Raw genomic sequence first — 57,671 nt, 5'->3', positions numbered from 1 at the left:
CAATAGCATTTATCATTCTACGATAGGTGACAGTGTACATATCAACTCCCCTTTTTTGTCAAATACTTACCAATCCTCTTTAATGCTATATATCCACCTAACCAATATGTGAATATCAGTATTAACATAGTTAATATCATTGATACTATGACTACAACTAATGCTGAAATATCATCTTGGTTATTTTGATAGATATCTCTTTTAGCCATATATTTATCGTCATTAGTACTTGTTTTTGTATCAGTTAATATATTGTTTTTACGTGAGCTTTTGTCAACTACCTTTGAGCCTACATTAAGTTGTGCTTTTGTATCATCTATATTTAGCTTATGGTTTGTTTCTGTATCTTTGCTTTTAATATTAGAATCTCTATATTGATTCGTCTTTGTATCTCGTGCAGACAGACCTACACTAGCCATAGTTTGAAATTGAGATGTTGAAAGGTCTTTAGCTGATTGAGTTGTAAGTAACTTATCAAGTAGTTTAGCAGGTTTCAACATACTACAACTACTTAATAATATTATAATAGGTACTAATCTAAACATGGTCTTAGCTCCACCAACATACGCGGATTATCCCTATCAACTTCACCTACTGTAAAATTTGCATTTCTATAGTATGGTGTACTGTCATCTTTGATTAGCTTTGACTCAATTAAAGCATCTTGCACAAACTTATCTATTATTGAGCCAACATTCATTAGATCAGTTGTCTTTCTCTTTAGGTAATACTTATAGTAAACTTCATACTTACCATCAAGAATAGGTGAACGATTTTGTTTAACGATTGAGTAAACTAATTCATGATAATATTTCTTAACATTATTAGTTTCCCAAAAAAGTGCATTTCGATACCAATTCATACCTATTAATGTAGGTCGTAGTTGTTTTGAAAATTGATAATATACTGGTACTTCAAATTTGATATTTTTCATTTCCTCGCCTATCTTTTATATTATTCCATAAATTTCCTACTGCCAAACTGTCCAAAAGCTGTCTTCAGATAATCATTAACTACCATATCCCTTATATATATTTGAGCCAGTCTATCTTCAAGTTGATTTTTATAATCTTTTAGTCTTACAGTATCTTTGTATGTTAAACCATATCTATAACTACCATGAGGCGTGCTTTGCTTAATTCTCCTAATACCAAGATCTTTCGCATATCTAAAAAGTGTATTTCTAGTTAAATTCCATTTATCTTCTAACTCTTTAAAACTAATTAATTCTTCTTCCATATCATCTACAAATACATTTTCCATATGAATATAAGCTTCTCCGCAAATATCATCCTCATTTATTAAAATATCTTCCGTCATATCTAAAACATCCTTAAAATTATCAATCTTATTTACTAAACTTATTGGTCTTATACACTGAGATTACTATAAGCACCCCATATTTAGCCTCAAACCCTTTATGCATAAGCATTTAGATTTAATACTAATTTTTATAAACCTATCTGTTACCATACTCAAACCCTTACTATACATAGCTTTCAACCTCTTTTTTTTAAGTTGTGTGTTGGATTGTGTGTTGAGTTTTTTTATTCTTGATCTCAACTTATCTAAATAGTTAGCCCAAACCTGTAAAATCTCTCGTCTTTCTTCAATATATTCATACTTATTGTAAATTGACTGAATCTTATCTCTTTTTCTGTGATCAAGAATTAACTCTATAGCTTCTGACTGCCACTTATGTTCACCCTGTAAATGATATAATCCAGTAGATACTGAGTGTCTAAAACCATGTATAGTCTGTTTAAGCATTGTAACTCCATTAAAACCTAATTCATGTTGTACAATCTCTCTTAATCTATCAGGGCTAATATGATTATCTTTATGGTCTGAAAAAATATAATTATTGTTAGCTGTATATGGCTTTATATACATAATCAAATCATAAGCTTGTTTACTCAATGGTTGCTTAAACTCTTGTTTCATCTTCATAACATTAGCTGGAATAACTAAACACTTATTACTTTGATTAAAATATTCCCACTTGAGCTGACATAACATACTTGGTCTAAATGCTAATAATGGTAATAGTTGAAGAGCTACAGAATACCTTAGAGATAATTTAGTATTAGCTAACTTATAAAGTAAGATTGAAAAATCACCTTGTTGTGTGATTGGGTTTATAAAAGCATAATGACTACTTTTATTAGTTGAAATAACCTCGGTAAAGTCATTTAACATTATATTCTGCTTACATAAGCCCTTAATAGTAGCAAGCTTATAAATACCTGATAATATTGACTTGATCTTTTTTTGTTTTGATGGTGTTGTACTAAACTTATCTAATAAATTTACGATTTCAAAAAGCTGTATCTCATCAATGATTTTACCTTTAAAATATGGTTGGATATCATTAGATAAATATTTTCTAATTAAACAAAGTGTGGGCTCTCTAACTTTAGATGATTTCTTTTCTAAATACTCATCTATTAAAATATTAAGTGATTTGTTATGTTTAATCTTTCTTGTTATTAAATAATTAGCTGGGTCTATTCCTGTAGCTTTCACCTGGTTATACTTTTGAGCAATCTGTCTTGCCTCAGTTAAATTAATCTGAGGAAATGCACCTAACCCTAAGCTTTTTTGCTTTTTATTAAACGAATATCTATAAAGCCAACTCTTTTTATCCCTAGTATTAATTTGTAAATACAGGTTAGAAATATCTCTAATCTTTTCAATATTAGAAGATCTTTGACTATGTTTGATTTTCTTAATATTAGCTTGTGTTAACTGCATTATAAATTTATCCTTTACCGTTACTTGACTGTCTTACTAATTGGTCAAAATATAGGTTCTTACCATACTCCTGAATAAGCTGGTGTTGATATTGCTCTCTATCTTGAAGATCACGACTTAGCAAAGTCCTATGAGATTGAACAATTAGCTCTAATCTCTCTTTTAGAATGGGATCGTGTTCGCTTATCAAAAACGAATTCTTTAGAAAATCTTTATCTTTTTTACTAATAATTGTTAAACCTCTTTTTTGAAGTTTTTTTAGATTATTAAAACCTATTTCCATAGTTCCTAACGATCTATCATGATGTAACCTTTCACAATCTTTATTCCCATAATTACTTGAGCTTGAGGGATTCATCCAATAAGTTATTTCGTAGTCCAGTATTGAGTTATCAGCCATTTACTAATCTCCTATCTCTTCTTAACTTATTGATAAATCTTGTAGCTCCCCACAGAGTCCAAAAGGTTTTAAGAACTCCATCTTGTACGCTAAAAACAGCATATCTATTTTTGTGTTTGCTAATATAGTAGTTCATAAAATCCCCTCTAAATTTATATTTTACAAATGGTTACTAGTTCATGCTGGCATTCAAATATAAATAGCAGATGAATACTATCTATAAATATTTCTTCTAATGTACCCTATCAAGCCCACGTTCTTTCATAAGAGCAAACTTATTCACAAAATAAACTTGTCCTTTACCATTAACTTTAACTGTCTTGCTAATTGTTACTCGACCATCTGAATGATTAATTGTCGCTTCCTTGATTCTAAATAATCCCAAATCCATAGATCGTTGTGTTGGTGTATTGAAGTCTGTGCCATGTCTTCTAATCAGATAACCAGTATCCCTTAGCCATTGAAATAATCTAATACCACCAATATCGTAGCCATTTTGCTTAATGATCTTTGCTAACTCTCCAACTGAAATATCTGTACTTGATGCTTGTACTGATTCTGCAAACAAGACTTTAGATCTTTGCTGTTTAATAGTTTGATTAGCTACCTCCAGTTTCTGCTCTGATTCTAAAGCCAGTTGTAATATTTGTTTTCTAGTCAAGGCTTGTGGGTTATTTTGTTTAAGCTGTTTTTCACATTCAATAAAGTATTTTCTAGCTTGTTTACCTTTTTCAGTTCTCTGTAACATAGATATTTCTTTTGCCATATCTAGAGTGATTATGTACTCAATCAAAGTTGCATTATTGCCTGCTCTTTTTTGAGCAAGCGAAATATAATCAGCATTTTCCTCAAAATCATATTCAAGCATTCTTTTTATCCAATCTTTAAATGCTGTTTTAACTTCTAAAAAAACATGCAACTCTCTAGCGTTTACACTATTGATCTCTTCATTACCTATTTGATTTCTTGATATTGCTATATTCATAACTACCTCAATTTATATATCTACTTTGATAACCAAAAGATTTTAAAAAATTTCATGTTCATAGTTACGCTTCCTTTCTCTTAATCAAATGCTTAAACTCTTTGAACTTAGCTTTTTTAACTTGACCATCTGTAGCAACATTAGTTAGCTTGCCATTTTCAAACCAGTTATGGATCGTGACAACTGTTACGCCTGTCATATCTGCTATAACAGCAGGAGGCAGTGCTATATCATCACAAATACTTATCAACTCTAGAGCCTTACCTGATTCAGTTATCATTTTGATTGCTTTTTCAGTTATCAATGTTTCTGATTTTTGTTCAAACATGAGGTTCTCCTAAGCTATCTGCTGTTTAATATTTTTAAGGTAATCAAGTCCAATTTCTTTAAGTTTTTTAGGTGGCTTATAAGTAATTCTATTTTTAGACTCTTCAATCTCTCTGTGTATCTGTTGGCTATGTTGTATCGATTTGATCTTTGAACGAATCTCTTGCATAGTTGGTGCAAACTTACATTCATCAACTAGATCTGTTACAGCTTTGTGTACAGTTTCAAAATCATCTTTTGCAAACTTAGTCTCATATAGAGCCACTAACGCTTGCATATCTTCTGTTTTGAGCTTGCTGTACCAATATGGGTAACAAAGTTTAATCGTTTTAAGCAATGTGGTTACTTCTTGTCTATCCATGTCCTATCACTCCTGTATCATCTGTACCAAACTTTTTGATTGTCTCTTGTTTATGAAGCTCATCTAGATAATCCCAACCTGTGTTGTTGGCTTGTTGATTAAAATTAGTTTGTCTGTTACTTGGTTGATTCCATTTCTTAACATTACCTAGCCATGTTGCAAATCTCTGTTTGAAGATGAATGCTTTTTGCTTTTCAGCTAAGAATTTATGATCTGTTGAATTATGAGCTGTCCAATAGGTGATAAACTTCTCAAAAACTTCTAGCTGACCTTGTGTTGGTTGAATTTCATTTTTAGCTTGTTGTTTCCATTGAGAAATCCGGTCAGAAATTGAATCAGTGTTTTTTGATTTTTCGACATATATATTATTTTGACGGTTATATGATGGTTTATTACGGTTAGAGTAGCGTTTTGATACCAACTTAGGTAGCGTTTCAGTACCAAGATCGGTAGCGTTTTGATACTGGTCTCGTTTTGCTACTAGTAGCGTTTTGCTACCGATGTTAAGTAAATAACAGCTCTGTCTTTTATCCGCTTTTTTACCCACATAATCACTTAATTTGACTTTAGTAATTAGACCAATTTCAATAAGAAAATTAATAGCTCTTGAAATACTAGTTCTTGAACTACTACACTTCTTTTCTAAACTACTAAAACTTGGATAGGCTATATTATCATCATTAGCATAGTCAGCTAAGGCTATAAGAACTAATTTATATCCTGATTCTTTGATATCTTGATCAAATGCCCATGATATTGCTTTGACACTCATATCTACTGTCCTGCCTTAAGTTTGCCTTTTGTTAATTTTTGAATTTCTTCTATAGGAACATATGAGACATGTCGATCTGGTATTAATAGTCCATCTGTCATGTAATAAAAAATTCTTTGACAGTCGGCGGGAACTCCATTTTTAGACCATTTTGATATCGCAGACTTTTTTCTGCTAGTTAATATTGAAATTTGTTTTGGCGAACCAAAAAAGTTAATTATTTGTCTCTTATTCATTGATTCCAATTAGAAACTATATCGATATAATAAGTTTACATTAAGAAACTATTAAGTCAACAAATATGTTATTTATTTTTTTACATATAGAAACTTTTGATTATTTATTTACAATTATTGTTTATCTAAATAAACTTTTTATGATAACTATTATCATAAGGTATAAATTATGAGTATAAAAAAACTTACAAAAGAATTTATAATGGCTCGAATGCAAGAGCTTGGAATAAAACAAACAAGTATTATTTCTGAAACAGGAAGTTCAAAAGGAGCTGTAAGTAAATGGGTTAATGGTGTATCTGAACCAAAAGGACAAGAATTATTTAAATTCCTTAAAGCTCTTAAATTATCTTTTATTGATGGAGAAATAGTTAAAAATGATTACATTGGCATTGAAGTACCAGTTATAACGACCTCTGAAATTAAAACAAAATGCTTAAAAGAAACAACTAAAGTTTATACTACAAAAGAGAAAAATGTAGAGTTTATAATATCTGTAAATACCCATGATTTTTTATTTCCCTTTGGTACAAAACTTTATATTAAAAAATTCAATAGTGTAGAGAGTTTCAAAAACAATATTTTAATAGTTTTAGAAGATGATAATAAATATTTAAAAATTGGAAAATTAACTTTCTTTAATGATAACTATTACATATCTCAAGGAGATAAGTTAGAAACTATAGATATAAAGTCTGTTAAATTTAGAGTGGGACTAGCTAAGTTTATATAATATACAAAAAAGTTTGTACTAAGTTATATTTAATAATATAATTTCGATCTTTATATAAAACATATAGGGTCAAAATTATTTATGAACTTAATGCATAAAATTTTTAAAAGCATTTTTGAGGAAATATCAGGTTTCTCTCTAGATAGAAAGCACATTCTATCCAACAAAATGAACAGCTTCTATATTTTATCTATGATGTATACTCTTTTTTTAGCTTTAAGTATGATCACATCATATAGATTCCTTAATTTTTTTAATATTGCAACTAGTGCTACCTGTATTTTTTTTATTGGTATATGTTTCGTTATTTGTAATATAGTTACAGAAAATTATCATTACATCTATACTCGTAGAATGACGTTCTTCGCTTTATTAACTATTGGAGTTGGGTTTGGTATTCTGCAATTAACAAATAACCTACCTGCCCCAGTAGGGAAAGAAATGTTTGCTAAAGCTTACAATATATCGATGAAAGATGAGTTTACTCATGTATTTTTTTATAATTGTATAGCTGCTCTCTTGGGACTAAACATGGCTTCTTTTATGTTGGGTGTCTTTAAAAATCAAAAATTAAATATCATATTACGCATATTATTAGCTGATATTATTGGAGAGTTTATATTTACTTTTTCAGTAATTTTTTTAATTATGTTACCTATTGGAGAATCTATATACACAATCTTGTCAATGACAATTATAAGCTTTATCTCAAAACTAATATTTAGTCTAATATGTTCAACCATAATAGTTCCTATATCCTATAAAATTATTCCAATAATAGATAATGGAGTATATCAACCAGAATTTTTAGAAAAAAGTAATAAAATATAGGAGAATTATTATGTTTGATATAAATTTAAAATATTTAATTTTTGAGGCCTATAAATTAACGTTACATATAAAACAAAATAGCAACACTAAATCATTTACTTTATGTATATCTACAAAATTCACATTGCCTGAAGAGGTCTCAAAAAAATGGGTTATTGATAATAAAAATAAGTTCAAAAAAAGATTTTATCCAATTATAGATCAAATATCTTATGGACTACACCCTATATATGAACCAAAACCTTGCGAAATAGATTTTGATAAAAAAGAAATAACTTGTTTAAATTACAAAGCAGAAAAAATAAAAATTCAATTTTCTAAATATAATGCCTCAAAATTAGGTATCAATTCTGATTTTTTATGTTAAAAGTGTAGATAAATTATTAAAGATTGACCTATCTTGTCAACGATACTAATCCTATTTATAAGTAATAATTAAACCTGTCATTATTAGAGATCTTTTTTTAACATAAAAGTATTTACTCATGATCTCTAGTAATGGCATGTTTTGGATAAATTCTTCATCCCTAAAGACTTTATCCAAACTAAGTCCTTGGTAGGTAATATTCTTGTCATCATCACTCGCCGATACAGCCTCTGAATGTTACCTACCTTGACTTGAATAATTTTGAGATTGCTATATACCCTATTAACTACAGCAAATGTTTTGTTATAATGGTGGCTGTCATTATTGGAGGATATATAGAGTGAGGTATCAGGTTTCCTTTGGATAACTTCTAATAATGACTTAGAGTATATTTTTATATTGTACTACAACAAATTAATAGCTGATTTTATCATCATAGTAAAAATTATTTACTTAGATGTATAAATATAATTGTATCAACACTTGAAATGTGACCTGAACGGTTTATTACTAGTATAATTTTGCTTTAACTTAGGTGGTGAGTGTCGCTATCTGACTTTCCTAACTGTTCAAAAATAGCTTCTTTGTATATGCATTTTAGCTTGAAATAAATAATTTTAATTCCTTAGTAAAATTTAAAGAGTTTACCTTTACTAAAATAATACTTAGTTAAATTTGAAGAGTTAAGCTTTACTATAGATATTTAAATACCTGTCAAAAGCAAAAAGCTTGTTCCTCTCATAGCCAGTAACTTCTGATACAATACCTTTATTTTCAAACTCTTTAATTAACGAGTTTGCTGTAGGCTTACTTACATCTAGTCGCTCTACAATATCACTTACTGCAAGTATCGGCTTCTGATATAAAACCTCTATTAATTTACTTGCATTAGGAGCTCTTTTACCAAACCCTAATATTATAGAATCAACTTCTTGTTTTAGGTTAAGTATCTGTTTGAATGTTTCAATACTACTATTTGCTGTAGTAATAATTGCTTCAAGGAAAAATTTAATCCAATATATTAAGTCATTATCAGTTCGTACTCTTGTAAGTGCCTCATAATATATCGATTTATTTTTCTCTATAAAATCAGATAGATATAAAGATGGCTTTTTAAGTAACCCATTACTCACTAAATATAATGTAATCATCAACCTACCAATGCGACCATTACCATCTAAGAAAGGATGGATAGTTTCGAACTGATAATGTGCTATAGCTATCTTTATAAGATGTGGGACAAATATATCCTCATTATGTAAAAATATTTCTAAGTCCCCCATTAAATCATTAACCTCTTCATAGTGAGGAGGAATAAAATAAGCTGTAGCCAAGCTAGTTCCTCCAATCCAATTTTGAGACTTTCTAAATTCACCAGGTAACTTTGTTTCTCCTCTAACACTATCCAACAATATAGCATGAATATTTTTAATAAGTCTATTAGAGATAGGAATATTATCGAGTTCTTTAATAGCATGATTCATGGCTTTAATATAATTATGAACTTCTTGCCAATCATCCCGTTTTTCTGGATCTATTTGATTTTTAGAAATTAAAACCTCATCCATTTCAGTTTTTGTACCTTCAATTTTACTAGAAGTATTTGCCTCTTTAGCAATATGCATTTGTATAAAAATATCTACATTAGGAATAATCATGGTAAAAGCATTAAGCTCGCCTAAGGCTCTAGTAGCAGTTTCAAGCATTGTATTTATCTGTGGATCACCCCATGTGAAAGTATGGTTTATTTTCTCAGGCAAAAAGCTTTTATATTTATACTCTTGTCTTAATGAACCTGATTTAAAATTTCCTAAATCCATTCTATCTCCAATAAATTTTAATAAAAACTTACATTTAATCTATTATACTACAACAAATCAATAGCTGACTTTTTAACATCAGGACTAAGATGTGCATATATCTGCGTAGTTTTTACATCTGCATGACCTGCTAGTTGTGCAACCGTATATATTGGTACGCCTTTCATAACTAACATACTACAAAAATTATGCCTTAGATCATGAAAACGGAAACTTTCTATTTTGGCTTCTTTCATAAATCTTTCCCAATAACTTCTAATGGTAGTTAACCTAGTGCCTAACTTTTCTGATAGAAAAACATATTCCTCAATTTTACTGATACTATCAAAAATTTTTTTAACTTCCTCATGTATAGGTATAGATCTTCCTTTATTTGTTTTAGTATCTTTAGCTGCAAGTGTTATCTGATTAGTATGACAATCTATATTCTTCCACTTTAAGGAGAATAGTTCATTTCTACGCATACCAGTATAAAAAGCAACAGTTACAATATCTTTTAGAATCTTAGGTTGCTTTTCTAGATATTCAAAGAACCTCTTTGTTTCTTTATCATTAAGATATCTGATAGTATGAGATGATTCTCTAAGTGTTTTAAGTTTAGATAAAGTATTCTCTTCTAAATAGCTAAAATCAACAGCTCTACTTATAGCTCCTTTTAATGCAACTATAATTCTATTTATTCTAGCATTGCTACAACCTCTATCTTTTTGATATTTTGTAACAAAAGTGTTAACTATACTCGGCTTTATTTGCTCTAATTTTATTTTATGAAGTGGTTTTACAGTATTTTTAAGTATATTAATGGTAGACTTATACGATTTTCTATTGTTCCTATACCAGTCTATATAGAAGTTATCAAGATATTCCTTAAAACTAAGATTATCGATTTGTTTAGATTTTTTCTCTTCATTTATATCTAAACCTTGTATGACTAATGAGTTCAATCTTTGAGCTTCTGCTTTAGCTTGAACTAATGTAATACCTCCATGCTTCCCTATTGTATGTATTTTTGGTTTTCTATCTACATAATATTTTAACCTATAAGATTTATTTCCAGATGGTGATACTCTTAGTACTAATCCTTTAATCTCTGTATCATAATAATCAATTTTTTTATCGATCGAATTTATATCAATATTATTTATAAAATTTTTTGTTAATTTGACCGTTGCCATATCTCTGGGGTGCTACATGGGGTGCTACAAAAATTAAATTCAATAATAAAACAGTTTTATCTAAAAATCAAATTACCCCTCTAAAAGCCTTATATAATAAGGGTTTATTTATTTTAAAATAAAATAATTATATTTCAAAATAACCCCTAAAAAAGGTCTTGAAAACCGTTGACTGTAACAGGTCCGGGGGTTCGAATCCCTCTTTCTCCGCCATATGAACATAGAGCCCGTCTACTTTGTAGCGGGCTTTTTTGTTTCTGTATTACTAGATTTGTTTTATTTTTCTATTTAAAATTAGATTCTTAAAAATTAATACTATACCTTTGTTATTTTAAAAGTATAATTCGTTGTATTTATAATACTAAGACTTCTTTAGAATGTTTAAAAATATAAAATACTTACTATTTCTTATAATATTTATAAGTTTTGGATATAGTCAAGAAATAAACTTTGCTGCTGTCCAAATGCTTATTAAACAACAATCTTTTGATCAATTTGCTAAAAATATTGAAAGATTAACAAAGCAAGCAAAAGCTAAAGGAGCAGAAATAGTTGTTTTCCCCGAAGATGATTCTGTAAATCTAATCAATAACCTGCCATGGAATAAACAAAGTATTACTAAACTTAGTAATTACTATTCAAAAACTAAAAACTTAATTTCTCAATTATCTAAAAAGTTTAATGTCATTTTAGTAGGAGGGACTATTGCCAAAAATAATAATGGCAAGATATCTAATACTATTATAATAGGTTTACCAGATGGCCAAATAATAGAGAATGATAAAATCTACTTAACGCCCGAAGAAAGAAATGTTGGATATACCAATTATGGTAAAAATATTTTAGTGCTTAATTATAAAGACTCTAAAATTGTAATTTTAGTATGTTACACTAGCGAATTTCCAAATATATCTCAAAAACTATCAAAAATAGAACCTGACATAATAATAGTTCCATCATATACAAATAATCTTTATGGTTTAAATAGAGTTCATACTGCGGTAAAGATGCTATCAATACAGAATTTTGCTTATGGTGTGGTTGTTGGTATGGCTTCTGGCTTAGATAAAGATCATACTCGAGGTGTTGATGGAGTTAGTCAAATACTATTTACTTCACCACAAAATAAGGATTTTCCTCTTAACTATTTGGTTAAGGGTAATTTTAACAAAGAAGATGTTGTAGTTGAAAAATTAGATATTTCAAAGTTACATAAAGCACGTATTGGATATGATGCCTTCCCAAATAAAGATATAAAATATAATACTAATCTAGGTTATAAATCTATAAGCTATCTAAGATAATATGCTCTAATTCGAACCTCAAGCCTCTAGAATACTGCTAAAGGGCACCCTATCCACTCGACTAATTTACTCCTAACTAAAGAGGAAACTTTAGATAATATATAAAATTATCCTACTCCTTATTAGAAATTTAAAAGAGGATTTCCAACTATTACAAGCAATATTATTTGTTATAATGTCGTAAAATTCAAAATTTATTATAAGTAATGAAATATATAAAGTTAGGAAAAACAGATATTAATGTTAGTAGAATATGTCTTGGAACTATGACCTGGGGAGAACAAAATACTCAGTCAGAAGGTTTTGAGCAAATGGATTATGCCCTATCTCAAGGAGTAAACTTTTGGGATACTGCTGAAATGTATCCGATCCCTCCAAATCCTAAAACTTATGCTAAAACAGAAACAATCATAGGAAATTGGCTTGAGTCTAGACAAAAAAGAGAAGAAATTATTTTAGCTACTAAATTTTCACCACTTCCTTGGGCTCGGGATGAGAAAAGTCCTACGATTAATAAACAGAATATTATTACAGCTGTAGATAATAGTCTAAAGAGATTAAAAACTGACTACATTGATCTTTATCAATTTCATTGGCCTGTTAATAGATCTCACTATCATTTTGAAAATTGGTGGAACTTTGGACCATCACAGCAAGGAGAATCTGCAAAACAACAAATTCTAGATAATATCTTAGAGACTCTACAAACATGCGATAAACTTATAAGAGCTGGTAAAATTCGCCATATAGGTCTTTCAGATGACTCTGCTTGGGGAGTAAGCCAGTTTCTAAAGCTTGCAGAGAAGTATAATTTGCCTAGAATAGCTAGTTTACAACATGAATATAACTTATTACGTCGTAGAGATGAAACTGATATCATGGAAACTTGTGCATTAGAAAATGTTTCATATTTATCTTGGTCACCTCTTCATGCAGGAATATTAAGTGGCAAATACTTAAATGGTAATGCTCCTGAAGGTAGTAGAATGAGCTCTCCTGAACGTAGATCTAGATATGCTGCAAAACTAAATCCTATAGTTGATGCAGCTGTAGAACAATATATTGCAGTAGCAAAAAAACACAATTTAGATGTATGTCAAATGGCGTTAGCATTTACAATTAGGAAGCCATATATGAGCTGTAGCATAATTGGAGCAACTAACTTACATCAACTTAAGTCAAATATTAATGCTATAAATTTAGATCTATCTGAAGAAGTACTTGCAGATATTGAAAAAGTTAGAAGAAAATATCCTGTTCCATACTAAATTTATAATATTTATTTTTTAGCTCTTAACCATTTATATTATTTGCTATAATCTTTTCAAACTCAAAAATTATTATTTAAAATGAAATATACTAAACTTGGAAAGACTAATCTTGATATCAGTAAGATATGTCTTGGAACTATGACTTGGGGATTACAAAATTCACAAGCTGAAAGCTTTGAGCAAATGGATTATGCATTAACTCAAGGTGTAAACTTCTGGGATACAGCTGAACTATATGCTGTACCACCAACACCTAATACTTATGGTAAAACAGAAGAAATCATAAGTAACTGGATTGAATCTAGACAAAAAAGAGAAGAAATTATTCTAGCTACAAAATTCTCACCAATTCCTTGGGCTCGAGGTGAAGAAAATCCAGCTATTAATAAAACAAATATTATTACAGCTATAGATAATAGTTTAAAAAGATTAAAGACTGACTATATTGATCTTTATCAATTTCATTGGCCTGTTAATAGGCCTAATTATCATTTTGCTGATTGGTGGGATTTTGAACCATCTCAAGGAGAATCTGCAAAACAACAAATTCTAGATAATATCTTAGAAACTCTACAAACATGTGATGAACTTATAAAAGCTGGTAAAATTCGCCATATAGGTCTTTCAAATGATTCTGCTTGGGGCATTAGTCAATTTATCAAGCTTGCTGAAAAATATAATTTACCAAGGATTGCCAGTATTCAAAATGAATATAACTTGCTGCGTCGTAGAGATGAAACTGATACTATGGAAACTTGTGCATTAGAAGATGTTTCATACCTATCTTGGTCACCTCTACAGATGGGAATATTAAGTGGTAAATATCTAAATAGTAAAGTCCCTGCAGGTAGTAGACTTTCTGATGAAGTAATGGGTTCTGAAGAACAAAAGGCTAGATTTGCAACTAGACATAATCCAACGGTAGATAAAGCTGTAGAAGAATATCTTGCTGTAGCAAAAAAACATAATATAGATGTTTGCCAAATGGCTATAGCATTTACAATCAGAAAATCATATATGACTTCTAGTATAATTGGTGCAACCAATCTGCAGCAACTTAAAACAAATATTGAAGCTATTAATCTTGAGTTATCACAAGAGGTTTTAGCAGATATTGATAAAGTAAGAAGAAAGTATCCTGTTCCATTCTAAAAAAGAATATCTATTTTTTTCTTAACCAGCTATATTATTTATTATATTTTTAAAATTCACTTTTTTTTGTAAAGTATGAAATATATAAAGTTAGGGAAAACAGATATTGATATAAGTAGGATATGCCTTGGCACTATGACTTGGGGACAGCAAAATACTGAGTCAGAAGGTTTTGAGCAAATGAACTATGCTTTATCACAAGGTGTAAACTTTTGGGATACTGCAGAAATGTATGCTTTTCCTAGAACTCCAGAAACTTATGGTAAAACAGAAGAAATAATTGGTAATTGGTTTTCAAAATATAAAAAAAGAGATGATATTATACTTGCAACTAAATTCTCTCCGGTATCGTATATTAGAAATGAAGTTAATCCAGAAACAAATAAAGTCAATATTATTCAAGCTGTTGATAATAGCTTAAGGCGTCTACAGACAGATTATATCGACTTATATCAATTTCATTGGCCTACAAATAGACCTCATTATCATTTTAATTTATGGTGGAATTATGAGCCTACTAAAGATAATTCTAATAAACCTGAAATTATTGAAAATATTCTAGAGATTCTACAAACATGTGATGAGCTTATTAAAGCTGGTAAAATTAAACATATTGGAATATCAAATGATTCAGCTTGGGGAATAAGTCAATTTTTAAACCTTTCTGAAAAATACAATTTACCACGAATTCAAAGTCTTCAAAATGAATATAATTTACTACGCCGTAGAGATGAAACTGATATTATGGAGATATGTGCTCTTGAGAATATTTCATATCTAACATGGTCCCCTCTAAATATGGGAGTATTATCAGGGAAATATCTAAATAATAAACGCCCTAGTGATTCACGCATGTCAGATAGATTCCTTTCTAATCAAAATTTAAAAGATATGCTAGCTTATAGACTAGATGTAAAAGATAAAGTTATAAATAGTTACATTCATCTAGCTAAAAAACATAACTTAGATATATGTCAAATGGCAATCGCATTTACAATTCGTAAACCGTATATGAGTTCTAGTATAATTGGAGCTACATCAATGGAACAATTAAAAACAAATATTAGCGCTATTAATCTTGAGCTATCACAAGAAGTATTAGCAGGTATAGAAGAAGTAAGAAAAAAATATCCAATTCCTTTTTAAAATGAGTAATAAAACGAACAATCAAATATATTTTTTATTATTTATAATATTTTTTAGTGTTGTTGGTACATCAATGCCATATGCTATTTTTGCTCCATATTTTATTAATAATCATAGTTTATTTTCTCACTCATCCCAAGAGATATTAAATATAGGTCTAGGCTTTACTCTTGCAGCTTATCCTTTAGGACAGTTTATAGGGGCACCAATTATAGGAAGACTATCAGATAGATATGGTCGTAAAAAAATTTTGATAAATACACTTATCTTTTCAGCAATTGGATATTTTTTATCTTTTATTGCTATATCTATAGGAAGCGTGTTGTTATTAATTATAACTAGACTTATTACAGGTGCATTTGAAGCTAACTATGTTGTAGCCCAAGCATTTATTGTTGATATCACAGAAAATAAGCAGAAAGATCTTGGAAAATTGTCCGCAACAGCTTCTTTAGCTTATGTTCTTGGTCCTATAATTGGTGCTTTATTATGTAATCATAATATAATATATTGGTTTAACTATGCGACTCCTTTTCTTTTTGCATCTTTAGTGTCAATTATACTAATGGTATTAGTTAAATATAGGCTTACAGAAAATATTCCAAAAATAACTTTTGAAAAAATAAATCTATTAGATGAATTTAGAGTTATTAGAAATTTATCAAAAGTTGTTGATGATAATTCTATAAAGGTATTGCTATTCAGTTGTACTTTTTTATCATTGTCAATTCTAACTTATTATGAGTTTTACCCAGTAATACTTGCTAATAATTGGAATATGAAATCTATGACTATTGCAATACTAACAGCTGTATATAGTATAAGTCTTTCAATCAGTGTATTGTATCTTCCATCATTTTTGAATAAAAGATTTTCACTAAAAAAGAGTTTATATCTAATGTTTAGTATTATGATTATAGGATACTTTTTATTAATCTCTAATAACCTTTATTTAGTTGTATTACAATTTGTTCTCTTAGGATTAGCATTTGGTACAGCTAATAATTTACAATTAGTTATGCTTTCAAATATTGCTCCGGATAATAAGCAGGGAGAAATTTTAGGTCTACGCACGTCTTTATCAATGTTAGGAAATGCTTTAGTATGCGTATTTGGTGGATTTGTAATTATATTTTCTATTAATTTTACAGCTCTAATAAGTGTGATTTTTATATTATTAACTATTATTGGAATAACATTTTTAAATAAGGAGAAAGTTTAAATCTCTAAAAAATTCTTTAAAGTCTCTAAACCATTTTCTGTTAAATATGCTTCTGGATGGTATTGAACTCCATAGATTTTTGCTTGTTTATGTTCAAAGGCCATAATTTCGTTATCTCTTGTCATAGCTAGCATCACTAACGGATCTCTAATTTTATCAACTATTAACGAATGATAACGTGTAACATCAAAGTTATCGGCAAGATTCTTATATAGCTTAGACTCTTTTATTTGAGAAATTCTAGAAAGCCTCCCATGATATATTTGTTTTGCTTTTATTATATTAGAGCCATAATATTGAGCTATTAATTGATGGCCTAAGCATATTCCTAGTAAAGGTATATTATTTTGCTCACAGTACTCAATAATTGAGTATTTATCTTTTAACTCATTAGGATGTCCTGGACCTGGACCAATCACAATATGGCTATATTGTGTAATATCATCTATTTCTTGATCTGTTTTTTTGATACATACCTTATGCCCAAGATAGGTTATATAATCAACTATAATATTAGTAAACGAATCGTAATGATCAATATATAAAACCATTTTAGACCTCTAAGTATGCAGGTATCAAACCTCTAACACTATTAATAAGATATATTTTATCTGCTGATTTTAAATCATCTATAGTTAAATGTTTAGGCTCTAGTTTTTTTTCAATTATCATTGATCTTCTAGCTACTCCATCCAAGACGCCATCATCTAATTTTGGTGTATATAACTGTTTGTTTTTTTCTATCACTATATTATGAAATCTAGTCTCTGTAATACAATTTTTTTCATTTAAAAATATCAGCTCACAACCTGTTTCTATAGCAATATACTTATCATGCATTTGAGTATAAAAACCACGTGTGGAACTATGAGTTGTCTTGTATTGAAACAACTTATTCTTAGAGTCTATTTTTTCTGGACAAATTATTAGTTTAATAGGTTTTGTGACACCTGTGTCGATATGATTATGCTCAATAATAAAAGACTTGTCATAATTATATTCAAGACGTATTTTATATTCTTTATTTTTCTCTAGTTTCTTAGAATAAATTTCTAATTGGTTTTTAATATATTTTATATCTATATCAAAAAACAATCTTCTAGTAGAACTTTCAAGACGCTCTAAATGTAAATCTAAATGGCTAAAATCATGATGATAATAAAGACTTTCAACCAAAGAAAAGTTTGGCTTATAGATTCTTCTAATAAATCCTATTTTTGTATCCATTTCATGCCATTCAGATTCTGCATCCGAGTATACAGTTATACCACCCCCTACTCCTATTTGCATATTGTCTTGATACTTTTGAATAGTCCGAATAGCAACGTTAAAGCACATATCATTATTAGGTAAAATATAACCAATACTACCGGTATAGACACCCCGCTTTTGTCTTTCTATTTGGGCTATTAATTCCATAGTTCTTCTTTTAGGAGCCCCTGTTATAGAACCGCAAGGAAATAAATTATCTAGAATTTTTCTAAATGATATCTGTTTGTCTACATTGGCAGATATTTGCGAGGTCATCTGTAGAAGATTTTTATACTTTTCTATCGAAAAAAGCTTATCTACTCTAACAGTATGAGTATCTGCTATTGCTGATAAATCATTTCTTAATAAATCTACTATTATTAAATTTTCTGCTTTATTCTTATCACAAGACTCTAGCTCTTGAAAAGCTTTTAGATCTTCCTGCTCATCACCACTAAGTCTAGCAGTTCCTTTCATAGGCTTTACAATTATATTATTGTTTTCTTTTTTAAAAAATAGCTCTGGCGAAATAGAGATTATATCTGGTTTTAAAAAAGGTAAATATGCCGCATATTTGACAAGTTGTGTTTGTTTTAATCTCTCATATAACCCTAAGCTACTAAATTTAGAATCTGCGTGAATATTTTTAGTCAGATTAATCTGATAGCTTTCACCATTAATAAGTGCTTGTTGAACTTTCCCAAAATCAAGCAAATAATCATCTAAACTAAGATTATCTAGCATTAAGTCTATAGAAGCTTCTCTACAAGAAAAATTCGGAACATCATAACTAAGATCTTTAAATGCTACAAAGTGAAGGAGGTTTTTTTCATCATTAAATAAGCGTAAATCCTTAAGCTCATCCTTGATATAATAACTTGCTTCATAACTAATATAACCAGCTAAATATAGTCCCTGCTGTTGAAGCATCTCTAGCTCACAAAAAGCTAGATCTAAAGAATCTTTATCATAAGCTATAATCTCTTTAATAGGATTATAAAAATAATAGTTTTTCTCATTTATCAAAGTATCTTCAAATATAGCAAACTGGGGAAATGTTTTAGAGCTCATTATTTATCAATTCTTTTAACTTTTTTCTATCTATTTTACCTGTTACTGTCATAGGGATCTCATCAAGATATACAACCCCATCTAGTTTTTTATATTCAGATACATATTTAGTAAGCTCCTTATTTATAGAGCCTAGAGAATATTTATTATCAGTAACTAAAAATGCCCAAATATTTTCTCCCCATATTCTATCGTATTTTCCAACAACTACACAGCCTTTAATTCTAGGTATCTTTAAAATAGAGTTTTCCAATTCAATTGGTGATATATTTGAACCACCTTTTATAATAATATCTTTATATCTACCATAAAAAGTAAGTTCATGTTTTTTGCTGTCAAAGCTTCCAATATCTCCTGTTTCTAACCACTCATTTAGACTATTTAGAGGAGTAGTATTATTTTTAATAAAAATCTTACCATAGTTATTATTTGCGAATTTATCTATCTTCACCTTAGTATCTAAGAAAATCTTTATACTATTAGAGCTTTTAGCATTTATATTTTGACCATAGCCAAAAACTTCTGTCATACCAATCCCATTTAATAATGATATACCTAACTTTTGTTTAACTAAATTATTTAAAGATTCTGATACTACATCTCCTGCGACACTTAAATAACGTAAATTGTGGTTTTTAGTAACATTCTCTTTGATTAAGAAATGATACATCGTTGGTAGTAATGCTAAAGCTGTTATATTAGATTTATTAATAATTTTAGCAATTAATTTAGAATCAAATTCTGAAATAACAGTAATATCTAACCCCATAGCTAAAGCTGGTAAAATCTGGTATGAAAAAGCAAATGCATGATTTATTGATAAAGCTACTAATAAATGATCATTAGATTGAAGACCTAAATCATTAACTCTATTTTGTGCATATTTTATAATTTGATTAATATCATGCTGATGCTTTTGATAAAATCCTGTAGTTCCTGAACTTACATGTGCAGTTATAGCTCTTGCAAATATTTTATAATCTTGTGTTTTAGCTAAGCTTTTTAAAAAAACCATATGATCTTTAACATAAAGTATTTTCAATCTATCTGACTCTAAATGAGATAATTTATCTGTTATAAATAGTGAATTATCTTCTAATATTCCTTCAAGCTCTGAATCAACTAATCGAGGGTTAATTGGTACAAAAAGATCTATATCGGCTATCCAACTAGCTATATATAAACTAATTGATAGCGGTGAGTTTTTTAAATTAGAAAATATTTTTCTATACTTATAAGATTCAAGTAATCTTGCTAAATCATAAGATTTTTCTAAAATTTCTTTATATGAGTATTTTTCATTTGCAAAGAAAATGTACTTATCCTTATTATAACTTCTTATATTTTCTAAAAAATTTCTAAGCTGACTCATTTTTAAGCAATTGATTATCTAAGTAATTGCTAATATGATATATTAAATTAAAATTTAATACTTAACATCTCTTAATAAAATGCAACAATCTTTATTTTTAAATGGATTAGAAGTTTATGTTAATTTAGGCTGTTCTGATGAGGAAAGAGCTCACAAGCAAATGATTAAATTAGATATAGAGCTAGAATTTGACCAGAACTATTCTGCTAGTGATACTGATAATTTAGAAGAAACTATTTGCTACTATACTCTAAGAAACAATATCCAGAACTTCTGTGATGATATTAGCTGTAATCTTATTGAATATTTAGCAAAGCAAATATTCTTATTTATTCAAAAAAATTATACTAATGTAAAACTAAGGTATTTAAAACTTATAAAAGCTCCTCCTATGTCACAGATAAAAGCAGCTAGCTTTATTATTAGGAACTAATATATGCAATATATTATAGGGATTGGCACAAATATAGGATTTACCCTTGAGAATATACATCTAGCTATACAAGCCTTAGATTCACATGAGGAAATAAAAGTTATAAGAAAAGCGAGCTTATATAGTAGCAAAGCACTACTTAAAGAAGGAGCTCCTAAAGATTGGGATATTAACTTTATAAATACTGCTGTAAAAATCAGCTCCTCATTAGATCCAAATGAACTCTTGATTGTTTTAAAGAATATTGAGAAGAATATTGGAAGAGATCAAAATGCTCCTGTTTGGTCACCAAGAATAATCGACTTAGATATCTTGGCAGCAGAAGATTTAATTTTAGAAGCTGATAATCTTTCAATTCCTCATAAAGAATTACTCAATCGTAATTTTGCTTTAGCTCCACTATTGGAGCTATCTAAAGCTTGGCATCACCCTAAAAAAGTTGATATAGACTTAACTCTAAGATTAAAAGAGCTTGGTAACATAGAAAAGCTAAAACAAACCCTCTCAAATACTATGCATATGGGTATTGTAAATTTATCAGATCAATCTTTTTCAGATGGCCTCTATGACGATACAAAACGTAAATCTAACTTATATAAACTTATTGATAATGGTGCTGAAATTATAGACATTGGAGCTGAATCAACTAAGCCTAATGCTAAACCTATATCGATAGATGAAGAGTTTGAAAAGCTGGATATAATTCTAGAAGATATTAAAGCTACTGCTACAGATCTAAAGTATAAACCGTTAATAAGTATTGATACACGTAAATTAGCAGTAATTCAAATGATCTTAGAAAAACATCATGATATTATATGGATGATAAATGATGTTGAATGTAGTGATATTGAACAAAAAGCAAAGCTAATTGCAAAATACAATAAAAAATATGTCATAACCCACAATTTAGGGATAATAAATAGAGACCAATATTTAGATAAAAGTAATGCTATAGAGAAGGTTTGTCAGTATATTGAGCAGAAAAAAAATATTTTACTAAATTATGGTGTTCAAAAAGATAATATATTCTTTGATGTTGGTTTTGGTTTTGGTAAAAAAGCAGATACTGCTAATTATTTATTAGAGAATATTGTTAAAATAAAAAATATATTAGGTTTAAAAGCGCTAATTGGTCACTCTCGTAAGCCATCAATATTAGGGTTAACAAAAGATAGTGACTTAAAATCCTTAGATAGAGCAACTAGAGAGCTTTCAAAAAAATTAGAAAAATTAAATATTGAAATTATAAGAATACATAAAATTTAATAAGGGAATAATATGCCATATCATCCAAGTTTAGAAGCAATATTAGATACTCCAGAAGTTCGAAGAATAAAAAAATTAGACTTAAAAGAGCAGCGTGAAATTTTTAAAAGCTTATCTATTAGTCAAATTAAAAGAATTCCTCGCCCTGATATTCTCGAAGAAGATATTAAACTAGAGAATAATACTGTACTAAGACATTATAAATCTAAAAAACCTAATGGCAAAGCTGTATTTTTTATTCATGGCGGAGGATGGTGCCTAAATTCAATAGATACTTATGATCATGTATGTCGCTACCTTTGTGATCAAGGAAATTTTGATATTTTCTCACTTGCGTATGGTTTAGCTCCTGAACATAAGTACCCTACTGCCGTTGATCATGCATTATTTGCTTATGATTGGTTGTATCAAAATATTAACAACTTTAACATTGATCCTAAAAACATCTTTGTAATGGGAGATAGTGCAGGAGGAAATCTTGTAACTATAATTTGTCATGAACGCCAACAAAACATGCCTAAAGCTCAAATCCTATTTTATCCTGCAGTTGATATGTATACAAAATATGAAAGTAATCAAAAATTTGATAAATATAAATATCACCTAACTACAGAATGGTGTGAAATGATGCTTAAAGCTTATCTTGGTGATAAAATATTATCTCAACCTAAAAAATTAAGAGAGCCAAAGATTTCTCCTTTATTTTATGAAGCAACAAAGCAACCAGATACATTAATCGTATCGGCTACTCATGACATTTTAATTGATGGAGTCTATGCCTATGAGAAAAAACTTAAAGAACAAGGAACTTTAGTTGAAACTCATTATGATGATGAGATGTATCATGGCTTTATGACTATAATTGGTATTAGTCCACTGCTAAATGCTAAAATAGCTTTAGATAAGACTATAGAGTTTATTAATAAAAGATAAAAATAAATTAGATATGAATCCAGTTTTTAAAACAGATAAAAAATCAGGTAATCAATCAGAGCAACTTATAAAAAGATTCAATGATTTACCCGCTTTTGTAGCAACTGGCGGCGAAATTTTATTTGTATCTAATGATTTTCTTGAAGTTCATCTGAGATTTAACTTAAATGAAAATACTAAAAACTATCATGGTACAGGTTTCGGTGGCGCAATATATTCTTCATTAGATCCAATATATCCTATTCAGTTATGTAGGATTCTTGGTGATGACTATGTTGTATGGGATTTATCAGCAAGTATCGATTATCTTAAGCCAATTACTGATCATGTATATGCTCAATTTTTATTATCTGAAGATACTATAGCCAATATCAAAAGAGATGTACAAATTAAAAATAAATCTGTAATTAGTTTACCTGTATGTTATCAAGATCTAGAGAAAAATATCTATGCTAAAGCTACTAAAACAATATATATAGCAGATAGAGAATATTTTTATAATAAAAAATAGTCTGGCTAACCATCTTTTACATAGCTATGAAGTCTTACATCTCTTTGTTTAGTTACTTCAGAATACTTAAAATCTTAAAAAAACTCTAAACATTTTTATGAAGAGTCTGAAATTAAGAAAATTGTTATTGATTTTATTTCTTGATGAATTCTTATTATTTACTAAGCATTTTATTTCTTTGAGCTAAAGCATTATTAACTAGTTTATTAAACTTATCATAGCTACAATAACTCTTATTATCGCATGCTGGAATCTTAATGTCTTTACCATTATAAGTTATATTAACTCTATAATCATTGTTGACTTTAAATAACTCAAAATTCATATATGACGCATAATGAGGGTTTTTATATATAGGATCACCAAGAGCACTCATCACTATTGCTATAGTAGTATCATGACCACCATAAACAACGTACTTAAGATTCGTATTCTGATCATTGATTTTTGATGACAAATATTTATTTAAGTTACCTAAGAATGGTGATCCGAGTAAATCACCAATATTTTTTGGACCAAGTTCATATAAACCTGCCCAGTTACTTAATGGATAATACTTATCATAAGTTTTCATACTGATGCCTTTAGGAAAAGGAACATTATAAATAGTACGAACATGTAAATCATCAAAAAATCCACCTGCATCAGAAAGATTTGTTATTTTATATCCTGCAATTTTTGACCATTTGTCTAACTGTTTATTAGTTATTTCACCATTATATTTTTTCCATACAGCTTGTGTGTGAACTTCTTTTTCTGCAAGTTTATTAAATACTTGAGACTCTTTTCCAGATCCAATATCAAATACTGGAGCATTTGGCAAAGTAAATATAGGAATCAGATTTAATGCCCCTGGCAATGCAGGTAAGCCTGAATCTAGTTTTGGACCTGTCCCAAGAGGATATAGTCCATATAAAAATGATTGAGTACTAACGACTAATCTATTTTCTTGTCCTGCTAAAGATATAATTGTTCCATTAGAGTACGTTTTTGGTAAAAGATGATATTTATCCATATAAAGTTGTCTTATATGCTTTCCAAGTTTATACTCTTCTCTCATTCCAAGAGGTGTTAATTCGCCATTACCGCCTTTCCATGAATAGCTATATTGAGGATTTTTAATTGGCATATATGGAGTTCTGTCTCCATGCCTAATCAAAGTCGCAGCAAATATAAGTTTGCCATTAGATATAGAGCTATCTTTTTTTACAGCAACATTATCCGCAGAAAAACCCATTGATATACTAATCAAACCAGTAGCTAGTAGTGTAACTTTTTTTAAATTCATTATATAATTCCTTTTAATTTTAAGTTTATTACTTAATTTTTTACAATTATCATTTCTTAAAGTTAAATAGATCTTATTTGCTATCTTAGATAAAATAAAAAATTATGACTTTTTAAAACATACTAATAAATAAATCATAAAAGCTGCTATACAACAATATTAAGAGAAGATTTAATTAGATTTAAATTAAGAAATATAAAATTGTAAAACTTCTAATTATACTGCATAATCTAATTCTGCATTTTTAATTGACAAATCATAGCTGACACTATTTCTTATATAATGATTATTTCTACCTCAGCAGACTTTGTTAGTTTATAACTTTTGAAAGAAAATACCTAAAAGTACTATTTATAACTTAAGCTTTTCAAGAGCATTTATAATTGCCCTCTTTGTAACTTGTTTTAAATGAATAATATCATCTAAACTTGAATTTAAAGGAGGTAGCCAATAAAGTGTATTTCCTAGAGGCCTTAATAAAGCACCTAATTTAATAGATTCTTTATAAACATCAAAACCAAACCTATATTTATCTATATCTAAATCCACAGCAATCACACCTCCTAGATTTCTAATATTCTTTAAAATAGAAATTTCTTGTTGTATCTCTAAAAAACAATTATGCATTATAGTTTCTAGCTCAGTTACATTATTTAATATACTTTCCTGTTCAAAAATATCTAAAACACTATTTGCTGCTACTACACCAAGAATATTGCCGCTATGAGTATGTGAGTGTAAAAATGCTTCAGACATTTTATCTTTATAAAACATATCATAATACTGATTTTTTGTCAGAGTAACACTAAAAGGTATCACTCCAGATGTAACACCTTTCGATATACATAAAAAATCAGGAGAAATATCGAGATAATCTAAAGCAAATAATTTACCTAACCTTCCAACACCCGTCATAATTTCATCAAAAATAATATAAACATCATTTTGCTTACACCAGCTACATAACCTATTGAGATAGTCTTTACTATACAACAACATACCTCCAGCTGCTTGACATAGAGGCTCAACTATTAGTGCATTTATACTTTGTTTATTTTCTTCTAAAAATTCCTCTGTTTTATCCCAATGATATTTTGCATCCTCCCATAGAGGATCTGTTTTACCACTAACATATGGTAGATCTTTTATAATTAAACTATCAAATAGCAATGTTTCATATGGCTTTGAATATAAGCCACAATCACTAACACTCATAGTTGCTAAAGTTTCACCATGATAAGAGTTTTCAAGACAAACAAACTTAGTTTTAGAAGTTTGATTTTTAAGTTGGCGTAAATGTATCGTCATTTTTAAAGCAATTTCAACAGCACATGAACCATCAGCAGCATATAATGTTTTATCCATCGATGTTAATTTACATATTCTATTACTAAAACGTTCAACCTCATCATTTGTTGTATTAGCAAAAATTGTGTGTTCAAACTTATCAAGCTGATTCTTTAATCTATCTACGATATATGGATGTCTATGTCCTAATGATTTACACCACCAGCTAGATATAGCATCAAAAAGCTTTCTGTTATCTTGCGTATATATATAACTACCTTCTGTTTTATTTATACTTAAAGGAGGAACTTGTTCAAAGTCTTTCATTTGCGTACAAGGGTGCCATATATTTGTGCTATACTTCATTGTAAACTATTTATGTATTTTTTGGTTGACATAAATTATATACAAGATATACAATAATTTACAACCTAAAGTTATCTAACATATAAACATGAATTTAGAACAAGTCAAAGCAATATATGATACACCTCTTACAGAATTAATATTTAGTGCTCTAGAAGTCCATAAGAAAAATTTTAATAATGATATAGAGCTATGCTCATTAAAAAGTATAAAAACAGGAACTTGTCCTGAAGATTGTAAATACTGCCCTCAAAGTGGGCATTATAATACAAAGATACAAAAACATAAACTTCTAGATCTAGATAATATTTTAGAAGAAGCAAAACAAGCTAAAGCTAGTGGTTCAAAGAGATTTTGCATGGGAGCCGCTTGGAAAAATATTCCTAAAAAAGATTTAGATAAAGTTACAGATATTATATCTGAAGTAAAAAAACTAGGATTAGAAACATGTGTAACTCTAGGTAGTATAAACCCTGAAGAAGCAACAAAACTAAAAGATGCAGGTCTAGACTATTATAACCATAATTTAGATACTTCAAGAAGATACTATCCTGAAATAATTTCAACTAGAAAATTTGAGGAAAGAATAGATACTATAAGAAATATAGCTAATGCAGATATCAATGTCTGTTGTGGTGGTATATTAGGAATGGGAGAATCCCTAGATGATAGACTTAGTTTATTATTGGAATTATTAGAATTACCATCACCTCCCAAAAGTATCCCTATCAATACTTTGATACCTGTAAAAGGAACTCCTCTAGGAGATAAATTCTCAGAAGCACAAATTGATAGTATAGAGCTTGTAAGGTTTATAGCAACAACTAGAATTCTTTTCCCTGAAGCTAGACTTAGACTATCTGCAGGTAGAGAAAATATGTCTATAGAAACTCAAACTTTGTGTTTTCTTGCTGGTATTAACTCTATTTTTTATGGTAACAAGCTTCTAACTGAGAATAATGCTACTGTAAACTCAGATAATTATCTATTATCAAAATTAGGATTAACAGCTTAATCAAAAATCATGCTAAATCTAGAAAATAAGTATATTCAGTATCAAAAAGATAACTTATTAAGAGAGTTAGCTATTAGTGATGTTCATAAAGAAAAATCTACTACAGATTTTACTAGCAGTGACTACTTAAATTTATCTAATTCTATTAATCTAAAACAATGTTTAATCGATGGTTTTGATAAATATGGCTTTGGTAGTAAAGGATCTAATATTGTTTGTGGCTATACTGATGAAACCCAAGAATTTGAAACTACTTTTGCAAAATTCGTTAACTATCCTAGAGCTATATTTTTTAGTTCAGGATTTATGGCAAATCTAGCTATTTATTCAACTTTATTTGATAAAAGTCAAATAATCTTTGCTGACAAATATATTCATGCTTCCATTATAGATGGTATCAAATTATCACAAGCAAAACTAAGAAGATACAAACATCAAAACCTAGCTCATTTTAAAAGTATTTATGATGATAAAAGTTATATAACTACAGAAGGAGTTTTTAGCACTTATGGAACAGTTAGTCAGCTAGATGAAATATCTACTACAGCTAAAGGCAAATTAATAGTTGATGAGGCACATAGTTTTGGTGCTCTAGGGAAAAATGGTAAAGGCTCTATAGATAAATATAAACTTAGATACACAGATTGTCCTATCAGTATATTTCCTTTAGGTAAAGCTTTCGGTGGAGTTGGTGCTATGGTCTGTACTACAGATATAATTGCTGAATACCTAATCCAATTTGCTAGAAACTATATTTATACAACTGCTCTCCCCCCATTAATACTAAAAACTTCTATTTTACAATTAGAAAACTTAAAATCCGCAGATAATCAAAGAATAGCTCTTTATACGAATATTGATCTATTTAATCAATTATGTAAAGAAAAAAAGCTAGAGTTATTATCAGATGATATATCCCCTATTAAAAGCATTTTAATAAAGGACAATAATTTAGCAATAAGTTTAAAAAATAAACTTTATTCTAAGAATATATTAGTTGCATGTTTTAGGTATCCAACAGTTCCTAGAAGCCAAGCTCTTCTTAGGTTTTCATTACACTCAAATAACACATCAGACCAAATTCAAGAAGCTTTAGAAATTATCTCTAAGGAGGTAAATTATGGATTTATATAATAAAGTCGAAATAAACTTCTCTAATGCAAGCCAGTATACACAAAAAAGTAGTATCCAGAATAAAGTTAGGCAGATGCTTTTAGCTGAAACATTAAGATACTCAAAATTACTAAATTATAATCATATAGATAAAATACTAAACTTAGGGGTTCGCGATCTTAATGAACCTTTAGAATTAAATAAAACATTTAATCCTAATAAAATTGATATTGGAGATATTGCTCCACCACAAAACTCTAAAAATATAAAAAACCTAAATACATATAAACTTAACTTCGACAAAGATTTAAATATAGTTGGCAATGATTATGATTTAGTATTTTCGAATATGTCATTTCAATGGAGTCAGCATTTTGAACATTTAATAAAAAATATATCAAATAAACTAAATAATAATTCTATTTTAGCTTTTAGTACAATTTTAGATAACAATTTTCATCAACTAAAAGATATTCTTCGCATAAATAGAATGCATAGTAAATCAGCAACTCTAAAATTTATTAATAACTCTAACCTAACTTGTTTATACGATAATAACTTCTATATAAACAAAAGCTTCAATAATTTTAAAGAAGTCATTGGGCATTTAAAGTCTACTGGTGTAAATACTTATACAGGCAACAAGATTAACTATGATTATAAAAAAATAAAACAATTATACTCAAATCAAAATCAATTTAGTCTTAGCTATCATGTTGGTTTATTTATTTGCTTTAAGGAATAAAATCATGAAAAAAATCTTTATTATAGGGACAGATACAGAAGTTGGTAAAACATATGTCTCAACTAATTTAATTAAGGCTTATGAATTACAAAATATTAAATCTCTGTGCTTAAAACCAGTAGCATCAGGTAAAAGTAAAAAATCAGATCTTTGTGAAGATGTTAAGAGTATCGTAGAAGCATATAAATATAAATTCTCACCTGATGAGATAAATCTAATATCTTTTAAAGAAGCTATAGCTCCTCATATAGCAGCAGCAAAATTTAATGCAAATATATCCTTAGAAAATTTAGAATCATTTATTAAGAGTAAATATACTAAAGACTTAGAAATACTCATGGTTGAAGGAGCTGGAGGATTACTAACACCATACTCTAACCAAATAACTCAACTTGATCTAATAAAAACTCTACAAATAACTGTGATATTAGTTACATCAATAAAAGTCGGTTGTATTAATCATACCTTACTAACTATTAATGAACTAAAAAGACACAATGTCAAACTAGCATCTTGGATAGCTAACTGTAATAACCAAAATACTAGTTTTATAGATGAACAGATAGAAACTATAGAAAAATTATCAGGATATAAATGCAGCGCAAAAATAAATCAAAATGCTAATTATTCAGATTTTATAGAACTATCTAAGATACTGATATCTCCTGAGGAAAATGAATAAGAACTAGTATTATTTTCAATTATTATTTCACCTATATCAGATAAGCTCTTATATTTGCAGTTAGTAAATTTCTTATCTGCTAATACTAGAGTAAACTCTTTATCTTTTAAGTAATTTAAATTCTCATAATCTGTCTTAAAAGAAGAAAAACCCTTTTTAGTAAACATTATTAAATCTTCTCTTATAACATTTACTATTTGTATAAGTAAATTTGTCCTATTAGCATGTCGATTAGATTCTAATTTTATTGAAGTCCAGTTCTTTGTAATATCTTGATTATTTCGCATATTCACATTTAAACCAAAACCTATAAAAAGCTTAGCTCTATCATTCATTTCCGCCGAAATATTTATTATTACTCCACCTATTTTCTTATCATTAATATAGATATCATTTGGCCATTTTAGCTTAGCATTTAAATCCAACCTATTTAAGACCTTAGCTATACTTATGGCTATTGCTAGCGATAGACCATTTAACTTAGATATATCCAGATTAACTATCTCAAATAATGTACAATAAATATTTTTGCCAAATGGCGACACCCATTTTCTATTAAATCTACCAAAACCACCTGTTTGATGCTCTGAAATAACAACTGCATTATCTTGGAAACTATTTTGATTCTTAATAGCATATTTTGAAGTGGAGTCTATGGAATAAAAGTAGTTTACATTTTTAAAAACTTTCTTAAGTTCATCTAGCTTAATTAGATCAAGCTTTTCATCTAGTATATAACCTACCTTTGAATTAGAAAAGATATCTATCTGATAGTTATCTTTTAGTGCTTTTATATTTTTTGATATAGCAGCCCTAGATATACCTAAATTATCTGCAATATCTTGACCACTAACATATTTTTGATCATCTAAAGAATTTAAAATTTCTATTTGAGTTTTATTCATAAGATGTTTTATTTAAAATATCTACGGCTTTTTAAATAGTATATAAAAACTAGCTCTTACAATATAGGTTTTATTACCGAATAACTTTATAAAGCTAAGCATTTCTCATAGTTTTATAAATTCCTAATGATCCTATAGTTCCAGCTATAACTAAAATTAGCGTATATAGAGCTAATCCAGAGATGCCATATTTAGCTGTAAATATACCAGCTAATAATGGAGCTGCTCCACTTATTCCATTACCAATACTATAACTAATAGCACATCCAGTAGCTCGCCATTCATTATCAAAAACTAATGCAAAAAAAGGAGATACTGCACCTTGGATAGCAGCCATAATAATACAAAATATCAAAATCGCTAAAAAACTTATCATAAAGTTGTTAACTGCTATTAACATAATCAATGGGTAAAATAATAAAACTAAAGCTATTAATGCTAAATAAAATACTTTTATATGGCCATATTTATCTGAGAGATATCCAAATACTGGATAAAAAATACATGCAAAAAATAATACTATACTATTTAAAAATAAGGCTCTACTCTCTGGTATATGTTGATACTCAATTTGATAGTTAACAAGGTATGTAAAAACCATATAATATAATGAAGCGCACATACATGTTATTAATGAAACTATTATTATTTGCTTATACTGTTTACATAATGCTACTACCAATTTTGTTTGTCGCTTTTGTTTTGGTGGTTGCTCAGTATAATTTTCATTTCTATTTATATATATGTAAATCGCAAAGAGTAAGCCACTTAATATAAAAGGAACTCGCCAAATCAACTGATGATGATTAGCAAAGATAACTTCAGAAAGAGTACCTATTATAGAGGCCAATAAAAATCCAGCTGAAGATATTGCAAATATAATACCCACAGATAAGCCCGCACTTTTCTTTGAATTAGTAACTCCTAATGTTATAAGCGTCGGAAATTGCCCACCTACAGATAAGCCTTGTATCACTCTTAATATAATTAATAAAATAGGAGCTAAAATTCCTATACTAGAATAATTTGGTATTAAACCTATTAATACTGTTGATATACCCATGGCAACAGTACATGCATTTACAACATATGCATAACTAAATATATCAGCTAAATATCCCATAATTAAAGCACCTAAAGGCCTTATAACAGTCCCAATAAAGAAAACTGCAAAAGTTAGTAGTAAAGATAACTGATGATTTTCTGTAGGAAAAAAATTAGTCGATATAAATGTCGCAAAGTAAATATATAATGAGAAATCATACCACTCTAGTATATTTCCATACGAAATCTTTAGAAAAGATATAGTCTTTTGGTTCATGTGAAACTATTTTTTTGCAGTTTTACCAAATTAGTATACATAACATAAAAACTTATTGATACTTTAAAATCAAATAAACTATTACTTGTTATTACCAATCAAGATATTTTCATACTATAATGTAAATTAACAATATACATGTTTGGAAATTAAAAATGAAAATAGCTGATGTAAAGAAAAATGTTTTTTCAATGCCTTTAGTTTCACCAACTGCAAACAGAATTGCTTACAAATTTACTAATAGAGAATATTTTATTATTGATTATCTAGCGGATATTGAAACTTTAAAAAAATATGTCCCTGAACCACTTCAACCAACAGGTCTTGTAAAGTTTGAATTTATGAAAATGCACGATGCAAATGGTTTTGGTAGTTTCAATGAAGCTGGTCAGCTTATTGAAGTAGAGCTTGATGGTAAAAAAGGTTTATACTCACATATTATGCTATTAGATAATTTGCCATCTATAGCTGCTGGTCGAGAAATTTGGGGCTTTCCAAAAAAATATGCACACCCTACTCTAACTGTAGATTCAGACACTCTATTAGGTACTGTCAAATATAATAGTGTAGATGTGGCTTTTGGTACTATGGGTTATAAATATGAAGAGCTCGATAAACAAACTGTTAAAAAAGCTCTAGAAGAAACTCCAAACTTCCTGCTTAAGACTATTCCTCATGTAAATGGTAAAGATGTAAGTGTTTGTGAGCTTGTGAAATATCATGTAAAAGATGTTACAGTTAAAGGAGCTTGGACTGGACCTGTTGAGCTACAAGTATTTAATCATGTTCAAGCAGCTCTTCATCACTTGCCAGTTAAAGAAATTATCAAAGGATCTCACTTTATAGCTGATGTCACTTTAGGGTTTGGTGAAGTAGTTTTTGATTACTTAAAATAAATATTTCTATATTTAATTCTTAGTAAATATTAATTTCAAATATCTAGAAGCAATTATTATTATAGCAACAATCACTATCCCTATTATGGTATATATTAATCTAGAAACACTAATATCATATCCTGACATATGTGCTAGTTTTAAAAGCATTGCCACAAATATTGTTAAAAATAATACATAACTACCATAATGTTTTATAAAACAACAAATTGTAAAAAATGTAGATACAATTAAAACTAGCCAAATAATATATGGATTAAACAAATAAATAGCTAAAGGTATAGCAAAGAATGAACCTATTAAAGTACCTATCAATCTATGCTTTATAGCTTTTGAAGATCGAATGATATCAGGCTTAAATATTAATAACACAGTCATTGGTATCCAGTAACCTATCTCAATATTAAAATATATTGAAATAAAATTACCTATGATTAAACCTAATGAAAGACTTATCGCATATAGTGTTGATTCTAGATCAAGAATAACTTTAATTGATCTTTGTATATTATTATTTCTATCTAGTATTTTTGTCTTCTTAGTTAGAAAAACAAATACTAGTATAAATAACATAGCTCCAACAAAAGTCAAAACTCCCATTATAGTAGAGTCTAGAATATTAAAGCTAAAACCTGTACCAATCACATACATATCAGCAACAAAAAGTGTTCCTAAAGAAAATACTAAGTCAGATTTTGCGGTATACCCTATTACAAACGAAAAAATTAATAAAATAATAGAGCTTACAATCAAATTAGAAGAATAAAAGCTACCTATTGCTGCGGCTAAGCTAATAAGTATCGAGAATATTACTCCAGCAACTAGCTTAAACTTAATATTATGATCACGTATTGAAACTTGATGGAGTGTTGCTATAAAACAGCCTAAAGCTGCAAATAGCCCATAAATATTTTGTGGATCAAAGATAACTTGATATGCCGTAAATAATCCTATAGTTAAGGCCGATGATAAACCTAGGATAGAGCTTGATTTTCTTAGACAAATAAATTTACTTAACAATTTTAGACTTATAGATTTTAATAAAAAAATTTAATGTAAGATTATATCTCGTAAACTTACAAATTGCCTTATATTTTAGCTAAAAAATAAAATAATAGACTTTCTTAAACTTTCCAATATCAACAATCCATAATAATGTTGTTTTACCCTGTCTAATATCTATTTTTTGACGAATATTATTTACTTGAATTGTATAATTACCACTATCAAGCTCATCTTCAAATAAATCAACACTATTTGGTATCAATAGCCAACTTCTTAAATCTGCTCTTTTAGGATCAGTATTTGAAAGATTGAATTTCCCATAACTTCCAAGTAACCCTCCTAAAGCAAAGCCTTTATCAATTTCATGTTTAACAACTTCAATTACAACATTTTGTGTAATTATTCTAGGATACTCTTCTACCAAAGATTTAACAGCAAAAAGTGTACCATCTAAAAGTGTCTGTGTTTGAGTATTAACTAGTTGCCTATCTCCATCAGAGATTGTTACTTTTTTAGGTCCAAAGAAATTATAATTAGTTTTATAAATTGGAAAATCTATCTTTTTAATACCTGCATCTTCTAAGTCTAAAGGTACTATTTCAGTTCTTCTTACATTAACTAGTCCTTGCTCATAGAAAACAACGACTCTACCCATTCCCATAGGAAATGGTGAAGTCTGACTTGCAATTGCTGCTTGGTATTCATTTTTAGTTTGATCAAGATATCTATTACCGACAGTGTAACTTTGAGCTTTAGCTAGATCATCAACTGCTTTCTTATAGTTTTTAGAAACTGCAGATTCTAAAATAGCTTTAAAATAATAACTCATAGGATTACCATATGAATTAGGAATTCTATTTGAAAAGCTTGCCATTGTCTTTAATGTTTTAAAGCTCTCACCACGAAGCTCCTTATCTGTAAAATCATCCTCTTTTAAACTTTTCTTCGCAATTTTCTTCATTTCATAAGTAAGTACTTGTTGCTGGTTATACCACATGGCAGCATTATCTAAGCTATTTAAAGAGTTCAAAGCCTCTTTAACATTATTAGTCTTTAAATAATTTAATGCTTGATAGGTATATAAAAAAGTTATTTCATAATCAGGAATATTATATGCTGACTTAATATTATAATAACTATAAGTATCTTTGCCTAACAATATAGACTTAGTTTTTTTGATAAATTCTTTTTTATTTGTTGGTATGGTTACTATAGCATCATTATATGATTTTATTGAATTATGATAGCGACCATCAAGTTGTAAAAGCCTCCCAGCTTCAAGTTCGTTTAATGTTTTTAATTGCTTAGCATTTCCTATATTATTATTTTGCTTAATAGCTTGTTCTAAATTAGATTGAATAATGTCTTTACGTACTGAACCGAATATCCAAGGATAATTATTCGATGCAAATTCAACGTCTGTTTTATCTTTTTTAACATCTTTAGATACACTACTACAACTACCTAAAGCTAATAAAGCGCATGATAAAAATAATAACTTTTTAATTTTCTTCATTTTGATAACACCAATGCCAGGGCTCATAAATAAATCCATATTTATTTTTAGGTGGAAAGCTCATTTTAAAACCAAATTTAGAAGCATTCTTTGTTAACCACTTAAAAGCTTTTGTCTTTTCAAACTCTTCTGTTAAGACCTCCTTCTCATCAGCTGTAGTCAAATCTATGGCCCTACCAGTATGATGCTCACTTTGACCAGGCAAAGCATTTACTTTAGTAATTTGCTCAAGAGTTTGTCCATTAGCTAACTTCCTATCAATAATTTTCTGCTGATATTCATAGCTTCTAAAACCAGATACTATAAATAGCTCTACTTGATCTATTTTAGCAGCCTCTTTAAGAGTAAGCCATGCTTTATATGTAGCATGCTCTAAAAATAAATCTCTACCAAAAAAATCCTTACCTGCAGATACTAATTCACTTTCTTTAGCTTCTAAGAAAATTACCTTTTCTACCATATACTATCTTCTTGTAGTTTTAAGACATTTTTTAAATATTCTTGATGCCTACTTATATCTTGTACAGTCTCATCTGCCTTACGTAAATTTAGTTTACTAAGATCTATTTCAATATTATTCTTACTCGCTGTTTTTGCTGTTTGTAATGTTAAGTTAGTTTGTCCACCAGTCATTGCAAGATAGACATCTGCTAACAACTCACTATCTAGTAAAGCTCCATGAAATGTACGGTGATCATTTCTTATCTGATATCTTTTACATAAAGCATCAAGATTATTTTTCTGCAGAGGATGTTTTTTCCTAGCAATATCTAGACTATCAATAATTTTTGCAACATGATTTTCTAAAGTTCCATATTTATTATCTTTTAGAAGTCCAAGTTCCCAGTTTATAAATGGCACGTCAAAAGCTGCATTATGAATAATAACTTCAGCATCTTTTAAAAACTCTATCATCTCGCCTGCTTTTTCTTCAAAAAGAGGTTTATCTGATAAGAAATCATTAGTCAAACCATGAATAGTTAGTGCTCCAGCCTCTACCTCATAATTTGGATTACAATAAAAATGTAATGTGTTACCAGTTATTCTTCTATCAATAACTTCAACTGCACCAAACTCTATAATTCTATTACCTATCTTATAATCAAAACCTGTTGTTTCGGTATCTATAAAAACTTGTCTAGACATTAATATTTTATACTCAGAGAAAATCTATGCGGATAATTATAGCAATAGATCACTATAAATATAATGTATAGTTTAAAGAAAGATAATTTTGTTTCTCATTAAGATGTGTACTACGTGAATTAATACTCGTATAATCAAGCCCTAACCAAGAGCCATAAAAAATATTATATCTAACACCTGCTCCATATTGATAAGAATAGTTTTGTGCATTTTGCAAGATATGTGAGTAATCAATATATGGAATAAGCCTCTTATTAAAAATTGTTGCGGTATAACTGGCTTGAGTTGACCATGATGCAACCACCCCTCCAGACCCTAAAAAGCCATCATATATTAAATTAGCACTGGGCCTTATTGATCCAAAAAATGGCACTCCTGCGATATTTTGAGGACTAACAGATGAAGAATTATTTATCCCACCAACACCATTGTCCGTAATTAAAGCCTCCGCCTCAAAGTTTATATCTGAAATTGCCAGACCATAGTTTAAATCAAAAGACCCTACATTATTTCCATTTCGAGTTTGAAAACCAGACACATTTGAATATGCTGCACCAAAAAATTGATAATCACCAACCTTATCCATCTGATAAATATATTTAGCATTCAAACTAAATCCAACACCACTTTTACTACCTGCGTTTGTTGCACCAAAGTAGTTACTTGGATTAGCATCTAGTATTACAGCATTTAAATGCAAGTCTGGGGTGTGATACGAAAAGTTGATATTTCCACCAGCTTGCATAAAGTATGTGCGCGTTAATGTTGGAACATAGTTAGAAACAATATCAAAGTTACCAAACATAACTGTTGAGTTTGCAACATAGCCAAAAAATGGACTCTCTGATAAATTACCGACAATCAGATATATTGTATTTGGTGTAACATTAAATCCATCACCATGATCTTGATAAAGTGTAAAACCAAGTAATGCACTAAACCATGATGAAATTGTCGAAGCTGCATAAGCATTTATAGCATATGAAAATTCTTTATTTTCTCCTCCTTGAGGCACTTTATTTAGCCTAAACCAATCAAGTAATGCTAGTTTGGCTCCAAAGTATATATAATCATCATCTAAAATACCTTGTTGTCTTGCCTGGAGCATGAATAAAGGATCACCCGTATCCTGCTGTACGTTCAGCATCGCATGAGAGAAAGTCTCACTAACTCTAAAGCCATTAAAAAAAGATGTTTTTATCGCATTATAGTTTAAAGCTTCGTTAATTTTATTATCAATACTCTTTTTTGCAACTGCTCTTTTTTCACTATCTGAGAGAGCTTCACCCTCTTTTACTGCTAAATCTTGTATCGCTTGTTTGGCAATTTTCTCTTGCTCTTTTTCTTGCTGTTTATAACTCAAAGGTGTTATGTTATCTATGAAATCCTCATTTGGAAAAACTCTTCTAAAAGCATTAGACTCTAGCTGTCTCATAAAATTAGGAGAATATTTACTACTTTGATCTTCAGAGCTATCACTACTCTGAGATACACCATCTGCCATAGCTATATTAAATATAGTCACAACTAAGAAGATATTAATTAAAGTAAATATTCTTTTAAACATAGGTAAATGTTTATTTTAAGCACGAGCCACTAGTTGTTTTGATAATATTAATGATCTGGCTATGGCTTAAAGCCTCTCCTTCTTGCATTTCAATATCATCAATTAAATTAGCTTGTTTATTTGAAACATTAATAGTCTTACCATTATCATTTACAATATATGCATAACACAAATTTAAAATAGCAACTAATAATATTAAAAATAAAACTTTCTCAAGCTTCATAATTATTAATTATACTTTTTTAACAAATTGAGATTTTAACTTCATAGCTCCAAAACCATCAACCTTACAATCTATATCATGATCACCTTCTACTAAACGAATATTTTTAACTTTAGTACCTACTTTTATAACTTGTGATGATCCTTTTAGCTTTAAATCTTTTATTACAGTAACTGTATCACCATCTTCTAGTAAATTACCATTAGCATCTTTTACAGTTAAACTATCATTATCAATCTCATTTAGCTGCCATTCGTAACCACATTCTGGACAAATTAATAATTCCCCATCTTGATAAACATATTCAGATTGGCATTTAGGGCATTGTGGTAAAGATTGCATGTTAGTTCCTATATCTCTTAATAACGATAGTAGTTTAACATAAAATTAACAATAATTTATTTTAAATAAATATCCTCATATATAGAGCTAATATATTGTCCTGTTGAGAAAAGTCTTTTGCTTTACCTCTATTATATCCATAACTAAAGCCTACCCAAGCATCTGAAAATGCATTATACCTAAACCCTGTATTTACCATTGCTGAATAATTATCAGATGCTTGTTGGATCTGAGAATAACTAATATAAGGTACAAAATCTTTATTATATAAATTAAAAGTATAGTCTAGCTGTGATGACCAAGAATATACTCGTCCACCACTAGTTAGAAAGTCTTTAGATTGTAACCCTGGAAATATTGAGGCAGAAAATGATTCTCTTAGATTAAAGCTTACTGAAAGATCTGTAGTTTTGCTTACACCTTTGTCAGTAAATACAAATTCATTAATAAATTCAAACTTATTAATATTCATACCAAAGTTAAAATCTACCACACCGACATTATCATTATTTTGATTTGTAAAGCCAGATACATTTGAATATGCTGCGCCAGCATACCAATAGTCTCCAACTTTATCTAAATCTTTAGTGTATTTTAGGTTTACTGAATAGCCTAAATTTGTATTACCATTATAAGCATTCGCCACCTGCAATAAATTATTATTACGTGAAGATCCTAAAAAAACAAAATTTGCCTGTAATCCATGTTGATTATAAGAAACATTAACATTACCTCCAGACTGCATAAAATATAGCCTTGTTAATGTAGGTAAAAAGTTGGTTGTTTCGTTAAAATTACCAAAGTTAACTGTAGATAAACCAGCATATGAATATATAGGGAATTTATCAAGATTACCTAATATAAAAAATATATTACCAGGAGTTACATTCCATTGACCATTTGTTGTATAGGTGTTTAATGAAGCATAGACAGAAGTCCACTCACCCAAAGTGCTTAATACATAGTATTCTAAGGCATAATTATTGACAGAGTTTGAAGATAAGTTGCTCTGTGAATCTCTACCCCATACAGGCGTAAAAGAACCCATTCCACCCAAATATAAATAGTTATCTTTTAAAAGTCCATTCTGACGAGATTCTAATATAAATAACCCATCTGCAGTCTCTTGTTGTGTATTAAGTAACGCTTGTGAAAATATTACATTATTATCTATACCATCAAAAAATGGTGGTTTAACTTTATTTAAATGAGTAACTTTTAGTAATGATTTACCAATATCAAATGTGCTACCTGACGAGATAGATTCACCTTCATACTCTTCAACATCATCAATAGCGAAGTTATTTTTTTGATTAGCTTGATTTTTATTAGCATTAGCTAATTCTTGTTGAGTATTTATATTATTACTAGCAGCATAAATATTATAAGTAAGCGAAAACAAACCTATAAAGATTAAGAAAAGTCTTTTCATTTACGCAGCTTAAAAAAATAGAGAATTAAAGAGAATAATACTTTATTGAGAATAGCTTAAATTATAGATCTACAACATGGCCAGATAAGTATTCTGCAACTCCTTCTGGAGAAGCTTTCATACCATCATCACCTTTATTCCAGCCAGCAGGACATACTTCACCATGCTCTTCATGGAATTGTAAAGCTTCAACCATTCTAGTTACTTCATCCATATTTCTACCTAATGGAAGATCGTTTACTACTTGATGACGTACTACACCATCTCTATCGATCAAGAAAGTACCTCTAAATGCCATACCACCTTCAGATTGAACATCATAAGCTTTTACGATTTCTTGATTTATATCTGCAACCATCGTGTATTTAACTGGTCCGATACCACCTTCATTTACTGGAGTATTTCTCCAAGCATTATGTGTAAAGTGAGAGTCAATAGATACAGAAACAACTTCTACACCTAGTTCTTTTAGCTTAGCTGTTCTTTTATCTAAAGCTATTAGCTCAGATGGGCAAACAAATGTAAAATCTAGTGGGTAAAAAACTACTACAGCATATTTACCTTGAGTAGCTTTTGCAAAATCATAACTATCTACTATTTCACCATCACCTAGTACAGCTGGTGCATTAAATACAGGAGCTTTTTTTCCTACTAATACCATAACATCTTCCTCCATTTAGTAAACTTTTATGGTTATTTATCAAAATTAACGATACTAATTTTGCGCATTAATTACTCTTATGTCAACAATATTTATTGTATATAATATTCTGCACTGAATGTAACAATATAAAAAACTATGCTTTTACCTGTTCATAAAAATACTAAGCTTTTAATTTTTGATTGCGATGGAACTATTGCAAACAACATGCATATACATACTAATGCTTGGATAGATGTTTTAAGTAAAAAAAATATTACTATCACAGCAATTGACCTAGAAAAATATAATGGCTTACCAAGCGAAACTATTTTAAATGAAGTTTTTAAGTTTAATAATGAGCAAATACCTTCTATTGCTGAGGAGATCAAAACTACTTCTCATAAACTGCTAAATGATACAAGACCTATTGAACCAGTTGTTAATCTAGTTAAGCATTACTATAAAAAAACACCTATGGTTGTAATATCAGGAGGTAAAAAAGATAATGTATACAAATCTTTAGATATACTAAATCTTACAGATTTATTTGATGAGATCATTACTGCTGATGATAATCACCCTCGTAAAGACTCTCCAAAAGCATTTACCTTATTGGCTGAGAAATATAATGTTAAAAATAATGAATGTCATGTCTTTGAAGATGGTGTCCCTGGTTTGATAAATGCGTTAAAAGCAGGCATGACTGTCACTGATGTGAGAAATATAGACTTAAACTAAAAAAATAAGACACCTAATATAAATAATTGATAAAATATATTCTATATTTTTAAAAATATCTACAGCTATGAAAAAAACTGCTTTATTGATTAGTTTAATTCTAATATCTTCATTAGGTTATACAAAGATTGTTGATACAACTATATGGAAAACTCAAGATGTTGAAAAAAACTATCTAACAAAATATTTTTGCAATAAGAAGCTTTCTAAAGAGGATTGCCAAAGAAATATACATAATGTCAAGAATTATGGTATCAATGTTGAATCTCTAGCTAATAAGAATATTAAAAATATTGAGTTAAATAAAGTAACTTATAGTACAACAAACTCTTTTCCAGCTACTGGCAAAATTAAGTCTGATGTCTCAGGACTATTAATGTTACCTAAAACAGAGCATCCAAAAGGAGTAGTCATATACTATCACCCAACTGTCTTTGATAATGCTGGAGTTCCTTCTAATTTAAGTAAAGAGAATAAAACAAGTTCGCTTTTTAATACAATTTACGCAGCTATTTATGCAGCTAATGGCTATATTGTCGTTGCTCCAGACTATATAGGACAAGGAGATGATTATAAAAACTTCCATCCATATGTTCTCTATCCAAGACAAACTGTAAATACTGCTGTTGATTTGTTAAATAATGTTAGTAAAGATATTCGCCAAAAATATAAGCTTTCTAAAAATAAACATTTAAACCTTTATTCTGTAGGATATTCAGAAGGTGGGGCTTATTCTATATGGAGCGCAAAATGCTTAGGCTGGCGAGGTAATTGTAAAGGTGTTAATAAGTTAAATAATTTATATATATATAGAGCTGCTGCAGGTCTAAGTGGTGCTTATGATATCAGTAAAACTACACTAAACTTTATGACTGATAATAATGATTCTGATAAATATGCTATACATAGCAAGCTAATCACAACTATTTTAAAGCCTGGACTAATGTCTAACACTTTTATGAGTTATTTACACTATGGAAATACCTCAAAAGATATTAGCTTGAAAGATTTCGATAATACCTTTTTTAATATGCAATGCTCAACTTTTTCTCAAGACAAGTGTAATCTTCAAGGTAAGCACTATACATTTGCTAATCTTTTTCTACAAAAACATATACCTAATACGGCTTTTGCTAATGCAATATTTAATAGTGCATTATATAAGAAATATCCTCATCAAAAATCTGCTTCGCACTATGGTATACCTACTGGTAACAACTCCATGTATGACTTATTTAACCAAAAAATATTTACAAATAAAGAGTTAATAAAGGCAATGAAACAAGCAGATATTATAAATCAAGGCAAAAAAACTAGAACTCCTATGTATTTATTTGCTCTTAAGGAAGACTCTGTTGTTACTCCTTTAAACTATGATAAATTTATGAAAAATGCTAATGCGATAGTAGATGGCTTTGTATTAGATAATGATAAAATTTTAACCAGTAGCATTGACTGGTTGCCAGTTAATCTTAATATAAATGAGATAGATCATGTAACTGGAGAAGTTTATGCTAATTTATTTGCGTATAATTATATAAATGATATGAATAGGGTTTACTCATAATATGATTAAAGAAATTACAGAAAGAACAGGCATCTTAGTTAATAATCGAGGTATAGAAAGGTTAGAAAGTGCTAACATTTTTATTGCTGGTTGTGGTGGAGTTGGATCATTTGTTGTAGAAGCACTAGCACGAGCAGGTGTTGGTAATTTAACAATCGTTGATATGGATGTTGTTGATCCATCAAATATTAACCGTCAACTTATAGCCTTACAAAGTACTATTGATATGCCTAAAGTTGAAATTATGAAAAAGCGCATAAAAGATATAAATCCAGAATGTAATGTTAATGCTTTAGAAACTTTTATAAATCCAGAAAATACTAATGAACTACTTACTCAAATTAAATACGATTATGTTATAGATGCTATAGATACACTAAATGCTAAAGTCAACTTAGTAAAAACTGCGCATGAATTAGGATTAAAAACTATATCAAGCATGGGAGCTGGAGGAAAAACTGACCCTACACAGATAAAAGTTGCCGATATTTATAAGACAGATGTTTGTGCATTAGCAAGAGCTATGCGTACTCGTCTTAAAAAGCAAAAAGTTAAAAAAGGTATAAAAGCAGTTTTCTCTACAGAAAAAGGTATTTCTCCCCTACCACCTAAAGATCCTGAACCAAACCAACAAGGTAGATCTAGAGCTACAAACGGTACTCTAAGTTATATGCCATCTTTATTTGGTCTAACTATAGCAGGGATTGTTATCAAATCAATTATAGGAGATGATTTTAATCATTAAATATTTTCATTATCCCTAGAAATGTATATCTATATAATTTACCCTTATATGTATTAGCAGTTGATTTAAATTTAATATGCAAAAAACTTTTAACTTTAAATACTTATTACTAATATTTTTGATCATTATAATCTCAAGCTGTTCTGAAAAGACAAAGATTGACGATAAAATGGGCCCTTGTGAAATATTAGCTCAGCACTCTAGTTGGAAAAAATCTTTAAAAATAGCTCAAGATAAATACAACCTACCCCCTGCATTTGCTATGGCGATTATATACCAAGAATCTAGATTTGATGCAAATGCTAAGAGTAAATACTCTTCAGCTTACGGTTATGCTCAAGCTGTTGATGGTACATGGGAACATTTCCAACAAGATGTTAACTCAAGTGCTAAACGTAATAACTTTAATGATAGTGTTCAATTTATAGGCTGGTACATGGCACAGTTATCAAAGAGCTTAAAAATAAGTATGACAGATAGCAAAAATTTATATATGGCATATATGCTTGGTGCAACTGGATTTAAACGTTATAAAGCTGGCACATTTAAAAATAAAGCAAAAATACAAGAAGATAAAAAAATAGCCGAAAAAGTTAGTAACTATACAAGAGTTTACCAATCGCAGTTTAAAAACTGTAAAATCTAAAATGTCATATGAAAAGGCAAAGCTTAATAATTGTTGTATTTAGTATACTCTTTATAAACATCACAGGTATTTTGGCTAAAGAGGGATCTTTATTAAGCAGGAATATTTGCCAAGTATTAAAGCATCATCCTAGTTGGAGGAATTCTTTAATAAAAGCTGATAAAAGATATAACATCTCACCAGCTTTTACATTAGCAGTTATACATCAAGAATCAAAATTTCATGCCAATGCAAAAAATAGACACTCTTCTGCATTTGGTTATGCTCAGGCAGTGGATGGTACATGGAGAATCTTTCAGAAGGACGTTGAGCCTTATGCTAAACGTAATGATTTCAATGATAGTGTTGAATTTATAGATTGGTATATGGCACAACTAGCTCATAAACTCCACATAAAAACCTCTAATAGCTTTGATCTATATTTAGCATATATGCTAGGAGAAGGGGGCTATAGAGACTATATGGATAATTCATATAAAAGCAGCTCCATGTTACATAGAGAAGCTATAGCTGCGAAAGTAAGACTAAAAAGTCAAGTTTATAGTCTAGAGCTTAAAGATTGTAAAATTTAAAATCTATACGCTAGAGTTGTCATAACTTTTGATTGTAATTTCATAACTACTTTAACAGGCTTTGGTAACTTTTTACCTCCAGCCTTTTCTGCCTCAATAGCATGTTCAGATTCATCTATATACATTTGTTTAAGTATCTCACGTGAGCGATTATCATTTACAGGCAAACTTTTCAAATGTGAGTCTAAATGTTTCATTACTTGTTTTTCTGTCTCAATAACAAATCCATAGCTTAAACTATCACTTATTGACCCTGCTGTAGCACCAATACCAAATGATGCCCAATACCAAAAAGGATTAAGTAAGCTAGGCTTAGCATCTAACTCTTGAAGCCTTTCGCCACACCATGCTAGATGATCATACTCTTCATCAGCTGCATGATATAAATGTTCTTTAGTTTCAGCTGATTTTGCTACACTAGCTTGCCCTCTATATAAACCTTGAGCACAAATCTCGCCAGTATAATCAACTCTCATTAAGCCAGCAGCATGCTTTTTTTCATCATTAGATAATTTACCATCTACTGTGTTACTACTTGGAGATTTCCTATTAGGGTTTAAAGGAGCTTTTGTAAATCTTGCATAACTATCAATCTCTTCAATAACTCTATCTAAAAAAGATAATTTTCTCATAATTTAAATTCCTAGTTTAATAAAACCCATATAGTGCATTTGCTGCAACTATTGCAAATAAAATATTAAGTATTAAAAATACCCAACCTACACTATAGCCTTCTTTTATAGAGAATATGGCATAAATTGCTAAAACAATTCCACATACAACCATAGGTTCATTTCTACCTAAAAGTATACCTAAAGATAAAGACACTAAACCGATAAATGCAAATACTCTTGGTATATTTAATTTATGCTTACTAAAATAATAAATACAAAATGCAACTACTAGAAATATAAAAACCCCTAAGTTATATATCTTTTGTACCTGCAAAAATACCATAATAGCGCTAATAAATGCTATAGCCTGTGAACCACTAAAAAATGGTTCTTTCTGTATAGCAGCTGAAATAAATAAAAAAAATGTTGCTACTAATACAATTATATTTTTTTCAGAAATATTTGTCTCAGTTAGGCCAAACATAAATATAATAAGACCTATAATACCTAAGTATAAGCCTATATTTTGAGTATATTTTTTTTGCATATATAAATAGATAAATTTATTTAAATACCATTATAAATATAAACTATAGTTGTTACAAAAGTTTTCATTGAATAACATGCAAATAATTATGTATAATTATAGTCATATTTCTTAGTATTCACTTTTTAGCATAAAAAAGGAGATTTTAATGGCTAGAAAAAAAATAGCACTAATCGGTGCTGGTCACATTGGTGGTACACTTGCTCATTTAGCACTTATCAAACAACTAGGCGATGTGGTTTTATTTGATATCGCTGAAGGCATGCCTCAAGGTAAAGCTCTTGATTTATTACAAACTTGTCCTATTGAAGGCGTTGATTTTAAAGTTAGAGGTACTAATGACTTCAGAGATCTTGAAAACTCGGATGTTGTAATTGTAACAGCTGGTGTTGCAAGAAAACCAGGTATGTCTCGTGATGATCTTTTAGGTATCAATATTAAAGTAATGCAATCTGTTGGTGAAGGCATCAAACACAACTGCCCTAACGCTTTTGTAATATGTATTACAAACCCTCTAGATATTATGGTTAACATGCTACAAAAATTCTCTGGTGTTCCAGATAATAAAATAGTAGGTATGGCAGGTGTTTTAGATTCAGCTAGATTTAGAACTTTCTTAGCTGATGAGTTAAATGTTTCTGTACAACAAGTTCAGGCTTATGTAATGGGCGGTCATGGTGATACTATGGTACCTCTTACTAAAATGTCTAATATAGCAGGTGTTTCACTAGAGCAGCTTGTAAAAGAAGGTTCATTAAAGCAAGAAAGATTAGATTCAATTGTTGCTAGAACTAGAAGTGGTGGTGGTGAAATTGTAGCTTTACTTAAGACTGGTTCAGCTTACTATGCTCCTGCAGCTGCTGGTATTCAAATGGCAGAAAGTTATCTTAAAGATAAAAAAATGATTCTACCATGTGCTGCTAAAGTTAAAGTTGGCATGTATGGTCTAGATGAAGATCTATTTGTAGGTGTACCTACTGAGATCTCTGCAAACGGTGTAAGACCTGTAGAAGTTGAGATTTCTGATAAAGAAAGAGAGCAATTACAGATATCTATCGATGCAGTTAAAGAACTAAATAAAGCTGCTGCTGAAATTTTAGCAAAATAAATTTTTTATTAAGGATCTAACTAATCCTTATACAATCTACATCTTAAAACTCATTCTACAAAGTCAAGAATAATATTTAACTATTTAGTATTTTAAAATCTTAAAAAATTGATAAAATTTTACATATAAATTCGAATGTATACCATATTAGTATACATTCTCAATATTAAAAATATATTAAAGTAGGTTTTACTATGTCTGACAAAAACTATCTTGGCATTAATATAAATGTATCCAAAGATCGTGAGCTTTCAGAGCAAGCTCAGCAGCTCCTTACAAACTACTATTGCTTGGAGAATGAACCATCTCCTCAATATGCTTTTGCTAGAGCTGCTGTAGCATACTCGTTTGGTGATACTAATTTAGCACAGCGCATATATGATGCTGCATCTAACGGTTGGTTTATGTTTGCATCGCCTGTACTTTCTAATGCCCCTTTACCAGGCGCAAAAGTTAAATCACTACCTATTAGCTGTTTCTTATCATATGTGCCAGACTCATTAGAAGGACTTATCGAACACTCTTCTGAATTAAGATGGTTATCTGTAAAAGGTGGTGGTGTTGGTGGACATTGGTCAAATGTTAGAGCAGTCTCAGATAAAGCTCCTGGACCAATACCATTTATGCATACAGTAGATGCTGATATGGTAGCTTATAGACAAGGAAAAACTCGTAAAGGATCTTATGCTGCTTATATGGATGTATCTCATCCAGATATCGTTGAATTTTTAGGGATTCGTGTACCTACTGGTGATGTTAATAGAAAATGTCTAAACCTTCATCATGCTGTAAACCTTACAGATGACTTTATGCAAGCAGTCGCTAATGATGAAGACTGGAAGCTTGTTGATCCTGATGATAGAACTGTTAGAGATGTAGTTAAAGCTCGTAAAATCTGGGAAACAATACTTGAAACTCGTTATCGTACAGGCGAACCATACCTAAACTTTATAGATACTGCAAATAGAGCATTACCAAAATCTCAGAAAGAACTTGGTTTGACTATTAAAGGTTCAAACCTATGTAATGAGATACATTTAGTTACAGATGAAAACCGTACAGCTGTATGTTGCTTATCATCTGTAAATCTAGAAAAATATGATGAATGGAAAGATACTACTCTTATTAAAGATTTAATTAGATTCCTAGATAATGTATTACAATTCTTTATTGATCATGCTGGTGATGAGATATCTAAAGCAAGATATAGCGCATCTCGTGAAAGAAGTCTTGGTCTTGGCGCTATGGGCTTTCACTCATACTTACAAAAACACCGCGTAGCTTTTGAATCTCAAAAAGCTAAAGAAATTAATGAAGATATATTTAAGAGAATAAAAGATCAAGCTGTTGAGGAAACACTAATTTTAGGTAAAGAAAAAGGTGAATCTCCTGATATGGCTGGTAGTGGTCGTAGAAATGCGCATTTATTAGCTATTGCACCAAATGCCAATAGCTCTCTAATTCTTAATACTTCTCCTAGTATTGAGCCTTGGAAGGCAAATGCCTTTACATCTAGAACAAGAGTTGGCTCACACCTAACAAAAAATAAATATTTAGAGCAAGAGCTTGAGAAAGTAGGTAGAAACAATGAAGAAGTTTGGTCTGACATTATTACAAATGGTGGTTCTGTACAACAACTAGACTTCTTAAATAAAGAAGTAAAAGATGTATTTAAAACAGCTATTGAAATGGATCAAGATTGGGTTGTACATTTAGGTGGAGAACGTCAAAGATACCTATGCCAAGGACAATCTTTGAATATTTTCTTCCCTGCTGGAGCATCTAGAGAATATTTACATAAAGTTCACTTTAATGCTTGGAAATATGGTTGTAAAGGCTTATATTACTTAAGAACAGAAACTTCTAATAGAGCAGAAAATATTTCTAAAAAAGTAGAAAAACAAAGACTTGTCGAGTTTTCTGAACTAAAACAGTCTGAAAATGAATGTATCGCTTGCGAAGGATAAATATGAAAGTACAAATATATAGTAGAAATGGTTGTCCTTTTTGTGTATGGGCAAAACAATGGTTTGACGATAATGATATAGCTTTTGATGAAATTGTAATGGATGATTATGCTCAACGTACTAAATTTTACGAAGAGATGAATCAAAGTGGTAAAGTCAACTACCCTATTTCAACAGTACCGCAAATATTTGTTGATGGTGAACATATTGGTGGCTTTACAGAATTAAAAGCTAATGCTAATAAAATCTTAAGTAAAATATAGGTAAAATATAGTGGAAGTAAAAATATACACAAAAACAAACTGCCCTTTTTGTGATCTTGCAAAAAGCTGGTTTGGTGCAAATGATATCCCTTTTACACAGATTACTCTTGATGATGATGAAAAAAGAGCTAAATTCTATGCTGAAGTAAATAAAAACATATTGCTTATTGAAGAGCATATTAGAACTGTACCACAAATATTTATAGGTGATGTACATATTGGCGGCTATGATAATCTTATGGCTAGAGCTGGTGAGGTTATAGCTAGAGTTAAAGGTTCATCGTTAACAACATTTTCAAAAACATATAAACCATTTAGCTATCCTTGGGCAGTTGATCTGACAGTTAAACATGAAAAAGCACACTGGATTGAAGATGAAATTGATCTTTCAGAAGATGTTACTGATTGGAAGAATGGTAAAATCACAAAAATTGAAAAAGAATATATAACAAATATTTTAAGATTATTTACACAATCTGATGTGGCAGTTGGTCAAAACTATTATGATCAATTTATCCCTGCATTTAAAAATAATGAAGTACGCAATATGCTAGGATCATTTGCAGCTCGTGAAGGTATTCATCAAAGAGCATATGCTCTACTAAATGATACTTTAGGGCTTCCTGATTCTGAATATCATGCTTTTTTAGAATATAAGGCGATGACAGATAAGATTGAATTTATGATGGATGCTGATCCATCGACTCGTCGTGGTTTAGGACTATGTTTAGCTAAAACAGTATTTAATGAAGGTGTAGCTCTATTTGCATCATTTGCAATGCTACTTAACTTCCAACGTTTTGGTAAAATGAAAGGGATGGGTAAAGTAGTTGAGTGGTCAATTCGTGATGAATCGATGCACGTAGAAGGTAATGCCGCATTATTTAGAATATATTGCCAAGAAAACCCATATATAGTAGATAATGAGTTTAAAAAAGAAATCTACCTAATGGCTACTCAAGCTGTAGAGCTTGAGGATAGATTTATTGATCTAGCTTATGAGATAGGAACTATTGAAGGTCTAAATGCTGATGAAGTAAAAAAATACATTCGCCATATTACTGATAGACGCTTAAATCAGTTAGGTTTAAATGAAATATATAATGTTGAGAAAAACCCTCTAACTTGGTTAGAATGGATATTAAATGGCGCAGACCATACAAACTTCTTTGAAAACCGTGTTACAGAATATGAAGTTGCTGGCTTAACTGGTAATTGGGATCAAGCATATCAATAACTAATCTTTTATTTACATTTATTTATCAAAATAAATTTATTGTTGATCAAAAAAATTAGAGACTATGTCAATTAGGTCTTCATTAACTTTCTGATATAGTTTTTTATCTTGCCAAATTAAGTAATGAAAGCCTAAACCACAAACATACATATCTAGTAATCGTAATAAACGATCCTTTTGTTCTTCTGAAAGTCGAGATTCAAAATAAATAGAAACTTGACTCATCCATTTGTCAAATGAGCTTTTTAATATTTCTCTAAACTTAGCTTGATATTTAGAGTTACTTTGACTATATCCAAAAAAGTAAAATATAATAGCAACTTCTTCCGGAGACTCCTCTAGTATAGAAACATTATATTTAATATAACTAGAAACAAAATCCCTAAAGTTTTTAAAATTTTGTGGAGATACAGCTTCTGTTTTTTCAATATATTTGTCCAAAACATATAAATATAAATCTTCGACTTGATGGAAATGATGGAAAAATCTGCCTTTACTAATCCCAGCTGTCTTGATAATTTTAGTAGAAGATACAGCATGCACCCCTTCTTCTCTAACGATTTGATAAACTGCTTCAAGTATTGTTTGCTTAGTTTTTTCACTTTTAGCTTGTTGAATATTCATTTTAAATAGCACTCTAGAACCTTAAATAATAACCTATCATAATACAAACCCTAAAGTTTGTGAAGAGTATTAATCACTATCTTTTAATTTTTCTACATTTTCTAAAGCTTCAAACCATTCTAACTCAGTTTCTTCTATTTTTTCTTTTAGTTTTGAATGCTCAACTAAAGTTTGCTGTAGTTTTGCTTTATCATCATATAAGCTTTGATCTTGTAAAGCCTCTTGCATTTGTAAATCTTGTTTTTGTAATTTATCTAATGTTTTTTCAAGTTTTTTAACTTTATCCTCTAGTGGCTTTAACTGTTTACGCTTATCTAGTGATAATTTTCTAGTTTGTTTTTTATGATTATTATTAGACTGCACAAATAAGTCTGGTAATTTATTTTCTGTTTTTTTGACCTCAAGAATATACTTATAATAATCCTTCATATCGCCATCAAAAGCTCTGACTTGCCCTTCACCAACTAGCATATATTCATCAACTGTTGACTCTAATAAAAATCTATCATGTGAAACTAAAATAATAGCTCCTTGGAAACTTTGTAGCGCTACAGTTAAGGCTTCACGCACACCAATATCTAAATGGTTTGTTGGTTCATCAAGTAAAAGAAAGTTTGGCTCTTGATAAACAATCATTGCTAAAGCTAAACGTGCTTTTTCTCCACCAGAGAAAGTTCCAGCTTTTGCTAAGGCTTTATCACCAACAAAATTAAAACTTCCTAAAAAAGTTCTAAGTTTTTCTTGTGTAACTTTAGAATCTAAACGTTGCATATGTAATAGTGGTGAAGCTTCAGAGTCAAGCATATCTAATGAATGTTGCGAGAAATACCCTACCCTAAGGTTTGGATGTTTTTCAATCTTTCCTGATAAAATATCAATCTCGCCAATTAGAGATTTAATCAAAGTTGATTTACCAGCACCATTTAAACCTAAAAGACCTATACGCATCTCATTATAGATATTTAGCTTTACATTATCTAAGATCTTTTTATCACCATAACCAAGATCAGCATTTTGTAGGCTAACTAAAGTGCCACCTAAATGCTCTTTGACTTGCTTAAATTCAAAACTAAAATCAGACTCAGTCTTAACTGCCTCAACTCGCTGTATTTTTTCAAGCATTTTAACACGACTTTGAGCCTGTTTTGCTTTAGATGCTTTGGCTTTAAACCTATCAACAAAGCTTTGTAAATGTGCAATATGTTTCTGCTGCTTTTCAAATTGTTTTTGTTGTAGAACTTGTTGCTCATAAGCTTGCTTTTCATATGATGAATAATTACCTGTATAAGTAGCTATACTCTTATTCTCAATGTGAAATATTTGCTTAACAACATTATCTAAGAAAATCCTATCATGTGAAATAAGTAATAAAGAACCCTTATATTCTTGTAAATATTCTTCAAGCCACAAAACTGCATCTAAATCTAAGTGATTTGTAGGTTCATCAAGTAGCAAGATATCTGACTCTTGTAATAAAGCTTGAGCTAAATTTAGACGAATCTGCCAACCACCTGAGAGCTCTTTTACTTTTTGTTGTAACTGACTAATACTAAAGCCTAAACCTGAAAGTAATTTACCCGCCTGTGACTCTATAGCATAACCTCCAAGAGACTCATACTCTTCATGATATTTTGAATAATCTACAAAATTTTCTGTTGCTAATGATTCTTGCATCTTTATTTTTAGCTGTTTTAAAGATTCTATACCATTAATTACATAATCAATTACTTTGGCTTCAAAATCATCGACTTCTTGTTTAACGGTAACTATACGAGTATTTTTCGCAATCTCAATATCACCTTTATCAGGAGTCAAGTTACCCTGTATTAAGTTAAAAAGCGTAGTTTTACCAGTACCATTTTTACCTACTAAACCTATCTTTTGGTTTGGGAAAATCGAAAAGTTAACACTATCAAAGAGCTCTTTTATCTCAACTTGATAAGATACATTTTTAAAGAAAATCATTAGTTTTTAATATAAATATTTAATTACATAAATTATATACACTAAGTATATATATAAAAGGAGTTTATTAAAGATTAGTTAGCGATTTAACTTATTTAGAAATAGTAAATAAATAAAACAAATAATATAAGCGACTATTGTACCTAAATTAATGCCTATTATTGGGTATAGCCAGAAAATTAATAGATCATATATCACTAAAGTGGATACTCCATATGAGAAGTGTTTAAGTACATTTGGATAAATTTGATCACCATAGCTAAAGATTAATACCGTAATTACTGAAGCTAACATAACAGGGAAAGATGAAAATATTCCAGCCCACTGATGTCCCACATATCCAGATACACCAGTTATTAATAGAACTACAGCTGAGACAAAAATAATTCTAAATATAATTATAATGATTCCATTAATTGGTTTTGAAATACTCTTTTTAGTGATGTTTACATTCTTTGGTATTTGAGAAAAGAAAATAATACTAGCGATCATAGAAAATATAAATATTACAAAACCTAATAATAAACTTAGATCTAGTAAAGTTACTAAATAACCGCTAATAAAATAAACAATCAACGCAATTATTAACGCACTAGCAGTATTTAAGGAACGACTCTTTATAAAGAGTTTACCTCCAAGATAAAATGCTATTGTAAATAACAGCATGTTAGCAAACCCAGCGATTGCATAAGGCATAGAACTAACTAAAAACTCAATGCCATTTTGTTTAGCATTAAAATAAGTGAATATACCTACACTTAAAGGTAAACCAGAAAATAAACCACCTAATCGAGGACTTTTCTCTGAAATATATATAAGCCCCAATACCATTGATACAGATAGTATTAGCTTAATAATTATTAACATCATATTTGATGTTCTCCTTTAGTATTTTTTAAGTCAAATTGATAGTTAAAAAACTATTTATAATTAATCCAAAAGAAAATTTAGCTTACAATTCTACAATCGGTTGCTGAGCAGAGTCGAAGTATGATCGTAGAATCTAATTTTAAAACTTAGAATTATATTGTACGCTATATTTTATTTAGTCATATATGTTTTTGTAAGTTTACATTATTCAAAGTTTATAAAAAGTAACTTCTCAGCGCTCATGATATAATCATTAGCATTAAACTAGTATTTAATAGTTCAGAAAATGGCAGATATAGTAATTGTATTATTTAATGACTTTGAGACTTTAGATGTTTTTGGTCCCGTAGAAGTCTTAGGAAGTTTTAAAGAACATTTTAAGCTTGATTATTACTCTCTAGAAGGTGGAAATATTACTAGCAGTCAAAATGTCTCGATAGCTACTAAAAAGCTTAGTCAAATAAGATCAAAAGACTATATATTATTTATACCTGGAGGTATAGGTACTCGCCAACTAGTATATGATAAAAAGCTAATACTAGAACTAACCAAGTTAGCAGCTAATGCTAAATATATACTTACAGTTTGTACGGGATCTTCTTTATTTTCACAAACAAATCGACTAGATAATAAAAAAGCTACCTCAAATAAGAAAGCTCTAAACTGGACAAAATCTATAGCTCCAAAGGTAGAATGGATTGATAAAGCTAGATGGGTAAAAGATGGTAATATTTACTCAAGCTCAGGAGTTAGTGCCGGTATAGATATGAGTTTAGGATTTATTGCAGATTTATTAGGTTATAATGTTGCTAAGCAAAAAAGTATCGAGATAGAATACTTTTGGCAAGAAGATGCAACTATAGATGAATTTGCAGATATTTATAAGTAATCGTCATGGAAAAGACAAGAAAAATCATACACTTTGATATGGACTACTTCTTTGCTCAGGTGGAGGAAAAAGCAAATCCAAGCTTAAAAGATAAACCCTTTGCAGTTGGCGGTACAAATCCTAAGCGAGGTGTAATCTCCACGTGTAACTATATCGCGCGTGAATATGGTGTCCATTCTGCAATGCCCACATCTATTGCACTACAAAAATGTCCTAACCTAATACTTCTAAATACAGATTTTGCCAAATATAAAGCCGCTTCTAGTATTATTAGAGAGATATTTCACTCTTTTACAGATAAAGTCGAGCCTCTATCTCTTGATGAAGCATATCTAGATGTCACAGATGTACAAGAATATAAAAATAGTGCAACTCTAATTGCTCAAGCTATAAAGCAACAAATATTTAATAAAACTGGTCTAACTGGCTCAGCTGGTGTGGCTCCAAATAAGCTCTTGGCAAAGATAGCTAGCGATATAAATAAACCAAACGGACTATATGTCATAACTCCTGAACAAGTTGATAACTTTATAAAAGATTTACCAGTTAAAAAGCTCTTTGGTGTTGGTAAAGTATCTCAAGAAAAGCTAAAAAGCATGGGGGTTGAGACATGCTTACAGTTACAGCACATTAGTCTAAATACGCTTCTAGATAAATTTGGTAAATTTGGCGCTAGTTTATATAACTATGCTAGAGGTATTGATAACCGAGAAGTTAACCCTATCCGTATTCGCAAATCTGTAAGTGTTGAAAATACATATCTAGACGACTTAAAGACTTTAGAAGCTTGTCTAGAAAAATTGCCTAGTTTATATGATAAGCTAACTAGCAGAATGTCAGAAGAGCATTATAAAAGTATCGTAGGTATATTTGTAAAATTTACTGATACCAGGTTTAATAAAACTAGTATGGCTAGAGTTGCTAAAACTCTAGATAAAGAAGCTCTTAAAAATCTAATAATTGAGTTACATAAGAAACAAAACTATCCCATTCGTTTAATGGGTATTGGTATACGCCTTGGAGAAGTTGATGATAGGCAGATGGAGTTATTTTAATATTGCTATGTTAAAAAACCTTAATATAGTTTATAAGAAATCTAAACTATATTGTTTATCATGCAAAATAAAATCTATATGAGGCGAATCGATACCATAACCAATACCTAAATGAAATCCATCTACACCTTCGTTCATGGGCGAGTTTACATCCCAATTAATATTACCTAGATATTTATTAACGCCCATTGCAACTTCAACTACATTTCCCCACTTTGAAAGTGGATAGTTACTAAATAAGCTATAACTCATATTATTTACTTTAATATCTATAACTACATTATCTTTAATATGTAAATAATTATTTTGTTTACTGCTTTTTAACTTAGATTTTAACTCTAGCAATGAAGGTTCAAAAATTTCCCTAACTTGATCATTCCTACAAACATATGTTATATTTTGAAACGGGAAAACTCCATTTAAGTTATAATTAGCTTTAAAATCACCAAAACTAACAAAGCTTGCCTCAAAAAGTTCAGGAACTGTATATTTTATCCCTTTTTTTAATGATATATCTTTTGATGTAAGATAGAGCTCGCCTTTAATATCAATATTAAGTATAGAATTGTTATATTTTAAAGAGAACTCCTTACTTGAGTCTATCAACGAAAAATATTTTCCTCTTTCAATTAAACTTGCATCAATATTTGTATTCAAAAGCTTATTAAAACTGTATTTTAAACACTCAATTGATTTATCAAATTTTAGTAGAGATAGCACTAATACATAACTATTAATTTCTTTATTTAAGAAATATTTAAATGCTTCAAAGGTAGTAGCTATAAACAATACTTCACTACTTTTTTCACCATTAAAAAGTTTATAATCAACAACTCTATATCCTTGATTCGAAAAATAGATAAAACTATATTCGCAATCTGTGACAATGGTAGTCTGTTTATTTTTCAAATTAATAAAATATTCTTTAAAGCTTAACATCTTTAATTATCCTATGTGAAATTATTATATAAATGATATGAAATAATATTTAGAAGTAGTAAAATTTATTTACCAATAAGTCTGTAGATTTGTTAGCCTTTCTTCTTCTGAAATAATTGTATTTTGAATAGTCATAT

At 29.5% G+C, this 57,671-nt stretch carries 64 protein-coding genes (1 of these 64 running past the window's edge); 28 read left to right on the top strand and 36 right to left on the bottom strand.

The genetic code is table 11. The annotated features are described in order from the left end of the window. The 12 genes from F3D62_RS06295 to F3D62_RS06245 form a co-directional block, all read right to left on the bottom strand. Positions 1 to 40, bottom strand: partial view of a hypothetical protein gene (locus F3D62_RS06295; RefSeq protein WP_150467401.1) — the start only. Its footprint begins 332 nt before the window's first position; only the first 40 of its 372 coding nucleotides appear in the window; it begins with the start codon at positions 38 to 40; its stop codon lies beyond the left edge, outside the window. A gap of 1 nt (position 41) precedes the next feature. Next, entirely contained in the window at positions 42 to 545 is a 504-nt protein-coding gene (locus F3D62_RS06290) for a hypothetical protein (RefSeq protein WP_150467400.1), read from the bottom strand. Then, the gene (locus F3D62_RS06285) at positions 533 to 934 is read right to left on the bottom strand and encodes a hypothetical protein (protein WP_150467399.1); all 402 of its coding nucleotides are present in this window, start codon (positions 932 to 934) and stop codon (positions 533 to 535) included. Before F3D62_RS06285 ends, F3D62_RS06290 begins: the two co-directional genes overlap by 13 nt. Positions 935 to 954: 20 nt before the next feature. Beyond that, positions 955 to 1,320: a hypothetical protein gene (locus F3D62_RS06280; protein WP_150467398.1), complete on the bottom strand. Its 366-nt coding sequence runs from the start codon at positions 1,318 to 1,320 to the stop codon at positions 955 to 957. A gap of 66 nt (positions 1,321 to 1,386) precedes the next feature. Next, entirely contained in the window at positions 1,387 to 2,754 is a 1,368-nt protein-coding gene (locus tag F3D62_RS06275) for a tyrosine-type recombinase/integrase (RefSeq protein ID WP_150467397.1), read from the bottom strand. 7 nt (positions 2,755 to 2,761) lie between these two features. Next, positions 2,762 to 3,154 carry a hypothetical protein gene (locus F3D62_RS06270; RefSeq protein ID WP_150467396.1) on the bottom strand — a complete coding sequence of 131 codons (393 nt, stop codon included), beginning with the start codon at positions 3,152 to 3,154 and terminating at the stop codon, positions 2,762 to 2,764. Continuing rightward, entirely contained in the window at positions 3,147 to 3,290 is a 144-nt protein-coding gene (locus tag F3D62_RS12745) for a hypothetical protein (RefSeq protein ID WP_191092551.1), read from the bottom strand. Before F3D62_RS12745 ends, F3D62_RS06270 begins: the two co-directional genes overlap by 8 nt. A gap of 96 nt (positions 3,291 to 3,386) precedes the next feature. After that, positions 3,387 to 4,139: a phage antirepressor KilAC domain-containing protein gene (locus F3D62_RS06265; protein ID WP_150467395.1), complete on the bottom strand. Its 753-nt coding sequence runs from the start codon at positions 4,137 to 4,139 to the stop codon at positions 3,387 to 3,389. A gap of 64 nt (positions 4,140 to 4,203) precedes the next feature. Beyond that, positions 4,204 to 4,467 carry a hypothetical protein gene (locus F3D62_RS06260; RefSeq protein WP_150467394.1) on the bottom strand — a complete coding sequence of 88 codons (264 nt, stop codon included), beginning with the start codon at positions 4,465 to 4,467 and terminating at the stop codon, positions 4,204 to 4,206. Between the two features lie 9 nt (positions 4,468 to 4,476). Beyond that, positions 4,477 to 4,827 carry a replicative helicase loader/inhibitor gene (locus F3D62_RS06255; RefSeq protein WP_150467393.1) on the bottom strand — a complete coding sequence of 117 codons (351 nt, stop codon included), beginning with the start codon at positions 4,825 to 4,827 and terminating at the stop codon, positions 4,477 to 4,479. Beyond that, positions 4,820 to 5,599, bottom strand: a complete 780-nt coding sequence (locus F3D62_RS06250) for a helix-turn-helix domain-containing protein (RefSeq protein WP_150467392.1) — start codon at positions 5,597 to 5,599, stop codon at positions 4,820 to 4,822. Before F3D62_RS06250 ends, F3D62_RS06255 begins: the two co-directional genes overlap by 8 nt. A gap of 2 nt (positions 5,600 to 5,601) precedes the next feature. Further along, a complete protein-coding gene (locus tag F3D62_RS06245; protein ID WP_150467391.1) occupies positions 5,602 to 5,835 on the bottom strand; it encodes a hypothetical protein in 234 nt (77 codons plus the stop codon). A gap of 169 nt (positions 5,836 to 6,004) precedes the next feature. Between F3D62_RS06245 and F3D62_RS06240 the strand changes: the two genes are divergently transcribed. The 3 genes from F3D62_RS06240 to F3D62_RS06230 all read left to right on the top strand — a co-directional run bounded on the left by F3D62_RS06240 (position 6,005) and on the right by F3D62_RS06230 (position 7,766). After that, positions 6,005 to 6,568 carry a helix-turn-helix domain-containing protein gene (locus F3D62_RS06240; protein ID WP_150467390.1) on the top strand — a complete coding sequence of 188 codons (564 nt, stop codon included), beginning with the start codon at positions 6,005 to 6,007 and terminating at the stop codon, positions 6,566 to 6,568. A gap of 222 nt (positions 6,569 to 6,790) precedes the next feature. Beyond that, positions 6,791 to 7,399 carry a VUT family protein gene (locus F3D62_RS06235; protein ID WP_191092550.1) on the top strand — a complete coding sequence of 203 codons (609 nt, stop codon included), beginning with the start codon at positions 6,791 to 6,793 and terminating at the stop codon, positions 7,397 to 7,399. 10 nt (positions 7,400 to 7,409) lie between these two features. Beyond that, complete coding sequence (locus F3D62_RS06230; protein ID WP_150467388.1) at positions 7,410 to 7,766, top strand: hypothetical protein; 357 nt, start codon at positions 7,410 to 7,412, stop codon at positions 7,764 to 7,766. A 683-nt stretch (positions 7,767 to 8,449) separates the two neighbouring features. On the opposite strand, the gene F3D62_RS06225 is transcribed toward F3D62_RS06230, so the two are convergent. Continuing rightward, positions 8,450 to 9,586, bottom strand: coding sequence for a Fic family protein (locus F3D62_RS06225; protein ID WP_150467387.1), 1,137 nt, complete (start codon positions 9,584 to 9,586; stop codon positions 8,450 to 8,452). A 47-nt stretch (positions 9,587 to 9,633) separates the two neighbouring features. Continuing rightward, positions 9,634 to 10,761 carry a site-specific integrase gene (locus F3D62_RS06220; RefSeq protein ID WP_150467386.1) on the bottom strand — a complete coding sequence of 376 codons (1,128 nt, stop codon included), beginning with the start codon at positions 10,759 to 10,761 and terminating at the stop codon, positions 9,634 to 9,636. A 377-nt stretch (positions 10,762 to 11,138) separates the two neighbouring features. On the opposite strand from F3D62_RS06220, the gene F3D62_RS06215 reads away from it, so the two are divergent. From F3D62_RS06215 to F3D62_RS06195, 5 genes are all read left to right on the top strand, one after another. After that, positions 11,139 to 12,065 carry a nitrilase-related carbon-nitrogen hydrolase gene (locus F3D62_RS06215; protein ID WP_150467385.1) on the top strand — a complete coding sequence of 309 codons (927 nt, stop codon included), beginning with the start codon at positions 11,139 to 11,141 and terminating at the stop codon, positions 12,063 to 12,065. Positions 12,066 to 12,271: 206 nt separating this feature from the next. Continuing rightward, positions 12,272 to 13,333, top strand: a complete 1,062-nt coding sequence (locus F3D62_RS06210; protein ID WP_150467384.1) for an aldo/keto reductase — start codon at positions 12,272 to 12,274, stop codon at positions 13,331 to 13,333. A gap of 81 nt (positions 13,334 to 13,414) precedes the next feature. Further along, positions 13,415 to 14,488 carry an aldo/keto reductase gene (locus F3D62_RS06205; protein ID WP_150467383.1) on the top strand — a complete coding sequence of 358 codons (1,074 nt, stop codon included), beginning with the start codon at positions 13,415 to 13,417 and terminating at the stop codon, positions 14,486 to 14,488. A gap of 75 nt (positions 14,489 to 14,563) precedes the next feature. Then, positions 14,564 to 15,634 (top strand): aldo/keto reductase, encoded by a 1,071-nt coding sequence (locus F3D62_RS06200; protein ID WP_150467382.1) that lies wholly within the window; start codon positions 14,564 to 14,566, stop codon positions 15,632 to 15,634. Position 15,635: 1 nt separating this feature from the next. After that, positions 15,636 to 16,856 carry an MFS transporter gene (locus F3D62_RS06195; protein WP_150467381.1) on the top strand — a complete coding sequence of 407 codons (1,221 nt, stop codon included), beginning with the start codon at positions 15,636 to 15,638 and terminating at the stop codon, positions 16,854 to 16,856. On the opposite strand, the gene F3D62_RS06190 is transcribed toward F3D62_RS06195, so the two are convergent. From F3D62_RS06190 to F3D62_RS06180, 3 genes are read right to left on the bottom strand one after another with little or no spacing between them, the layout of a single operon-like run. Continuing rightward, entirely contained in the window at positions 16,853 to 17,407 is a 555-nt protein-coding gene (locus F3D62_RS06190) for an anthranilate synthase component II (protein ID WP_150467380.1), read from the bottom strand. The genes F3D62_RS06195 and F3D62_RS06190 overlap by 4 nt on opposite strands. Position 17,408: 1 nt before the next feature. Then, on the bottom strand, positions 17,409 to 19,178 hold the full coding sequence (locus F3D62_RS06185) for a bifunctional anthranilate synthase component I family protein/class IV aminotransferase (protein ID WP_150467379.1): 1,770 nt from the start codon (positions 19,176 to 19,178) through the stop codon (positions 17,409 to 17,411). Further along, positions 19,168 to 20,550 (bottom strand): class I adenylate-forming enzyme family protein, encoded by a 1,383-nt coding sequence (locus tag F3D62_RS06180; RefSeq protein WP_150467378.1) that lies wholly within the window; start codon positions 20,548 to 20,550, stop codon positions 19,168 to 19,170. Before F3D62_RS06180 ends, F3D62_RS06185 begins: the two co-directional genes overlap by 11 nt. A 79-nt stretch (positions 20,551 to 20,629) precedes the next feature. Here F3D62_RS06180 and F3D62_RS06175 point away from each other — a divergent pair, with 79 nt between their 5' ends. The 4 genes from F3D62_RS06175 to F3D62_RS06160 are packed head-to-tail and all read left to right on the top strand — an operon-like array spanning position 20,630 to position 23,696. Beyond that, positions 20,630 to 20,983: a dihydroneopterin aldolase gene (locus F3D62_RS06175; protein ID WP_150467377.1), complete on the top strand. Its 354-nt coding sequence runs from the start codon at positions 20,630 to 20,632 to the stop codon at positions 20,981 to 20,983. Between the two features lie 3 nt (positions 20,984 to 20,986). Continuing rightward, on the top strand, positions 20,987 to 22,252 hold the full coding sequence (gene folP / locus F3D62_RS06170) for a dihydropteroate synthase (RefSeq protein WP_150467376.1): 1,266 nt from the start codon (positions 20,987 to 20,989) through the stop codon (positions 22,250 to 22,252). A gap of 12 nt (positions 22,253 to 22,264) precedes the next feature. Continuing rightward, on the top strand, positions 22,265 to 23,185 hold the full coding sequence (gene bioJ / locus F3D62_RS06165) for a pimeloyl-ACP methyl ester esterase BioJ (protein WP_150467375.1): 921 nt from the start codon (positions 22,265 to 22,267) through the stop codon (positions 23,183 to 23,185). A 13-nt stretch (positions 23,186 to 23,198) separates the two neighbouring features. Further along, complete coding sequence (locus F3D62_RS06160; RefSeq protein ID WP_150467374.1) at positions 23,199 to 23,696, top strand: PaaI family thioesterase; 498 nt, start codon at positions 23,199 to 23,201, stop codon at positions 23,694 to 23,696. A gap of 154 nt (positions 23,697 to 23,850) precedes the next feature. On the opposite strand, the gene F3D62_RS06155 is transcribed toward F3D62_RS06160, so the two are convergent. Next, positions 23,851 to 24,984, bottom strand: a complete 1,134-nt coding sequence (locus F3D62_RS06155) for a histidine-type phosphatase (protein ID WP_150467373.1) — start codon at positions 24,982 to 24,984, stop codon at positions 23,851 to 23,853. A 351-nt stretch (positions 24,985 to 25,335) separates the two neighbouring features. Beyond that, positions 25,336 to 26,637, bottom strand: a complete 1,302-nt coding sequence (bioA, locus tag F3D62_RS06150) for an adenosylmethionine--8-amino-7-oxononanoate transaminase (protein ID WP_150467372.1) — start codon at positions 26,635 to 26,637, stop codon at positions 25,336 to 25,338. An 88-nt stretch (positions 26,638 to 26,725) separates the two neighbouring features. Between bioA and bioB the strand changes: the two genes are divergently transcribed. The 4 genes from bioB to bioD are packed head-to-tail and all read left to right on the top strand — an operon-like array spanning position 26,726 to position 30,192. Beyond that, the gene (bioB, locus tag F3D62_RS06145; RefSeq protein ID WP_150467371.1) at positions 26,726 to 27,652 is read left to right on the top strand and encodes a biotin synthase BioB; all 927 of its coding nucleotides are present in this window, start codon (positions 26,726 to 26,728) and stop codon (positions 27,650 to 27,652) included. Between the two features lie 9 nt (positions 27,653 to 27,661). Further along, a complete protein-coding gene (locus F3D62_RS06140; RefSeq protein ID WP_150467370.1) occupies positions 27,662 to 28,786 on the top strand; it encodes an aminotransferase class I/II-fold pyridoxal phosphate-dependent enzyme in 1,125 nt (374 codons plus the stop codon). Further along, the gene (locus F3D62_RS06135) at positions 28,773 to 29,510 is read left to right on the top strand and encodes a biotin synthase (protein WP_150467369.1); all 738 of its coding nucleotides are present in this window, start codon (positions 28,773 to 28,775) and stop codon (positions 29,508 to 29,510) included. Before F3D62_RS06140 ends, F3D62_RS06135 begins: the two co-directional genes overlap by 14 nt. A 4-nt stretch (positions 29,511 to 29,514) precedes the next feature. Further along, on the top strand, positions 29,515 to 30,192 hold the full coding sequence (gene bioD / locus F3D62_RS06130; protein WP_150467368.1) for a dethiobiotin synthase: 678 nt from the start codon (positions 29,515 to 29,517) through the stop codon (positions 30,190 to 30,192). On the opposite strand, the gene F3D62_RS06125 is transcribed toward bioD, so the two are convergent. Together F3D62_RS06125 and F3D62_RS06120 are read right to left on the bottom strand one after the other, a co-directional pair. Beyond that, entirely contained in the window at positions 30,135 to 31,097 is a 963-nt protein-coding gene (locus F3D62_RS06125; RefSeq protein WP_150467367.1) for a biotin--[acetyl-CoA-carboxylase] ligase, read from the bottom strand. The genes bioD and F3D62_RS06125 overlap by 58 nt on opposite strands. A 94-nt stretch (positions 31,098 to 31,191) precedes the next feature. Further along, positions 31,192 to 32,418: an MFS transporter gene (locus tag F3D62_RS06120; protein ID WP_150467366.1), complete on the bottom strand. Its 1,227-nt coding sequence runs from the start codon at positions 32,416 to 32,418 to the stop codon at positions 31,192 to 31,194. A 155-nt stretch (positions 32,419 to 32,573) separates the two neighbouring features. Here F3D62_RS06120 and F3D62_RS06115 point away from each other — a divergent pair, with 155 nt between their 5' ends. After that, entirely contained in the window at positions 32,574 to 33,314 is a 741-nt protein-coding gene (locus F3D62_RS06115; RefSeq protein ID WP_150467365.1) for an acetoacetate decarboxylase, read from the top strand. A gap of 12 nt (positions 33,315 to 33,326) precedes the next feature. Here the strand turns inward: F3D62_RS06115 and F3D62_RS06110 are convergent, their stop codons facing one another. From F3D62_RS06110 to F3D62_RS06065, 9 genes are all read right to left on the bottom strand, one after another. Then, on the bottom strand, positions 33,327 to 34,334 hold the full coding sequence (locus F3D62_RS06110) for an FUSC family protein (RefSeq protein ID WP_150467364.1): 1,008 nt from the start codon (positions 34,332 to 34,334) through the stop codon (positions 33,327 to 33,329). 79 nt (positions 34,335 to 34,413) lie between these two features. Next, positions 34,414 to 35,835 carry a hypothetical protein gene (locus F3D62_RS06105; RefSeq protein ID WP_191092549.1) on the bottom strand — a complete coding sequence of 474 codons (1,422 nt, stop codon included), beginning with the start codon at positions 35,833 to 35,835 and terminating at the stop codon, positions 34,414 to 34,416. Next, entirely contained in the window at positions 35,822 to 36,295 is a 474-nt protein-coding gene (locus F3D62_RS06100) for a D-alanyl-D-alanine carboxypeptidase family protein (RefSeq protein ID WP_150467362.1), read from the bottom strand. Before F3D62_RS06100 ends, F3D62_RS06105 begins: the two co-directional genes overlap by 14 nt. Then, complete coding sequence (gene dnaQ / locus F3D62_RS06095; protein WP_150467361.1) at positions 36,289 to 36,981, bottom strand: DNA polymerase III subunit epsilon; 693 nt, start codon at positions 36,979 to 36,981, stop codon at positions 36,289 to 36,291. The genes F3D62_RS06100 and dnaQ overlap by 7 nt, the downstream gene beginning before the upstream one ends. 52 nt (positions 36,982 to 37,033) lie before the next feature. Next, positions 37,034 to 38,548 (bottom strand): hypothetical protein, encoded by a 1,515-nt coding sequence (locus F3D62_RS12740; protein WP_191092548.1) that lies wholly within the window; start codon positions 38,546 to 38,548, stop codon positions 37,034 to 37,036. 10 nt (positions 38,549 to 38,558) lie between these two features. Next, the gene (locus tag F3D62_RS06080) at positions 38,559 to 38,771 is read right to left on the bottom strand and encodes a hypothetical protein (RefSeq protein ID WP_150467360.1); all 213 of its coding nucleotides are present in this window, start codon (positions 38,769 to 38,771) and stop codon (positions 38,559 to 38,561) included. A 9-nt stretch (positions 38,772 to 38,780) separates the two neighbouring features. After that, positions 38,781 to 39,113: a zinc ribbon domain-containing protein YjdM gene (locus tag F3D62_RS06075; RefSeq protein WP_150467359.1), complete on the bottom strand. Its 333-nt coding sequence runs from the start codon at positions 39,111 to 39,113 to the stop codon at positions 38,781 to 38,783. Positions 39,114 to 39,174: 61 nt separating this feature from the next. Further along, entirely contained in the window at positions 39,175 to 40,545 is a 1,371-nt protein-coding gene (locus F3D62_RS06070; protein ID WP_150467358.1) for a hypothetical protein, read from the bottom strand. A 61-nt stretch (positions 40,546 to 40,606) separates the two neighbouring features. Continuing rightward, complete coding sequence (locus tag F3D62_RS06065; RefSeq protein ID WP_150467477.1) at positions 40,607 to 41,206, bottom strand: peroxiredoxin; 600 nt, start codon at positions 41,204 to 41,206, stop codon at positions 40,607 to 40,609. Between the two features lie 138 nt (positions 41,207 to 41,344). On the opposite strand from F3D62_RS06065, the gene F3D62_RS06060 reads away from it, so the two are divergent. The 5 genes from F3D62_RS06060 (at position 41,345) to F3D62_RS06040 (ending at position 45,456) form a co-directional block, all read left to right on the top strand. Further along, on the top strand, positions 41,345 to 41,926 hold the full coding sequence (locus tag F3D62_RS06060) for an HAD family hydrolase (protein ID WP_150467357.1): 582 nt from the start codon (positions 41,345 to 41,347) through the stop codon (positions 41,924 to 41,926). A gap of 67 nt (positions 41,927 to 41,993) precedes the next feature. Then, a complete protein-coding gene (locus F3D62_RS06055; protein ID WP_150467356.1) occupies positions 41,994 to 43,493 on the top strand; it encodes a lysophospholipase in 1,500 nt (499 codons plus the stop codon). A 1-nt stretch (position 43,494) separates the two neighbouring features. Further along, positions 43,495 to 44,238 (top strand): ThiF family adenylyltransferase, encoded by a 744-nt coding sequence (locus F3D62_RS06050; protein WP_150467355.1) that lies wholly within the window; start codon positions 43,495 to 43,497, stop codon positions 44,236 to 44,238. 76 nt (positions 44,239 to 44,314) lie between these two features. Then, positions 44,315 to 44,884, top strand: coding sequence for a transglycosylase SLT domain-containing protein (locus F3D62_RS06045; RefSeq protein ID WP_150467354.1), 570 nt, complete (start codon positions 44,315 to 44,317; stop codon positions 44,882 to 44,884). Between the two features lie 8 nt (positions 44,885 to 44,892). Further along, complete coding sequence (locus tag F3D62_RS06040) at positions 44,893 to 45,456, top strand: transglycosylase SLT domain-containing protein (RefSeq protein ID WP_150467353.1); 564 nt, start codon at positions 44,893 to 44,895, stop codon at positions 45,454 to 45,456. Here F3D62_RS06040 and coq7 read toward each other — a convergent pair. Both coq7 and F3D62_RS06030 read right to left on the bottom strand, forming a co-directional pair. Next, positions 45,453 to 46,088, bottom strand: a complete 636-nt coding sequence (gene coq7, locus F3D62_RS06035; protein WP_150467352.1) for a 2-polyprenyl-3-methyl-6-methoxy-1,4-benzoquinone monooxygenase — start codon at positions 46,086 to 46,088, stop codon at positions 45,453 to 45,455. The genes F3D62_RS06040 and coq7 overlap by 4 nt on opposite strands. A 16-nt stretch (positions 46,089 to 46,104) precedes the next feature. Beyond that, the gene (locus tag F3D62_RS06030) at positions 46,105 to 46,617 is read right to left on the bottom strand and encodes an MFS transporter (RefSeq protein WP_150467351.1); all 513 of its coding nucleotides are present in this window, start codon (positions 46,615 to 46,617) and stop codon (positions 46,105 to 46,107) included. Positions 46,618 to 46,765: 148 nt separating this feature from the next. Between F3D62_RS06030 and mdh the strand changes: the two genes are divergently transcribed. The 4 genes from mdh to F3D62_RS06010 all read left to right on the top strand — a co-directional run bounded on the left by mdh (position 46,766) and on the right by F3D62_RS06010 (position 51,192). Then, positions 46,766 to 47,725 (top strand): malate dehydrogenase, encoded by a 960-nt coding sequence (mdh, locus tag F3D62_RS06025; RefSeq protein WP_150467350.1) that lies wholly within the window; start codon positions 46,766 to 46,768, stop codon positions 47,723 to 47,725. A gap of 194 nt (positions 47,726 to 47,919) precedes the next feature. Further along, complete coding sequence (locus F3D62_RS06020; protein WP_150467349.1) at positions 47,920 to 49,692, top strand: ribonucleoside-diphosphate reductase subunit alpha; 1,773 nt, start codon at positions 47,920 to 47,922, stop codon at positions 49,690 to 49,692. Positions 49,693 to 49,694: 2 nt separating this feature from the next. Further along, the gene (locus tag F3D62_RS06015; protein WP_150467348.1) at positions 49,695 to 49,955 is read left to right on the top strand and encodes a glutaredoxin domain-containing protein; all 261 of its coding nucleotides are present in this window, start codon (positions 49,695 to 49,697) and stop codon (positions 49,953 to 49,955) included. Positions 49,956 to 49,962: 7 nt separating this feature from the next. Further along, on the top strand, positions 49,963 to 51,192 hold the full coding sequence (locus tag F3D62_RS06010) for a ribonucleotide-diphosphate reductase subunit beta (protein ID WP_150467347.1): 1,230 nt from the start codon (positions 49,963 to 49,965) through the stop codon (positions 51,190 to 51,192). A 36-nt stretch (positions 51,193 to 51,228) separates the two neighbouring features. On the opposite strand, the gene F3D62_RS06005 is transcribed toward F3D62_RS06010, so the two are convergent. From F3D62_RS06005 to F3D62_RS05995, 3 genes are all read right to left on the bottom strand, one after another. Beyond that, on the bottom strand, positions 51,229 to 51,816 hold the full coding sequence (locus tag F3D62_RS06005; protein ID WP_150467346.1) for a TetR/AcrR family transcriptional regulator: 588 nt from the start codon (positions 51,814 to 51,816) through the stop codon (positions 51,229 to 51,231). Positions 51,817 to 51,885: 69 nt separating this feature from the next. Further along, positions 51,886 to 53,781 (bottom strand): ABC-F family ATP-binding cassette domain-containing protein, encoded by a 1,896-nt coding sequence (locus F3D62_RS06000; protein ID WP_150467345.1) that lies wholly within the window; start codon positions 53,779 to 53,781, stop codon positions 51,886 to 51,888. 78 nt (positions 53,782 to 53,859) lie between these two features. Further along, positions 53,860 to 54,651 (bottom strand): MFS transporter, encoded by a 792-nt coding sequence (locus F3D62_RS05995; protein ID WP_150467344.1) that lies wholly within the window; start codon positions 54,649 to 54,651, stop codon positions 53,860 to 53,862. A 286-nt stretch (positions 54,652 to 54,937) separates the two neighbouring features. Between F3D62_RS05995 and F3D62_RS05990 the strand changes: the two genes are divergently transcribed. Next, positions 54,938 to 55,540, top strand: a complete 603-nt coding sequence (locus F3D62_RS05990; RefSeq protein ID WP_150467343.1) for a DJ-1/PfpI family protein — start codon at positions 54,938 to 54,940, stop codon at positions 55,538 to 55,540. 5 nt (positions 55,541 to 55,545) lie between these two features. Continuing rightward, positions 55,546 to 56,595, top strand: coding sequence for a DNA polymerase IV (dinB, locus tag F3D62_RS05985; protein WP_150467342.1), 1,050 nt, complete (start codon positions 55,546 to 55,548; stop codon positions 56,593 to 56,595). A 30-nt stretch (positions 56,596 to 56,625) separates the two neighbouring features. On the opposite strand, the gene F3D62_RS05980 is transcribed toward dinB, so the two are convergent. Then, a complete protein-coding gene (locus F3D62_RS05980) occupies positions 56,626 to 57,534 on the bottom strand; it encodes a hypothetical protein (RefSeq protein ID WP_150467341.1) in 909 nt (302 codons plus the stop codon). Positions 57,535 to 57,671 lie beyond the last annotated feature (137 nt).

This window comes from Francisella sp. SYW-9, from assembly GCF_008711465.1.
Taxonomy (GTDB): domain Bacteria; phylum Pseudomonadota; class Gammaproteobacteria; order Francisellales; family Francisellaceae; genus Francisella.
The sequence above is the reverse complement of the archived record's forward strand: the minus strand, read 5'-3'. Positions and strand labels throughout refer to the sequence as shown.

Bases quoted from the DNA above. Each gene is read 5' to 3' on its own strand.
- F3D62_RS06290 (WP_150467400.1), bottom strand. From the start codon at position 545: ATGTTTAGATTAGTACCTATTATAATATTATTAAGTAGTTGTAGTATG.
- F3D62_RS06285 (WP_150467399.1), bottom strand. From the start codon at position 934: ATGAAAAATATCAAATTTGAAGTACCAGTATATTATCAATTTTCAAAA.
- F3D62_RS06280 (WP_150467398.1), bottom strand. From the start codon at position 1,320: ATGACGGAAGATATTTTAATAAATGAGGATGATATTTGCGGAGAAGCT.
- F3D62_RS06275 (WP_150467397.1), bottom strand. From the start codon at position 2,754: ATGCAGTTAACACAAGCTAATATTAAGAAAATCAAACATAGTCAAAGA.
- F3D62_RS06270 (WP_150467396.1), bottom strand. From the start codon at position 3,154: ATGGCTGATAACTCAATACTGGACTACGAAATAACTTATTGGATGAAT.
- F3D62_RS12745 (WP_191092551.1), bottom strand. From the start codon at position 3,290: ATGAACTACTATATTAGCAAACACAAAAATAGATATGCTGTTTTTAGC.
- F3D62_RS06265 (WP_150467395.1), bottom strand. From the start codon at position 4,139: ATGAATATAGCAATATCAAGAAATCAAATAGGTAATGAAGAGATCAAT.
- F3D62_RS06260 (WP_150467394.1), bottom strand. From the start codon at position 4,467: ATGTTTGAACAAAAATCAGAAACATTGATAACTGAAAAAGCAATCAAA.
- F3D62_RS06255 (WP_150467393.1), bottom strand. From the start codon at position 4,827: ATGGATAGACAAGAAGTAACCACATTGCTTAAAACGATTAAACTTTGT.
- F3D62_RS06250 (WP_150467392.1), bottom strand. From the start codon at position 5,599: ATGAGTGTCAAAGCAATATCATGGGCATTTGATCAAGATATCAAAGAA.
- F3D62_RS06245 (WP_150467391.1), bottom strand. From the start codon at position 5,835: ATGAATAAGAGACAAATAATTAACTTTTTTGGTTCGCCAAAACAAATT.
- F3D62_RS06240 (WP_150467390.1), top strand. From the start codon at position 6,005: ATGAGTATAAAAAAACTTACAAAAGAATTTATAATGGCTCGAATGCAA.
- F3D62_RS06235 (WP_191092550.1), top strand. From the start codon at position 6,791: ATGATCACATCATATAGATTCCTTAATTTTTTTAATATTGCAACTAGT.
- F3D62_RS06230 (WP_150467388.1), top strand. From the start codon at position 7,410: ATGTTTGATATAAATTTAAAATATTTAATTTTTGAGGCCTATAAATTA.
- F3D62_RS06225 (WP_150467387.1), bottom strand. From the start codon at position 9,586: ATGGATTTAGGAAATTTTAAATCAGGTTCATTAAGACAAGAGTATAAA.
- F3D62_RS06220 (WP_150467386.1), bottom strand. From the start codon at position 10,761: ATGGCAACGGTCAAATTAACAAAAAATTTTATAAATAATATTGATATA.
- F3D62_RS06215 (WP_150467385.1), top strand. From the start codon at position 11,139: ATGTTTAAAAATATAAAATACTTACTATTTCTTATAATATTTATAAGT.
- F3D62_RS06210 (WP_150467384.1), top strand. From the start codon at position 12,272: ATGAAATATATAAAGTTAGGAAAAACAGATATTAATGTTAGTAGAATA.
- F3D62_RS06205 (WP_150467383.1), top strand. From the start codon at position 13,415: ATGAAATATACTAAACTTGGAAAGACTAATCTTGATATCAGTAAGATA.
- F3D62_RS06200 (WP_150467382.1), top strand. From the start codon at position 14,564: ATGAAATATATAAAGTTAGGGAAAACAGATATTGATATAAGTAGGATA.
- F3D62_RS06195 (WP_150467381.1), top strand. From the start codon at position 15,636: ATGAGTAATAAAACGAACAATCAAATATATTTTTTATTATTTATAATA.
- F3D62_RS06190 (WP_150467380.1), bottom strand. From the start codon at position 17,407: ATGGTTTTATATATTGATCATTACGATTCGTTTACTAATATTATAGTT.
- F3D62_RS06185 (WP_150467379.1), bottom strand. From the start codon at position 19,178: ATGAGCTCTAAAACATTTCCCCAGTTTGCTATATTTGAAGATACTTTG.
- F3D62_RS06180 (WP_150467378.1), bottom strand. From the start codon at position 20,550: ATGAGTCAGCTTAGAAATTTTTTAGAAAATATAAGAAGTTATAATAAG.
- F3D62_RS06175 (WP_150467377.1), top strand. From the start codon at position 20,630: ATGCAACAATCTTTATTTTTAAATGGATTAGAAGTTTATGTTAATTTA.
- folP (WP_150467376.1), top strand. From the start codon at position 20,987: ATGCAATATATTATAGGGATTGGCACAAATATAGGATTTACCCTTGAG.
- bioJ (WP_150467375.1), top strand. From the start codon at position 22,265: ATGCCATATCATCCAAGTTTAGAAGCAATATTAGATACTCCAGAAGTT.
- F3D62_RS06160 (WP_150467374.1), top strand. From the start codon at position 23,199: ATGAATCCAGTTTTTAAAACAGATAAAAAATCAGGTAATCAATCAGAG.
- F3D62_RS06155 (WP_150467373.1), bottom strand. From the start codon at position 24,984: ATGAATTTAAAAAAAGTTACACTACTAGCTACTGGTTTGATTAGTATA.
- bioA (WP_150467372.1), bottom strand. From the start codon at position 26,637: ATGAAGTATAGCACAAATATATGGCACCCTTGTACGCAAATGAAAGAC.
- bioB (WP_150467371.1), top strand. From the start codon at position 26,726: ATGAATTTAGAACAAGTCAAAGCAATATATGATACACCTCTTACAGAA.
- F3D62_RS06140 (WP_150467370.1), top strand. From the start codon at position 27,662: ATGCTAAATCTAGAAAATAAGTATATTCAGTATCAAAAAGATAACTTA.
- F3D62_RS06135 (WP_150467369.1), top strand. From the start codon at position 28,773: ATGGATTTATATAATAAAGTCGAAATAAACTTCTCTAATGCAAGCCAG.
- bioD (WP_150467368.1), top strand. From the start codon at position 29,515: ATGAAAAAAATCTTTATTATAGGGACAGATACAGAAGTTGGTAAAACA.
- F3D62_RS06125 (WP_150467367.1), bottom strand. From the start codon at position 31,097: ATGAATAAAACTCAAATAGAAATTTTAAATTCTTTAGATGATCAAAAA.
- F3D62_RS06120 (WP_150467366.1), bottom strand. From the start codon at position 32,418: ATGAACCAAAAGACTATATCTTTTCTAAAGATTTCGTATGGAAATATA.
- F3D62_RS06115 (WP_150467365.1), top strand. From the start codon at position 32,574: ATGAAAATAGCTGATGTAAAGAAAAATGTTTTTTCAATGCCTTTAGTT.
- F3D62_RS06105 (WP_191092549.1), bottom strand. From the start codon at position 35,835: ATGAAGAAAATTAAAAAGTTATTATTTTTATCATGCGCTTTATTAGCT.
- F3D62_RS06100 (WP_150467362.1), bottom strand. From the start codon at position 36,295: ATGGTAGAAAAGGTAATTTTCTTAGAAGCTAAAGAAAGTGAATTAGTA.
- dnaQ (WP_150467361.1), bottom strand. From the start codon at position 36,981: ATGTCTAGACAAGTTTTTATAGATACCGAAACAACAGGTTTTGATTAT.
- F3D62_RS12740 (WP_191092548.1), bottom strand. From the start codon at position 38,548: ATGTTTAAAAGAATATTTACTTTAATTAATATCTTCTTAGTTGTGACT.
- F3D62_RS06080 (WP_150467360.1), bottom strand. From the start codon at position 38,771: ATGAAGCTTGAGAAAGTTTTATTTTTAATATTATTAGTTGCTATTTTA.
- F3D62_RS06075 (WP_150467359.1), bottom strand. From the start codon at position 39,113: ATGCAATCTTTACCACAATGCCCTAAATGCCAATCTGAATATGTTTAT.
- F3D62_RS06070 (WP_150467358.1), bottom strand. From the start codon at position 40,545: ATGAAAAGACTTTTCTTAATCTTTATAGGTTTGTTTTCGCTTACTTAT.
- F3D62_RS06065 (WP_150467477.1), bottom strand. From the start codon at position 41,206: ATGGTATTAGTAGGAAAAAAAGCTCCTGTATTTAATGCACCAGCTGTA.
- F3D62_RS06060 (WP_150467357.1), top strand. From the start codon at position 41,345: ATGCTTTTACCTGTTCATAAAAATACTAAGCTTTTAATTTTTGATTGC.
- F3D62_RS06055 (WP_150467356.1), top strand. From the start codon at position 41,994: ATGAAAAAAACTGCTTTATTGATTAGTTTAATTCTAATATCTTCATTA.
- F3D62_RS06050 (WP_150467355.1), top strand. From the start codon at position 43,495: ATGATTAAAGAAATTACAGAAAGAACAGGCATCTTAGTTAATAATCGA.
- F3D62_RS06045 (WP_150467354.1), top strand. From the start codon at position 44,315: ATGCAAAAAACTTTTAACTTTAAATACTTATTACTAATATTTTTGATC.
- F3D62_RS06040 (WP_150467353.1), top strand. From the start codon at position 44,893: ATGAAAAGGCAAAGCTTAATAATTGTTGTATTTAGTATACTCTTTATA.
- coq7 (WP_150467352.1), bottom strand. From the start codon at position 46,088: ATGAGAAAATTATCTTTTTTAGATAGAGTTATTGAAGAGATTGATAGT.
- F3D62_RS06030 (WP_150467351.1), bottom strand. From the start codon at position 46,617: ATGCAAAAAAAATATACTCAAAATATAGGCTTATACTTAGGTATTATA.
- mdh (WP_150467350.1), top strand. From the start codon at position 46,766: ATGGCTAGAAAAAAAATAGCACTAATCGGTGCTGGTCACATTGGTGGT.
- F3D62_RS06020 (WP_150467349.1), top strand. From the start codon at position 47,920: ATGTCTGACAAAAACTATCTTGGCATTAATATAAATGTATCCAAAGAT.
- F3D62_RS06015 (WP_150467348.1), top strand. From the start codon at position 49,695: ATGAAAGTACAAATATATAGTAGAAATGGTTGTCCTTTTTGTGTATGG.
- F3D62_RS06005 (WP_150467346.1), bottom strand. From the start codon at position 51,816: ATGAATATTCAACAAGCTAAAAGTGAAAAAACTAAGCAAACAATACTT.
- F3D62_RS06000 (WP_150467345.1), bottom strand. From the start codon at position 53,781: ATGATTTTCTTTAAAAATGTATCTTATCAAGTTGAGATAAAAGAGCTC.
- F3D62_RS05995 (WP_150467344.1), bottom strand. From the start codon at position 54,651: ATGATGTTAATAATTATTAAGCTAATACTATCTGTATCAATGGTATTG.
- F3D62_RS05990 (WP_150467343.1), top strand. From the start codon at position 54,938: ATGGCAGATATAGTAATTGTATTATTTAATGACTTTGAGACTTTAGAT.
- dinB (WP_150467342.1), top strand. From the start codon at position 55,546: ATGGAAAAGACAAGAAAAATCATACACTTTGATATGGACTACTTCTTT.
- F3D62_RS05980 (WP_150467341.1), bottom strand. From the start codon at position 57,534: ATGTTAAGCTTTAAAGAATATTTTATTAATTTGAAAAATAAACAGACT.